This window comes from Alteromonas lipotrueiana (assembly GCF_019249245.1).
GTDB classification, from domain to species: Bacteria; Pseudomonadota; Gammaproteobacteria; order Enterobacterales; family Alteromonadaceae; genus Alteromonas; species Alteromonas lipotrueiana.
The window spans coordinates 1-57,671 of record NZ_JAESDK010000020.1; the positions used below are offsets into that span (position 1 = coordinate 1).

A 57,671-nucleotide genomic window follows, 5' to 3' on the forward strand; every position below is an offset into this window, starting at 1 on the left:
GTTTGTTCATGCTAGCCTCCAAATTGATTTAGTATTGAACAAACTAATTATGGCTCTGGTGAGCAGTTTTGCTGTTAGCTAACCCACGAAAATGCGGAGGCTAGCATTTCTCAGGGAGTCATTGTGTCTATTTTCACGGATAATAAATGAATAAAGTGCTGCTATTTCTATTGTTACCTTGGCTTTCTCTTAGTTTCTGCGCTAGTGCAGCAGCTATTGATGACAAAGCCGAACTAGAAAGAGTTGTGATTGGGTATGAGAAACTGGCGGCGAAAGCTAAAGCTTGTCCAAGTTCAGGTAATATAAGCTCAGAATCATGTAAAAGCTTAATTAAATCCTTCAATTCTGGAGAGGTAAACAAACTACTTAATACCTTTACATCGAATGTCAGTAACTATTTTGCTATAGACCAAAATTTAGCAATGCGAGGTGTTACAGCTATCATTACCATTGCAGACGCTCTGCGCTTTATATGGGAGGAACATAACAAGTGAATTATGTGGTTTGTAAATTTACTGGGAAAGTACTCGCTGGCCTTTGGCCAGAGAACTCACATTTGCCCCATATCGAAGGCGTGATTCACAGTCCGTTAAACCATCATAGCGATCATTCGATTATAAATTCATACCGTCCGGATATGGCCTACCAACCCAGTAATACCCGTATAGCATATTTGGCCCCCCTGCTCTTCCCTATGACATATTGATCCCTAAACTGAGTACATCTCTGCTTCTGCCTAGCGCTCTTTTTGAGACTGTCAGGCAGTCAGGAAAATCCAAATTCCTGAGTCTTTGCGACAAAGTGGCCCGGCTGTCGGGCCGACGCAATCCTTTGGTACTTGCACTCATTCGATTGAGCCTATGTAATAGCTGGGGGGCTGGCATATCGAATTAATCAGGCTGCCATGTTCTGTGTGCAGGCAATGTCGTATTACATATCTTTAAAGCTGCGAATTTTTCGCTGTGGTAAACTCATCGGGTCTTGTTTATCGTACAAGTGCTATCTATATACATGTTTTGCGGGCAATGTAGTGAGGCTTTTATGCAAACAGACTACGACGAAGAATTTGAAACTTTTTTGACTGAAATGGGCGATGTAAAGCCGTTGGTGCCAGATGATAAAATGCATCTTCATTCACCTGCACAGCAACTTGCTCAAAAGCAACAACGGGCTGCTTTACGACCTGCTGAGAGCAAATATACCAATCCGCTTAGCCTTGAAGGCGTTAAGCCGGTTAAACCGGACGACTTTTTAAGTTATCAGCAGCCAGGAGTGCAGGATGGCGTGTTTAAAAGCTTACGGTTAGGCAAGTATGCTATTGAGCGTCGGTTATCGCTTAAGGGGCTGACTGTTGAGCAGTCGCGGGATGCGCTTTACAAAATGGTGTGTCAAAGCCACAAAAAGGGCGAACGTACGTTACTTATCTCACATGGTACGGGTGAGCAAAGTAAGCCTTTTCCAGCGCTAAAGAAGAGTTATGTCAGGCATTGGCTAGCTGAAATGGATGAAATTATTGCCTACCACACAGCCCAGCCTGTTCATGGTGGCCGAGGTGCAACTTACGTCTTATTAAAAAAACATCCGGAACAGAAATTGATAAATCGGGAGAAAAACCGTCGCAGGTAATTTCTGAGCGCGCAGACTACACTAAGTTGTGTTCAGTCATTCTGCGCGCTAAAGAAATTATAGTTGGACAGACTGCTTTGTACTTTGCATTTGTACGCTCGCAGCACTGGCCGAAGAGCTAAACACGGCCGTAATCATCATAAATAATACAGCAAGAGCAACTCCGGTTAGTCCAAACCCTCGTGATGAACGATTCATAGTCGTCTCTTTTGATTCACAGATTTTCGCACGCATCGACGAAAATAAGGTTATGACCCGTATTCCCTATTACTAAGCGCCATCCCAGGCTGCAAATACTCTAAAGCAGTCTGTAAAAGATAACAAGGCGCATTTAGTATAAATAGCGCACAATAGTTATCTTTTATTGGCTGCTAACCCACAAACACTCTGGCATTGCGGAACATGCGCATCCAGGCGCCGTCTTCTTGCCAGTTATCGGGGTACCACGAGTTAGCCACTGTCCTGAATACCCGCTCTGGATGCGGCATCATAATGGTGCTTCGACCATCAGAGGAAGTCAGTCCGGTTATGCCGGCCGGCGAACCATTTGGGTTAGCCGGATACTGCGTAGCGACTTGTCCATAGTTGTCGACATAACGAAGGGCAACCTGGGATTGAGCCTGTGCAACCGATTGGCCGTGGCTAAATTCGGCCCGGCCCTCGCCATGGCTCACCGCAATAGGCATTGTTGAGCCCTGCATACCCTGCAGTAAAACCGACGCTGAGTCGGTAACCTCTACCATTGCTACCCGGGCTTCAAAGCGCTCAGACAAATTACGTACAAAGTGCGGCCAGTGTTCGGTACCGGGTATTAATGATTTCAGATTAGAGAGCATCTGACAGCCATTACACACCCCCAGACTGAAAGTATCGTTGCGTTCAAAGAATGCCGCAAATTGATCGCGAGCCAGTGTATTGAACAACACCGATTTTGCCCAGCCTTCACCAGCGCCAAGAACATCCCCGTAAGAAAAGCCGCCACACGCTGCCAATCCTTTAAAATCAGTTAACGAGACCTTACCCGATAAAATATCGCTCATGTGCACATCAACAGCACTAAAACCAGCACGCGTAAACGCAGCAGCCATTTCATGATGCGAATTCACGCCTTGCTCACGTAAAATTGCAATTTGGGGACGTAATCCGGTAGCAATCATCGGCGCCGCGATATCTTCGGTGACGTCATAACTAAGTTTGGCGCTAAGTCCTGGATCTTCGCTATCCTGCTTGGCGTTGTGTTCTTCACGGGCGCATTCTGGGTTATCGCGAAGTGACTGCATTTTGAAGGTAGTACCAGCCCATGCCATGCGAAGCGGCGCACGCTGTTCGGCAAAAACAGATAAACCGTTACGGCAGAACTCTATTTTATCCTGAGTGTTTAGCGTGCCCACTTCGTGGCACAACCCGGCAATACCGTGTTCACTGAAAATATCCTGCAACGCAGCAATATGTTCTTGGGCCACCTGCACCACCGCACCTAACTCTTCGCTAAACAAAACACTTAAATCATCACTGCCCAGGGTATCAAGATTGACCGTTACGCCCGTTTTACCAGCAAAAGCCATCTCGGCTATGGTGGTAAACAGGCCCCCGTCTGAGCGGTCATGATACGCCAGCAATAAGTTTTGTTCGCTGGCTTGTTGAATAGCGTTGAAAAAACCGAGAAGCTGTTCGGCATTATCAACATCAGCAGGATGACTGCCCAGCTGCTCATAAACCTGCGCCAGGCAACTTCCGCCCAAACGGTTTTGGCCAGCCCCCAAATCGAGTAAAAACAAACGCGTATCAGGTTGGGTAGTCTGCAGTTCGGGAGTCAGTGTTTTACGAATGTCTTTTACCGCGCCAAAGGCGGTAATAACCAACGATAACGGTGAGGTTACCGCTTTGTCGTTGCCATTTTCATCTTGCCATGCCGTTTTCATCGACATCGAATCTTTGCCAACCGGAATTGTTAACCCCAGCTGTGGGCACAACTCTTCGCCTACGGCTTTAACTGCTTCATACAAACCAGCATCTTCGCCCGGGTGTCCAGCTGCGGCCATCCAGTTTGCTGATAATTTAATGCGCTTGATGTCACCAATGTTTGAGGCCGCAATGTTGGTTAAAGCCTCGCCCACCGCCATACGAGCAGATGCCCCATGCGATAACAGTGCTATTGGCGTGCGTTCACCCACTGCCATGGCTTCACCATGGTAGGTGTCAAACGCACTGGCGGTCACTGCCACATCGGCCACCGGAATTTGCCACGGCCCCACCATTTGATCCCGGGCAACCAAGCCGGTCACCGAGCGATCGCCGATGGTGATTAAAAAGGTTTTTTCAGCAATAGCCGGCAATGCCAGCAGTCTTTGGGTCGCGTCTTTAATTGTGATGCCGGTGCGATCCAGCTCTTGTGCAGGCGCTGTCGCCGAGCTAACCTCACGGTGCATTTTGGGCGGCTTGCCTAATAAAACATCAAGCGGCATATCGATAGGTTGGTTGTCGTACTGCGCATCGTTTAAAGTAAGATGCGGCGCTTGAGTCGCCTCGCCGACTACCGCAAAAGGAGCACGCTCGCGCTGGCATATTGCCTCAAAAACGGGCATATCTTCAGCAGCGACCGACATCACGTAACGTTCCTGAGACTCATTACACCATATTTCAAGCGGTGTCATACCTGGCTCGTCGGTAAGCACATTACGTAATTCAAACTTACCTCCACGACCGGCGTCATTAACCAGCTCAGGTAGCGCATTTGATAAGCCCCCGGCACCCACGTCATGAATAAACTGAATGGGATTGGCATCGCCCAGCTGCCAGCACGCATCAATGACTTCCTGACAACGACGCTCCATTTCCGGATTGTCTCGTTGTACTGAGGCAAAATCCAGGTCTTCATTAGACTGGCCCGAAGCCATTGACGAGGCCGCGCCGCCACCCAGCCCGATATTCATAGCCGGGCCACCAAGCACAATCAGTTTTGCGCCTACAGTGATCTCATTTTTTTCAACATGATCGCGGCGTATATTCCCTAAGCCCCCCGCCAGCATCACTGGCTTGTGGTAACCACGTACCTCGGTGCCATTAAAGCTGTTAACGGTTTGTTCGTAAGTACGAAAATAACCCAGCAGGGCTGGCCGTCCAAATTCGTTATTAAACGCGGCGCCGCCTAACGGTCCTTCCAGCATAATATCCAGCGCACTAACTATACGTCCTGGTTTTCCGTAAGGCTGCTCCCACGGTTGTACAGCATCGGGTAAATTAAGGTTAGACACACTAAACCCTACCAGTCCTGCTTTGGGCTTAGAACCTCGGCCGGTAGCGCCTTCATCGCGTATTTCACCGCCCGAGCCTGTTGCTGCCCCGGCAAACGGAGAAATCGCCGTAGGGTGGTTGTGAGTTTCAACCTTCATTAATATTGCGATATCTTCGTGATGGTACTCATACTGGTGCGTGGCAGGGTCTGGAAAGAAACGCCCTGCCGGCCAGCCTTCCATAACGGCGGCGTTATCTTTGTAAGCTGAAAACACATGATCAGGCAATACTTCAAAGGTATTTTTAATCATTTTGAACAACGATTTTGTTTGTTCAACGCCATCGATAGTCCAGCTCGCATTAAAAATCTTATGACGGCAATGTTCAGAATTGGCCTGGGCAAACATGTACAGTTCAATATCGTTGGGGTTGCGCCCTAACCGAGTAAAGCTGGTATAAAGATAATCAATTTCATCCTCGGCCAGTGCCAGGCCCAGCGCATGGTTTGCGTCGGTCAGAGCTTGTTTGCCCTGCGCCAGAATATTTACCGATTTGAAACTTTCTCCCCGGGTGTGGTGAAATAATGCCCCGGCGTCGTCAATATTGCCAAATACGGTTTCGGTCATTCGGTCATGCAGCACCTGCGCCACCTGCTCGTGCTCAGCGGCCGTCAACGGCTCGTCTGTATCCAGGTAATAGGCACAGCCGCGCTCAATGCGCTGCAAATTGGCCAGACCACAATTGTGGGCAATGTCGGTAGCTTTCGTTGACCAGGGAGAAATTGTGCCCGGACGGGGCGTCACTAAAAATAAGGTACCTTGAGGGGATTGCGTGCAGCGGTTGGGGCCATAGGTGAGCAGCTGGTTAAGTACCGCGGTGTCGGATTCACTCAGTACTGTTTGAGTTTCAACCAGATGAATATACTCAGCGTATAGTCGGTTAATTTTGATGCCTGATTGACCAAGCCGTTCAATAAGTTTAGTTTGTCTAAATTCAGACAGTGCAGGAGCGCCTCGAAGGACCAACATATCGCTTTACCTGATTGTTATTTGATAACAACGTCATAGATTGCTGTTATCTTTTGATTGACGGGGTTCGGCGCGGATTATAGAGCAATTCGGGTTAATTGATAACCATGGATTGAACGATTAAGCAGGATTTTTACCTTTAGTAGTATGATAAGTCTTCACTCTTTTATCTCACATCTTAATCGTGTCTTCACGCTACGCCTTTGGCGTGCATACGCTATGGTACTGATGCTGCCACTTATTATCTTACAGATTGGCTGCAACCCGACCCCACCGCCAAATAAACTACAACAGATAAAACAAGACGGTATTTTAAAAGTAGGGACTATTTATGGCCGCACCACATTTTATCACGGCAGTACCGGCCCTCAAGGGTTCGAATACGAACTGGCTGAACGATTCGCTAAACAGCTAGGGGTGCAGCTTCAGCTTTTGCCTTTTTACTCATATCATGCACTGATGCAAGACCTGGATCAGGGCCGTATTGATCTGGTTGCCGCGGGCGATGCGTTATCTGCCTCTAATAAAGATGTGTACAAACTGGGGCCGGTGTATCAGCAGGTTGCGCACAAACTTGTATTTCAGCAAGGCCAGCCCCGCCCCCGCCGGATCGACGATTTAACCGCGCCGCTGTTAGTGGTAAAAGGCAGCAGTACCGAACAGCTTATGCAGCAATTGCAGCAACACAACCCCGACCTGAAATGGCAAAGCACCGATAATAAAGATATCTGGGAGCTGCTAAGTGATGTTGCGCAAGGAACATTGGCGTATACCGTGGTAGACACCAATACATTATCGGTGCAACGTCGGCAATTTCCTCAGCTCAGTATTGGATTTGGGTTGGATGAACCAAAGGGCATTGCCTGGTTACTTAATGCAGAAGAAGATGATTCGTTGCGCAGCGCAATTATTCAGTATTTCGGTCACCTGCATCAGGGCGGTGTGTTTAAGTCACTGGAAGATAAATATTTCGGGCATATCCGTCAATTTAACTATGTTGATACCCGGGCTTTTATTCAGGCCGCCAAAAACCAGTTACCTACCTATATTGATATGTTTCGGCGTCATGCTAAAGACATTGACTGGCGCCTGCTGGCGGCCATGAGTTACCAGGAGAGTCACTGGCAGCCTGATGCTGTGTCTTATACAGGGGTTCAGGGCATGATGATGCTTACCCGCGATACTGCCAGCGACCTGAATATTGCCTCCAGACTTGACCCGCAAAGCAGCATTGACGGCGGTGCCCGATACGTTACCAGTTTAATTCGTCGTATACCGGCCCGGGTAGGTCACCCCGATCGTCTCTGGATGGCTTTAGCGGCGTATAATATAGGCTTAGGCCACTTAAATGACGCACGCGATTTGACTGAACAACAAGGTGGCAATCCGGATTTGTGGGTTGATGTAAAAAGACGGCTACCATTGCTGGAACAAAAACAGTTCTATAAAACCACCACCTATGGCTTTGCCCGGGGTCGGGAGGGCAAAAAATACGTAGAGAATATTCGTCGCTATTACGACACCCTTATTTATTTGGATAATAACACGGAATTACTACAGCCTTTGCCTGAGGCCTGAATTTGAATCACAAGGGGTTAGCCTTTATAATTAGAGATAGAACAGCAGATAGAAATGTGATATCAAAAACATGCTTCTATGCGTGGGCAAACCCGCTAAGGCAAACGTAACGTACTACTTAACGACGTCTTATAACCGCTCATTTCTGCTGTTTTGTAAACTCAAACGGAAAAAGGAATGAATGAAAAGAAACCGAATGATGAAATCCAGAAAATTTTTACGTAATAATAATCATCGGCGTTTAATGTTTAAACGCAGTCATCAACGCATGTTACATCGCCGGCGCCAGTTTGTATGTTACGACCTGCAACCAGAAATTCAGCGTTCTGCTTCGTAAGCGCGCTGAGCCAGCTTCAGGGCTTTTTTTTCGGCCCGACGACGGGCAAAAAAATGGGATATTACTTCAGCACACGCTTCTTTTAAAATTCCGCCACAAAGCCCGGGCTGATGATTCAGCTGGCTATGATTAAGCAGTTGTAATGCAGACCCCGCTGCTCCGGTTTTCAAGTCATAAGCGCCAAACACCACCCGCTTAAGCCGGCTATGCACAATGGCCCCCGCGCACATAGGACACGGTTCCAGGGTCACATACAAAGTGGCGTCAACAATCCGATAATTTTGTACCGCTTTGGCCGCCATTCTGATGGCTTGCAATTCTGCATGCGCACTTGGATCGTGATCAGTAATGGGCGTATTCCAGCCTTCACCAATAATTTTTCCGTTTAGCACCACAATTGCCCCCACCGGCACTTCCCCCAGCGCTTCTGCACGACGCGCGCGTTCAATGGCAAGTTGCATCCAGTGCTCGTCGCTATGGTCAATCACTGCTTCAGTTGGCGAATTTGACGAATTCATTGGCCAATTTCCTAATTTCTATTGAGCTATATTTTTTAAAATAAATATAACCATATAATAATTAATAACTTTTTTTATTTTGAAACGTTGCATACATTTTGCTTTATGAGTTAACTATAAGCTAAAATGCTTAAATAGAATAAAATATAAGCAATTCTTAAGAAATCATTTTACACTAAAATAGTGATATCAGGTGAGGGTAACAAAAATGAACTTAACCGCTATAGCCATTGTGGCAATTGTCTCAGGTGTGATTTATAAAATTATAGAAGCAGGGTGCCAGGTATCAAAAAACAAAAGCGCCAGCCAGAGCACACTCAAAGAGTATCAAAGCGAAATCGCCGAGCTGCGCGAACGTATTGAAGTACTCGAAAAAATTGTCACCGACGAAAGCTATGAGTTAAAAAAGAAATTTAAAGATCTTGATAACGACAAAGTTGCTTAAACCCAATCATACCGGCGTTTAGTTTAGTTTAAGTAAGCGTTGTGTGTCGCTAGCCGCCGTCCAGCAGATACCGCTCTGCCTGCTCTACGCGGCCGGGCTTGCCGATAACAATGAGTATATCGCCGACGGCTAATACCACTGAATGAGCAGGCCGGTTTATTTGCTTACCATTACGCCGAAGACCTTTTACGGTGACCCGCATTGTATTGAGCTTAAGCTCGTGTAAAGCTTTACCTATACAGGCAGCATGGGATCCCAGCGCTACCGCACGAACAAACTCCAGTTTATCCTGAGTATTATAGGTAATTTCAGTTGTTTCGCCGGGGTAAAAACCATGGAGATGATCGTAGCGGCCTTTGCGCTCTTGCCTTACCCGTTTAAGAATGCGTGACATCGGCACTCCGGAATAATGCAGCACCTGGGTAATCAACATCAGATTTCCCTCTTGCAATTCAGGGACTACTTGCGCAGCGCCCGCATTGTATAAACTTTCAAGCTCATAATCGCGTTTGGTTCTTACCATAACATCCAGCTTCGGGTTAACCTGGTGGGTGGCGCTCATCACCCTGATAGCCTCACCAGGGTAATCGAAGGTGATCAGCAATAATCGCGCGCCATTCACATTCGCTGAGTGCAAAATATCTTTGTTTCGACAGTCTCCAAAAATAATCGGTTCACCGGCATTACGGCTTTCATACACCCTCACCGGGTCTGAATCAATAACAACAAACGGGATATTTTCTGTTTTTAATAGTTTTGCAACCGACTGCCCCACCCGCCCAAATCCGGCTATAACTATATGATTAGCAATGCCCGAATACGGTTCATGTTCTTCGCTGGGAAGCTGTGCAGGTGAACGACGCGTCATATAATTTGCTAAATCTGCACTTTTTCCTATCAAATACGGCGTGATGATCATACTTAACACCCCCATGCTAATCAGTATGGAAGACTGGCTGTCAGACAATACGCCATGAGCGGTGGCCAGCGCGGCAATAACGAAACTAAATTCACCGACCTGACATAGTTGTATACTGGCAGACCACGCATGGTTTGGTTTACATCCGGCCAGCCATGCCGAGGCACGCATAAGCAGCACCTTTATAAGCATTATCACCACCACGCCGAAGACAATAAATACAAAGTTGTCGGTTAACACTTTAAGATCAAGCTGCATGCCCACGGTAACAAAGAACAAGCCCATCAATATGTCTCTGAAAGGCCGAATATCTGCTTCTAGCTGATATTTATACTGACTTTCGCCTAACATCATACCGGCTAAAAAGGCCCCCAGGGCCATTGATAAGCCAAATACATAGGTCAATCCCCCGGCCAGTAAGGCAATTAAAATTGTAGTTAAAACGAACAGTTCATCGGTTCGGGTTCGGGCTACTTCGCGAAACACCCAGGGCAGAACCCACTTACCCACTGAGAGCAAAAACGCCACGACAACGATGCCCTTTAACAGAGCCAGACCAAGTACCTGGCCTAACCCTACATCAGTGTTTGTTGAAAGGAGCGGGATAACAATAAGAAATGGCACCACGGCTAAATCCTGGAACAGCAACACGCTGATAGCTACCTGACTGCGCTGATGATTTAAAATGCCAAGTTCATTGATTTGCTTAATGACAATGGCGGTGGAGCTCAGCGCCAGCATTCCTCCTACAATAACAGCTGTAGAAACGGGCAGCCCCAATAACCAGGCTAAGGCGCTGAACAACAAGGTGGCGAAACACATCTGCGCAGCGCCAGCACCAAATACCAAATTACGCATAGCGAGAAGTTTAGGTAGAGAAAATTCCAGACCTAACGAAAACAGCAAAAAGACAATGCCGATTTCGGCCAGTAAATGCATGTCCTGAGCGTTATCATACAGACTAAGAATTTCCGGGCCGGCCACCATACCCGCAACAAGATAAGCCAGAATGGCCGGTAAATTCAGCCGCCGAAACCCTGCCACACAAACTACCGCGACCGCCATTAACAAAACAACCTGCAGAAAATTGTGCTCTGGCACGTGCACTCCAGTTAATTAATAGTTTCTTTATGTAGGCATAAACTTTGCTTTATACCGTTATAGATTAGGTTTACCGGCAAAATATTGACAGCATTTCATTTTTGCCCTGCACACGATATGCGGTGCGCTCACTAAGGTCCTGGTTATGGATTTGCAAAATACACATTACGATAGCTCCTTTACCGACAGCGCTTATACGGTAACTTCTGTTGGGCCCGAACTTACCTGTACCCAGTTTCAAACCTTTGTGAGCAAGCTATTATCTACCCTTGATCTTGATAACCTGGGCCGTCTGTATCATCATCAATTGGCCTGTTACCTACCGCTGTGCATGTTAAATCTGTCATCGGTTCGACCCAATATGATATTGGGCCAACAGCTATCGCATAATCAGGCCGGTGAACAACTGAACCTGTTTATAACCCAGGCCTCCCATAGGCGTACCGAGTACGTAGCACAATACTACTTTACACGATCTCTAACCCGTGGCGAGCGAAAACTGGTCGAGCAACTTCACGCGGTCTTTTCTCAGCAGTTGCTTCAGGTTATTGCTTTTAACCAACTAAAAACACTGGCCACTAAAGACACTCTGACTGGGTTAAGTAACCGTAACGGCTTTAATGAAGCCTGTGCCCGCTTACTCAGTCGCGCTCAGCGATACCACGAGGTATTTGCGTTATTAATTATCGATTTGGATAACTTTAAATCGGTCAACGATACATTAGGTCACAAAGAAGGGGACAATGTTCTGGCCCAGGCAGCTACCAATATCAATCATGCGCTGCGCGGTGAAGATGAAGCATTTCGGTTTGGAGGAGATGAGTTTTGCTGTTTGTTGAACTGTGTTACTGACGCATGCATAGATTCAGTCGCGTTGCGATTGCAGCAAACTATTGCTCAAAATAATTATTTAACCAAGCAAGGGGTGTCCTGTAGTATCGGCGGGACGGTTTACCAGACCGGTGACGATATCAACAGCCTGTTTGAGCGTGCCGATACCGCCCTTTATCAGGTTAAAGGCAGCGGAAAAAATGCGTATCAGGCGGCCTGATTCTGCGGTTTTGCGGCAGCAGTTTGCCGCTTTTCAGTGTTTACCGATTTTTTAGCTTTATCTCAAGCCCGACACTATCCCCGGCAAAATAAACGATTTGTTCAGGAAGCACCGCGGCTACCACATTTTCGTTATTAAAAATCACCGGAATATGGCGACGACGCCAGGCCGGTATCTGCCACTGTTTAAACCAGTCTTTCAATTTTTTAGACACTCCGTCTTTATACATTCGGCATGAAATAGCGGGCATATTTCCATTTACCTGCACATCGCGATTGCACACGAATGACCCGATACTCCATTTTTCGTCAAAATGTTCACCAGCCTTCAGTAAGCGGGGTTCTACTGGTGCTGCAGGCAGTGTATTTACCACATAGATTGTGTTTTGGAAGCAGCGTAGCTCATTGCTACCCAACTTAATAAGGGGCTGAGCATCCATTGCACTGCCAGCTAACTTTAAAATTTCACCAAGCTGTTTGGCGTCGGGCATAGATTTGTGTTGATTTTCTAACCACCGGCGTACCAGTTGTTCTTGCCAGGCAATCGAATAGTCGGCCAGCTTCAACAACGAGATCCCCGGTCCCCTTATGACATATCTCACATTTTCGGTGGCTAGCGGTTCATCGTTATTAACCAGTAATGACTGCAGGCGTTCGTCACACACCTCTTCTAATAAAGCATTTTGACGGGCACATAACTGAGCACTGCGGGCAATGGTTCGGCTGATGGCAGGCCAGCGCTTACGAAGCAAAGGGGTTATTTGCTGGCGAACAAAATTGCGTTCAAACTGCATGTTCTGGTTTGAATCATCTTCAACCCAGCTAAAGCGCAACTCGTGGGCGCATTGCTCAAGCTGATTGCGCTCATACTTTAACAAAGGGCGTAACATCCAGACAGACTGGCGTTGGATCAATGCTGGCATAGCTGCCAGTCCTTTAGGGCCCGCGCCCCGCTGAGCTTGCAGTAAAAAGGTTTCAAGCTGATCGTCCCGATGTTGACCCAACACCAATACGCCATTTTGGGTACGGCAATACTCAAATAGCGCAGCATAACGCTCGGTGCGAGCGCTGGCTTCGGTACTTGTGCGAGACTGCTGGCTAACGGTGACCGCAATGGCGGCGAAGGTACAACCCAGCTTTGAACATTGTTGTTGGCAATGCTGCTGCCAGGCATCAGCGTGCGCACTGAGTCCGTGATGAATATAGACCGCGTGAATATGCGCTGGATTTACGCCGGGTAACTGACAGACCGCCTGCAGTAATACGGTTGAGTCGATACCGCCGCTAAAGCCTATAACGAGGGGCATAACCGCACAGGGCCCCTGCTTGGGGCCCTGTGAAATTAACTGGTTTAGCTGGCGATGAATGTCAGTTATTAAATCATGCACAGTCTTAGTACACCTTAACGTGAAACCAAAGCTGTATTATTTAGCAATAACCAAATGACATAAGTCGCTCATAGCGCTCACTCATTAACGTTTCTTGATCCAGGCTCATCAGTTGACTGAGTTGCTGTTTTAACGTGGCCTTTAAATTAGCTGCCATGCCATCATGGTCGCGATGCGCCCCGCCTAATGGCTCATCAACAATAGAGTTGATTAACCCAAGAGCTTTAATTTGTCCGGCGCTCACACCCATAGCTTCTGCGGCCAACGGGGCTTTTTCGGCGCTTTTCCATAAAATTGACGCACACCCTTCAGGTGAGATAACCGAATAGGTAGAATACTGGAGCATATTCACCCGATCGCCCACCCCGATTGCAAGCGCACCGCCTGAACCACCTTCACCAATAACCGTACAGATAATAGGTACTTTGAGTTCAGACATTTCCATCAGGTTACGGGCAATCGCTTCACTTTGTCCGCGTTCTTCGGCACCTACGCCCGGGTACGCTCCCGGGGTGTCGATAAGCGTAATAATTGGCATTTTGAATCGCTCTGCCATTTGCATCAGACGCAACGCTTTGCGATAACCTTCTGGTTTTGGCATACCAAAGTTACGTCTGATCTTCTCGTTGGTATCGCGCCCTTTTTGATGACCTATCAGCATCACTGGTTGGTCATCTAACATAGCCGGTCCACCGATAATTGCTTTATCATCAGCAAATGCGCGGTCGCCAGCCAGTTCATCAAACTCGGTAAAAACCCGACCCACATAGTCCAGAGTATACGGGCGTAAAGGATGACGCGCTAACTGAGAAATTTGCCAGGCGCCCAGGTCAGAAAAAATCTTTTTTGTAAGCTCAGCACTTTTGGCGCGCAAACGCGTGATTTCTTCTTCAATACTGACGTCAAACTCACCGCCCTGATTTACTAACCTAAGCTCTTCAATTTTTGCTTCTAGTTCAGCAATAGGTTGTTCAAATTCTATAAACTGTATACTCATTGTGTGTCCTATATTTACTGCGCTGTAGTCAGGGCCAACGATAACGCTGTTTTAGCGAATGATAATAACCACTCACGCTAAAACTCAATGATAACTTAGCGATACCGCCTTTTCGCCCAAACAATGCTTTAATTCGTACAATAGCTGATCTTCTGGAGTGATATACCATTGGGCACCACACCTTACCACGGCTTCGGCATCGGGATGCAAAACCTGCAGTTCTACCGGGCAACTGCCCCCGGTATAGGGCTGTAAAATATTCTGCAGCGATGCCAGTGTTTTCGATGGCATATGCTGCGTGTCTATTTGTAATAACAAAGCCCGGGCTCTTTGTTCGCGAGCCTGAACAATATCCATTACATCACGTGCGGTGATTGTATTGCCCCCAGAGAAATCATCAAAGCTGACCTGTCCTTTTACCAGCAATATCCGGTCTGATACCAGAATACTCTCAAACTGCTCATAAGTATCAGGAAAAAAGCGAACATCCATACGGGCGCTTTTATCGTCCAGGGTAACAATAGCCCAACGACGGCCTCTTTTGTTGGTCATTACCCGTACCGATAATACTAAACCTACAGCGGTGGCCATTTGTTCTTTAGGTGTGGGCTTCAGGTCAACCAAACGGCCATCAGCATAATGCTTTATTTCACTGGCGTATTGATTTATAGGGTGTCCGGTTAAATACAACCCTAGTGTCTCTTTTTCACCGTCTAACCAGACTTTTTCGGCCCATTGGGGTACTTCGGCAAAAGCTTGCTGAGTACTTTGTGGCTCAGAATTCAACAGCCCGAACATATCTGACTGGCCAAATGATTCTGCTTTGGCATGCTGGTCAGCCGCCGCAATAGCTTCGGGTAATGTTGCCATAATTGCAGCCCGGTGAGGGCCCAAATTATCAAGTGCCCCTGCCAACACCAGTTTTTCCAGTACCCGCTTATTCACGCGTTTGATATCCACCTTAGCACAAAAATCAAACAAGTCGGTAAACTTGCCATGATTCTCTCGCGCCTCAATAATGGCTTCAATCGGGCCTTCACCTACCCCTTTAATCGCGCCGATACCATAAACAATACGACCCTTTTCATCTACCGTAAATTTATGTCGGCCTGCGTTTAAATCCGGTGGCAGTATTTCCAGCTTCATACGCTGAACTTCATCCACCAGGGTGACGATTTTGTCGGTATTGTCCATGTCGGCTGACATTACCGCTGCCATAAACTCAGCCGGGTAATGCACTTTTAACCAAAGGGTTTGATAAGACACCAGCGCATAGGCAGCCGAATGCGATTTGTTAAAGCCGTACCCGGCAAACTTTTCTACCAGATCGAAGATTTTCATCGCCAAATCGGCGTCGATATTGTTTTTTTCAGCGCCTTCGGCAAAAAAGGTTCTTTGCTTTGCCATTTCTTCTGGCTTTTTCTTACCCATGGCCCGGCGTAATAAGTCGGCACTACCTAGTGAGTAGCCCGCCATTTCCTGGGCAATTTGCATAACCTGTTCCTGATACAAAATAATGCCGTAAGTGGGCTCAAGAATTTCTTGCAAACACTCATGCTGATATTCTGCATCCGGGTAAGAAATAGCTTCCCGTCCATGCTTACGGTCGATAAAGTTATCAACCATGCCAGATTGTAATGGCCCGGGGCGAAACAGCGCCACCAGTGCAATGATATCTTCGAAGCTGTCAGGTCTAAGCCGCTTTATCAGCTCTTTCATACCGCGGGATTCAAGCTGAAAGACAGCCGTAGTTTCGGCCGCCTGTAGCGAGCGAAAGCTTTTGTTGTCTACCAGGGGTATCGACGTAATATCAATTTTTTTACCATGACCTTCTTCAATCATGTCGATAGCCCACTGAATGATGGTCAGGGTGCGCAGACCTAAGAAGTCAAATTTAACCAAACCAGCGGTTTCAACATCATTTTTGTCAAACTGGGTAACCGGAAATTTGCCTTCGTCGTCGCAGTATAATGGCGCAAAATCAGTGATGGTCGTTGGCGCAATAACCACGCCCCCGGCATGTTTACCGGCATTACGAGTGACCCCTTCTAGAATACGCGCCATGTCGATAAGATCTTTTACTTCTTCATCAACATCGTATAACTCGGGTAGCCGTGGCTCGACTTCAAATGCTTTACCCAGGGTCATTCCGGGGTCAGGGGGAATAAGCTTGGAAATACGGTCAACAAACCCGTAAGGGTGCCCCAATACCCTGCCGACATCCCTTACCACTGCTTTGGCTGCCATCGTACCAAAGGTAATAATTTGCGATACCGCCTGACGGCCATATAGCTCGGCGACATGCTCAATAACCTCGTCGCGTCTATCCATACAAAAGTCGACATCGAAGTCGGGCATTGAGACCCGCTCAGGATTCAAAAATCGTTCGAACAGCAGATCGAATTCTAATGGATCCAGATCGGTGATTTTTAAGGCATAGGCCACCAGCGACCCGGCGCCTGACCCCCGGCCCGGCCCCACAGGAATCTCGTTATCTTTACTCCACTGAATAAATTCCATAACGATAAGAAAGTAACCAGGAAAACCCATTTGGTTTATGACACCCAGTTCTATATCTAATCGTTCATCATAGGGGGCTCGTTTGGCGTGACGCTCGGTTTCATCAGCAAACAAAAATTCAAGCCGCTCTTCTAAGCCTTCTTGAGAGCGCTTGACTAAAAAGTCAGCCGTGGTCATACCGCCGGTCGGAAACTGCGGCAAAAAATATTCGTTTAAACGAACGGTGACATTACAACGCTTGGCAATTTCGACTGTATTTTCGATAGCCTCGGGAATATCGCTGAACAGTTCAACCATTTCCGACGCTGAGCGCAGATATTGCTGCTCACTGTATTTTTTGGGGCGTCGCACATCTTCCAGGGTAAAGCCATCATGAATAGCAACACGAATTTCGTGCGCATCGAAGCCTTCTTGATCGACAAAACAAACTTCGTTAGTCGCCACTACAGGCAAATCATGACTTTCGGCCAGTGCCACAGCCCGATGTAAATAGTCTTCTTCGCCAGGGCGCCCCGTACGCAGCAGCTCCAGATAAAAATGATCGGCAAAATGTTGCTGATAAAATTCAAGCGATTCGTTAAGCAGTTTATTGTTGTTCTTTGTCAGCGCAATACCCACATCACCCTGCAGGGCCCCGGACAGCACAATAATGCCTTCAGCATGTTCAGCCAGCCAGGCCTGATCGATAACAGCCCGATGAGCCACATGCCCGCGCAAGTAGGCTTTGGAGATAAGCATGGTAATGTTTTTGTAGCCCGCATTGTTTCGTGCCAACAGTGTCAGGCGAAAGGGTTCATTGCTAAACGCTTCGTTAATTACCCAAAAATCGGTACCGATAATTGGCTTAATACCACGGTTATGACATTCAGAATAAAACTTAACCAGACCACACATATTCATCTGGTCGGTTAATGCGACCGCCGGCATATTGTGTTCGCACACCTTTGCCAATAATGGTTTGACCTTGTTCAGGCCATCCATCATAGAAAAATCACTGTGTACGCGAAGATGAATAAAAGGGGATGTCATAACACCTGCTATTTACAGTTATTGGGCGGATTCGAGTAATGCACGCACGGGCTTGAAGCTTTTGCGATAGCACGTTAGTACACCATGCTCGCTGAGCGCCGTAAAGTGGGCTTTGGTAGGATATCCCTTGTGGCCGGCAAAACCATATTGGGGATAAAGTTTATCCAGCTCAAACATGTCATTGTCACGCTCGACCTTAGCCAATATAGAGGCAGCTGAAATCTCGGCGTGCAGGCTGTCGCCTTTAACAATAGCGTGTGACGTGTAAGGCCAGTTGGGCAGACGGTTACCATCAACATATACCATGTCAGGGGTAACACTTAAGCCGCTTACCGCCCGGTGCATAGCTAACATTGTTGCCTGCAAAATATTTATCTGGTCAATCTCTTGTGGTGTTGCTCTGCCTATTGACCAACATAGCGCCTGATTACGAATTTGCACCGCGAAGGCTTCTCTTTTTTTCGCGCTGAGTTTTTTTGAATCGGTCAGCCCCACAATAGGTTTAGCGGGATCCAGTATCACCGCAGCGGTGACAACATCGCCGACCAACGGCCCACGCCCTACTTCATCAACACCGGCTAAATATTTATGCATGGGGGATAAGATCCAATACTGCCTGAGCAGAGACTTTGTCAGCATCTACCGCTAAAGTTTGATGAATCTCGGTAAATTTCTGCACAAGTGCACTATTGTCACGATTTAATAAATCAAGCAACTGCTGACCAAGATTCTGCGGATTCACTTCATCCTGAAGTAACTCTGGCACTAGTTTTTCGTTGGCCAGTAAATTAGGTAAGGTAAAAAAAGGCGCTTTATACAATCGCTGCATTATTTTGTAAGTCATCGGCGACAGCTTATAGGTAGCCACCATAGGCCGCTTGCACAACATGGCTTCCAGGGTGGCAGTCCCTGACGCCAGTAAGATAACATCTGAAGCTATCATAGCCTGACGTGCCTGTCCTTTAACAAGCACAATGGTACCCTGCTGATACAACGCTTTGGCATGTTCGTTAAGAAAGTTGTCGATAAAGGTATAGCGATGTTGGTTTGCCGCGGCAATCACAAATTTACATTCTGGCTTTTGCTTTAAAACGCATTCAATGGTGGCTAAAAAGATGGGCAACAATTTAGCCACTTCGCCCCGACGGCTGCCGGGTAACACCGCCATTACCGGCACTTCTGTCGCCAAATTCAGGGCTTCACGGGCATGTTTTTGAGACGGTTCAAGCTCAATTGCGTCGGCAAGGGTATGACCCACAAAACGATATGGCACCTGATACTTTTTATAAACCTGCTCTTCAAATGGAAACAAACCTAATACGCAGTGTGTCGCCTGAGCGATTTTGTGAATGCGATTCTCGCGCCAGGCCCATACTGTGGGACTCACATAATGTACCGTTTTGATGCCTTTTTGCTTTAACGCTTTTTCAACACGCAAATTGAAATCCGGCGCATCCACACCCACAAAAATATCGGGCGGATATTTGTCAAAATGAGCAATGAGGTTCTTTTTAATTTTTAAGATGGCCGGAAGATGGGCTAAAACTTCAAACAACCCCATCACAGACAGCGTTTCCATATCAAACAATGAGCGGCACCCTGCGGCTATCATATTGTCGCCGCCAATACCTTCAATAATGGCGTCAGGGTGTTGCTGCTTAATTTGCGCTATCATGCCTGCAGCAAGCACATCGCCCGATGGCTCACCGGCAACAATACCAATACGTAGTGGTCTTGAATTCATGGATTATCGAATAATACCGCGCTTTGCTGCTTTAAGAAAATCTACCAATCGGGTAATTTCCGGGTGCGTAGACTGCGCTTCAGACAGCTTGTCGATAGCTTCATCAACGGTATTGTTCGAACGATAGATTGTTCGGTACGCACGCTTTATCGCCATCACTGAATCGGAGGAGAAACCCCGGCGTTTTAACCCTTCTGAATTAATACCAGCCGGTACATTTTTTTGACCATTGACCATGACATAAGGGGGGACATCACGCAGTACAATAGCACCAGCCCCCACAAACGCATGGTCGCCGACTTTACCAAACTGGTGAATCGCCGCCCCACCACCAAAGATAACGTGGTCTCCCAATGTCACATGTCCTGCCAATGAAACATTATTAGCCAGTATAATGTTGTCACCTAAAATACAGTCATGTGCAACATGGGCGTTAATCATAAACAGATTGTGGGAACCCACCCGGGTTATGCCTTCATCCTGAATGGTGCCGCGATGAACTGTACTGCCTTCACGAAATACATTGTTATCGCCAATAATAAGTTCGGTCGCTTCGCCGGCAAACTTTTTATCCTGACAATCTTCGCCAATAGAGCAAAACTGAAAAAAGCGATTATTCTGACCTACGGTGGTGGGGCCACGTATTACCACATGGCTTTCCAATATACAGCCATCGCCAATACGCACGTTGTCATCAACTACGCAAAATGGGCCAATTTTTACGTTTTCGCCTATAATGGCAGACTCTGATATCACCGCAGTAGAATGTATCACTTTAAACTATCTCTCTGATTGCACACATAAATTCGGCACTACATGCTGTATCGCCATCGACGCTCGCCGTGCCTTTGAACTTCCAGATTCCCCGGCGTTCTTTGACCAAGCTTACATCAAATTCTAATTTATCGCCGGGTACGACCGGGCGCTTGAAGCGGGCGCAATCTATGCCAGCATATAAATAAAGCTTGTCACTTTTGCCCATGGTTTTGAAACCCAATACACCCGCGGCCTGAGCCATAGCTTCAAGAATCAATACGCCTGGAAATATCGGTCGGTCCGGAAAATGGCCCGTAAAACACGGCTCATTCATCGTGATGTTTTTATAGGCTTTGATAGACTCGCCTAAGGTGTAATCGGTAACCCGGTCTACTAACAAAAAGGGGTATCGGTGAGGGAGTAATTCCAGGATTTCCTGAATATCTATAGTATTGAGTGAGTTGGCCAAAAGTCTCTCCTATGCCACAAACCGCTGTAACTGACTATTTTATCGGCTAGCGGTAAAGCCGTTGTCGCTTGCAACCCGTAAAATACAAAACTTCGCGCAAAAATTTTACTGTCTAATACACGCGTGCATTATTGCATAATATCGGCGAGCGTTTTGACGTGCAAAGGTTTGCGTTTTTATTAAAGAAGCAATACAGGTTGGAATTATTAAACGGCGGCAACCATACGCTTTTTAAAGTAAAAAACAAGTCAGACCAACGACTGAAAGACGCTAATCTGACCTGTTGTATTAAGTTACAGGATTGAGCTACAAAGCGAAAAGCTCTTTTAATTAGTTAGTTTTTTTAACTTGTTCAAGTACTTGCTCAGATACGTCAAATTGCTCTTTTGAAAAAGACACTGCACCAGCACTTAAGATAAGGTCGTAGCTGCCTTTTTGAGCAACGCTATCAATAGCCTGTTTAATTAGACCCAACAGTTTATTGCGCTCTTCGTTTTGACGACGCTGAATGTTTTGCTGAAGCGGTTGACCTTTTTTAGCCAGCTCTTCGCGAACACCCTGAATCTTTTGTTGTAACTCTTTTTTATCTTTCTCGCTCATAGTCGCGGCATCACGCTGCAAACGTTCTGCGTAAAACTGACCATCTTTTTGCAGCTGATTGACCTCATCTATCTGGTCTTTAAATTCCATTTGAATGCTGTTAGAAATTTCAGCTGCCTGAGGCATAGCCTGAAACACGGTTTGCACGTCAACTACGCCAATTTTTTGTTCAGCCATTACCGAGCCGCTTAACAAAGCACTACCCAACATAGCGGTTGCAAGAATATGTTTTGCCATCTGTTTCAAAAGGAACTCCTTTTATAATTATTTATAAAATGTAGATATTAAATTTATTTTTAGAAGGTTTGCCCAATATTAAACGTGAAGAATTTTGCGTCATCGCCTTCGCGTTCACGAATAGCTCTGGAAAAACTGAACACCATCGGGCCCATCGGTGAAATCCATTGTACAGATAAACCGGCAGAACTACGATACTGGGTCCAATCTGAATAGTCTATTAACGCATCGTTATTTACCGATATTGGGTCTAAATCTTTGTATTTGTTGTAATCGAATTCAGTATCCCAAACGTTTCCGATATCAACAAACAAGCTTGTGCGTACAGAGTTATCCATCTCAGCGTCTACAAACGGGGTGGGAACAATTAATTCCAATCCACCTAATGCCATAGCATTACCCCCAAGACTACGCTGCGATACAGAGATTCTGCTGTTGGTAGCGGCTCCTGGGTAAGCTTCGCCGTCTGGACCGGTAATCGTTGCGTTGCCAGCGGCTAAAATAACGCCTCGCGGACCCACAGTATTGTTTTCAAATCCTCGTAGCGTATCTGCACCACCGGCGGTGAAATTTTCAGTAAATGGCAAAATCTGATCATTGCCGTTCGCATCACCATAGCCATTTCCGTAACCTAAACGTAGACGCGCTAATACTGACCAACGCTGGTCTCGTGAAAGCGGATAATAAAACTTGGTATCTAAAACAGTTTTAAAGTAGTTCACATCCGAATTGGGAGTGGTAACACTAAAGGTGGCCCGTTGCGACGATCCTGCAGTTGGAAACAGCCCCCGGTTTAGCGTATTACGACTCCAGCTAACACTGGCCAGATAGCTATCATATTTCACAGCTGCCTGGGGATCATCTGCCCGAAACTGATTATAAAACTGTTCTGTTTGTTCGTAATAGCCGGTGTTAAACAGCTCTGTATTAGAGTAAGTAAGACCAAAGTTTATTCGATTGACTTCATCAATTGGATAACCTGCGTTTGCCCCTACAGACCAACGTTTAGAGTTGTACTGGATAACGTTAAAGTCAGAACCATCAAATTCGCTGTAGCCAATTGTGCCACCCAAACTGATGCCGTCGATAGTAAAGTACGGATCGTTATAGGTAATTTGCGCTGACTTTTGATACGAAACGGTACTTAAATTCAGCCCTACCCGCTTACCGGTGCCTAAAAAGTTATCTTGCTGAATGCCCGCCTGAAGACTTAGCTTAGTTCGATCGCCATAGCCGATACCCGCATTAAATGATCCTGAGGGTTGTTCTTCAACATTGAAGTCGACATCCACTTTATCTTCTTCGCCCGGTACCCGGGTTGATTCAAACTCTACATTTTTCATGTAGGTTAACCGCGAAAGTTGATTTTTAGACGACTCAAGCAGGTTGTTTGACAGCCACGCACCTTCCATCTGGTTTACGTTTTGACGCAGTACATCATCCGCGGTAACGGTATTTCCGTTGAAGTTAATACGGCGTACATAGATACGTTTACCCGGGTCCACCGAAATGGTCAGATTAACGGTTTTATCTTCGTCGTTAATCTCAGGGACAGTGGTAACTGTGGGGTAGGCATAACCAAAACGACCTAAATACTTCGAAATAAACTCTTCGGTGTAAGTAACTTCGGCCTGGTTATAAAGCTCGCCATCGGTTAACGGCAATACTTTTTCAATATAATTCTCATTACCCAGTAAATCGCCTACCAGCTCAACGCCTGAAATTCGATACTGTTCGCCTTCCGATACATTTAACGCAATATAGATACCGTCTTTTTCAGGAGTCATAGACACTTGCGTCGAGTCGATATTAAAACGTAAATAACCGCGATCCATATAATGGTTGCGTACCGTTTCCATATCGCCCTGTAACGCTTGTTGCTGATAGCGTGTTTCAGATAAGAAATCCCACCACGGGGCATCAAACTGAAGTTCAAGATCAGCCATAAGCTCATCATCAGAAAATTGATGATTACCTACAATATTGATTTGTTCAATTTTGGCTGCATCGCCTTCTTCAAACAGCAGCTTTAAATCTACCCGGTTTCGCGGCAATGGGGTGATAATGGCCGAAACATCAGCGTTATATTTACCAATGCTATAAAAGAAGTCTTTCAGGCCATTTTCTATAGAGGTTAATACAGTTCGATCCAACGGTTCCCCAAGACGGATATTATTACCGTCAAGGCTCTCCTGCAGTTGCTCATCTTTAATATCATCGTTGCCTTCAAAGATAATATTACTGATGGTGGGACGTTCGGCTACCTTAATAACCAGAGTATTACCACTTCGCAACATCTCAACATTTTCAAAATGTGTAGAAGAATACAGAGACCGGATAGCCTGAGCTACCCTGAATGAATTAAGTTCGTCCCCTACTTCTACAGGAAGATAGGTTAGCGCTGCCCCTAAGGCCACCCGCTGTAAGCCTTCTACCCGAATATCTTCTACGACGAATTGTTCCGGTGATGTAGCCGCGTTGGCTAAGCTAGCACTGGAGAGCATTGCTCCGGCTGCTACTAACTGTCTTAACTTCATCTATTCTTTTTATCCTGCGCCGCGTTACTTCAATAGGTTTGATTGTTAGCTCATCAGCCTGATCAGGCGATGCGGCTAATATCGTTAAAAATCGCAATCCCCATAATCATTAAAAGGACTACGCCGCCGATTTTAAATCCCCATTCCTGAAATGCTTCAGAGACAGGCTTCCCGGTAAGCCACTCAATGGTAAAGTACATAAGGTGGCCGCCATCTAGCATGGGAAGAGGCAGTAAGTTGATAATGCCCAAATTGACACTGATCAATGCTAAAAAACTCAGAAAATATACCAGACCATACCCGGCGCTGACACCAGCACCCTGAGCAATTGAGATGGGTCCGCTTAAATTGTTCAGCGATACATCGCCGGTAATCAGCTTGCCTATCATAGACAGGCTTAATGTCATCAAACGCCAGGTTTTATCGGCTGCCTTTACCAGCGATTCGACCGGTCCATACTGGTGAACGAACACATAGCCTGTTGGCCAGGGCTCAAATTCAGGACTCACACCCAGGTAACCAATTTGTCCCTGAGGGGTATCACGCCGGGCGATGGTGGCATCAATTGTACGCGTTTGTCCATCCCGTTGTACTTCAAATACCGCCTTCTCACCGGGCTGGTCTGCGATTATTTCGACCAATTTAGGCCAGCTTTCGATAGGTTCATCGTTAAGTGTTTGTAAAACGTCCCCTACCTGAAGACCCGCCTCACTGGCCGGACTGTCAGGGGCAACCACCGCCAATGCTAACTTTGCATCGGGTCGATAAGGCTGAATACCCAGACTGACTAAAGCAGACTCTTTCTCGGGGTTAAAGTTCCAATCAGTGGTATTAAGCACCACGGAATTTGTATTTCCCTTGCTGTCTGACACGGTCACCGGTACCGAAGACTGACCAATAAAAGAAACCAGTTCCAGATTTACCGCTTCCCAGTCTGCTGTTGGTCGCGTGCCTATTGCTGTAACTTGCTGACCTTCAATAATACCGGCTTGCTGCGCAATAGAGGCTGGCGCGACTTGGCCTACCACCGGCTTCACCGTTTGCAAACCAAGCAAATACATAACAAACAGGGCAAAGATGGCAAAAATGAAGTTTACCGCCGGACCTGCCGCGATAATTGCCATGCGCTGTTTGACAGTTTTGTTGTTGAACGCCTTATGCTTTAAATGCGCAGGTACTTCATCGACACGCTCATCGAGCATGCGAACATAGCCACCTAATGGTATGGCAGCAACAACAAATTCAGTGCCTTTTTTGTCAGTGCGGCGCCATAGGGGTTTTCCAAAGCCAATAGAAAAACGCTCTACCTGAACACCACATAACCGGGCAATATAAAAATGTCCCCACTCATGGACAGCAACCAACACACCCAGAGCTACCACAAATGCCCCCAGGCTCCACAAAAACGACATCACGATACCAGCCCTCTGATTACCTTGTTAGCCGTGGCTCTGGCCCGGCCATCGTGCTCAAGTATTTGTTGGAGTGAACAAACCGTCGTTTGTTCCATTTTATTCAAGGTTTGTTCGTTCACCCGGGCAATGTCACAAAAGCCAATCTGATGATTTAAAAAGGCTTCAACGGCAATCTCGTTAGCAGCGTTTAGTGCTGTTGTTGCTGCCTGACCGTCTTTACATGCTTGTATTGCAAGGTACAGATTTGGGTAACGCTGTGGGCATGGAGTAGAAAAAGTAAGGTCGCTTAACGTAGCAAAATCCAGTGATTTTACCCCGGCCTCAATGCGCTCTGGATAGGCCAGACCATAAGCTATTGGGGTGCGCATATCCGGGTGGCCCATTTGCGCAATCACCGAGCCATCTATGTACTGCACCATTGAATGGATGGTACTTTGTGGGTGCAGGACCACGGTAATATCGTCGGCCTGGGCTCCAAATAAACGACAAGCCTCAATAAATTCCAATCCTTTGTTCATCATAGTGGCAGAGTCTACGGTAATTTTTCGCCCCATATCCCAATTTGGATGGTGGCATGCCTGCTCTACAGTAATATCATCAAAGGTCGAAAGCTCGCGTTCGCGAAAGGGCCCACCTGAACCAGTAAGCAATAAACTTGAAATGCCGCTGCTGGTTAAATCGCCATACACAAAATCCTGAGGCAGGCATTGAAATATTGCATTGTGCTCACTGTCGATAGGTAAAATCGTGGCACCAGACTGACGCGCAGCATCAATAAACAATACGCCTGACATTACCAACGCTTCTTTATTTGCCAGTAGAATACGCTTGCCCGCTTTTACCGCCGCCATAGTAGGCATAAGTCCAGCAGCACCGACTATAGCGGCCATAACCGCATCAACTTCTGGGGCGCTGGCCACATCATCTAAGGCCTGGGGTCCGCACAAAAGCTCGGCTTTCACGCCAGCTTGTGTCAGCGTACTGCGTGCCTGTTCGTATTGGTTTTCGTTTGCGATAACAACATAGCGGGGGTTACAGGCCTTTGCCTGCTGCGCCAGTAATTCTAACTGAGAGTGGCCGGTTATAGCGAAAACCCGATATTTATCGGGGTGACGGTTAACCACATCCAGAGTATTGCACCCAATAGAGCCCGTGGCTCCTAATACAGTAATGGTTTGCATTACGCCATCCACGTCACATAGCAAAACGCAAACACCGGAAAGGCTGCCGTTAAACTATCAATACGGTCAAGTACGCCGCCATGCCCGGGAAGCAATTTACCGCTATCTTTAATACCTGCACAGCGTTTTAGCATACTTTCATTCAAGTCGCCCAACGCCGATACTGCTACGGTAATTCCGCCAATCAATAAGTGCAGCCAGATACGCGAAAAAGTGACATGATAGTGCAGCGCCGCAAAGGCTATGATGGCAAAAGAAGCCGCAATACCGCCTAGCAATCCTTCTAGCGTTTTGCCAGGCGATACATTCGGACGCAGCTTATGCCGGCCAAATTTAACGCCAACAAAAAAGGCACCGATATCTGCGGCCCAGACAATACCTAAAACATAAAAAATTAAAGACGCCCCGTAAAATGGGTCAACATCGTGCAAATTGGTACGCAGACTAACAACCGCCACCCAGGTAGGAATCAGCGTCAGTGCACCAAAACCTACTCTGATAGGTTTACTTGAGCGCCAGAACGCTGAAAAACGCGGATACGCAACAATCATTGCCAGTGAAACGACCCACCAGGCGGCGGCTATTCCTAATATGAAGTGATAGAGCCCATGCAACTGCCCCTGATACCAAATTTTGTCTACATCGACAATCAGTGATAACAATACACAAATCACAAAAGCACTGACCATCAATGCCACCTTTTTAGGCCGCTCGATGATGCCGGACATGTTAGCCCATTCGTAGGCCCCTAATGCGACTACGCCAGCGATGGCTATCTGAAACCACCCCATGGGCATAAACAAAATTGCAATCAGCGCCAGTGGCGCCAGAATTAGCGCGGTAATTATTCGTTGTTTTAGCATAGCGGCTCTTCGGCTCCTTGTTGTCAGCCAGGCTTAGCAGGACTACCCAACTAGCTTTGTGGCACGCTTACCTGTTCGCCGACTAAGCCGAATCTGCGCTGACGTACATTAAAGTCATCTACGGCTAACTGAAATACCTGTTCGGTAAAATCAGGCCATAGCACATCGGTAAAGTACAGTTCAGCGTAGGCACATTGCCACAATAGAAAATTACTAATTCGACGTTCACCACCAGTACGGATCAGTAAATCCAGCTCTGGAAGGTCGTGAGTAGAAATATATTCACCCAGTTTTTGTTCATCGATGTCTTCTGGCTGCAATGTCCCTTGTTGCACCTGCTGAGCTAATAACTGAGCGGCATTAGCAATATCCCAGCGTCCACCATAGTTCGCTGCAATATTTAAAATCAATGCATCGTTTTGCTCAGTCATTGTTTCAGCTTTTTGAATTTTTGCTTTTAATTTGTCATCAAAAGCGGACACATCGCCAATAACTTTAAGTCTTACCCCATTTTTGTGAAGCCGTTTAACTTCACTGTTTAATACCAGATTAAACAGCTCCATCAATACGCTGACTTCCTCTTCAGGACGTTTCCAGTTTTCACTGCTAAACGCAAAAAGTGTGAGCGACTGAATACCCGTTTGGCGGGCAAAACGAACAACTGAGCGTACCGACTCAACGCCGGCTTTATGCCCAAAGGTACGAATTTTACCCTTTTTTTGCGCCCAACGACCATTACCGTCCATGATAATAGCAACATGGCGTGGCCCGGATTCTTCGGGGTGCCCTGCAGTGGGTAACTGCGCAGATTGCGACCGCTTTGATAACATGACGGTGGTTAAACTTCCATTAGTTCTTTTTCTTTCACTACCAGTGTTTCGTCAACTTTTTTAATAAAGTCGTTGGTCAGTGACTGAATATTTTCTTCTGCCGCGCGACTTTCGTCTTCGCTGATTTCTTTTTCTTTGAGCAATTCTTTTACATCGCTGTTCGCATCACGGCGAACATTCCGAATGCCTACCCGAGCCTGCTCTGCTTCTGCGCGTACTACCTTGATAAGATCTTTACGACGCTCTTCAGTTAAGGCGGGCATTGGAATACGGATAGTGGTACCCGCACTCATTGGGTTTAATCCCAAATCAGACTGCATAATGGCTTTTTCAACCGCCTGGGTGGCGCTTTTATCAAAAACAGTCAGCGCTAAAGTACGGCTGTCTTCAGCAATAACATTAGCAATTTGTTTAAGTGGCGTATCTGCGCCATAGTAAGACACCTGAATGCCGTCAAGCAGGCTAGGATGCGCCCGACCGGTGCGAATCTTACTTAACTGACTTTTCAGAGCACTGATGCTTTTTTCCATACGCTCTTGCGCATCTAGTTCAATTTCATCAATCACGATAGGTTTCCTATTTACTTTAAACTATTTGTCAGCGTGGTCTATCAGGGTGCCTTCATGTTCACCCATAACGACTTTTTTCAGACACCCCGGCTTATTCATATTGAAAACCCGAATGGGTAAACCGTGGTCCCGAGCTAGTGTAAAGGCCGATAGATCCATTACTTTAAGCTCTTTTTCCAGCACTTCATCATACGTTAAATTTGCGTACAATTCTGCGTCAGGATTTGTGGCCGGGTCGTCACTATATACACCGTCTACTTTGGTGGCTTTAAGTACCGCATCAGCTTCAATTTCAATGCCGCGCAAGCAGGCGGCGGAATCAGTGGTAAAAAATGGATTACCTGTACCAGCTGAAAATATAACTACCCGTCCCGATTTCAACAGGCTGATGGCTTCTGCCCAATTGTACGCATCGCATACACCATTTAACGGAATCGCCGACATCATTCGAGCGTTAACAAATGCCCGATGCAACGCGTCACGCATTGCCAGACCGTTCATTACCGTGGCCAGCATACCCATGTGGTCTCCCACTACCCGGTTCATACCGGCTTTCGCAAGGCCTTCACCCCGAAACAGGTTACCTCCGCCGATAACCAACCCCACCTGAACACCTAGTTCTACTAACTCTTTGATTTCTTGTGCCATACGGTCAAGCACTTTAGGATCAATACCAAAACCTTCGGAGCCCATTAAGGCTTCGCCACTTAGTTTTAGCAAAATTCGACGATAGGCTGATTTTGGAGTGATGCTCATGATTTGGTGTCCTTTGTGAACTCGGCTTGTCGTATTTTTCGGTATGCAAAAAATAGGACAAAACGATTTCGTGTTCGGCCGTACGCTGTATTTTTGTACGGTTTCACTTATAAAAAAGCACCCCCTAAGAGGTGCTCGTAGTGTATCTGACTATTGCGTCTGGCAAAAGTAGAAGGCAGGAATTATTTCTTCGCCGCTTCCATTTGCGCTGCAACTTCAGCCGCAAAGTCTTCGCTTTTCTTCTCGATACCTTCGCCAACTTCAAAACGAATGAAGTTAACTACGTCGGCGTTGTTGCTGGCTAGCAATTCGCCCACAGTATTTGAAGGATCTTTAACAAAAGGCTGACCAGTCAGGCTGATTTCGCCCGTGAATTTCTTCATTCGGCCGGCAACCATTTTTTCTGCGATATCAGCAGGCTTACCAGATTGCATTGCAATCTCGATTTGGATTTCTTTCTCTTTTTCAACAACTTCGTCTGGCACATCTTCAGGCTTAACAAACTGTGGGTTTGCTGCTGCAACATGCATAGAAACGTCTTTTGCTAATTCTTCCTGACCACTGGTCAAAATAGAGATAACACCAATACGGCCACCGTGTACATAAGCACCAAGATTTTCACCTTCAACGTTTACTACACGACGAGGAGAAATATTTTCACCAATCTTAGTCACTAATTCTTCACGTACTTCGCTGATTTTTTTACCATTGAGCTCGGCATCGTTCAATTGATCAATTTCATTGATGCTTTGTTCGTGCGCTACGTTCAGAATTTCGTTACCGAATTTCAGGAAGCCTTCGTCACGAGCAACAAAGTCTGTTTCACAGTTTAGTTCAAGCATGGTTGCGCGGTTGCCACTGGCTTTGGTCAGAATTACGCCTTCAGCGGTAATACGACCCGCTTTTTTAGCGGCCTTTGCCTGACCTGATTTACGCATGTTTTCGATGGCTAGTTCGATATCGCCGTCAGCTTCAACCAACGCCTTCTTACAATCCATCATGCCTGCGCCTGTGCGCTCACGTAGTTCTTTAACGAGTGCTGCAGTCACTGCCATTTTTCAATTCCTCAGCATTAATAAATTTAATAGTAAAAGGGGCAAACGCCCCTTCAAAAATATTCATCTGATAGCATAGTAGCGGCCTGCATAGCACAAACCGGTACAATTATGCCTGGGGCCTTACTCAGCAGTTTCTACGAAATCGTCCTGCTCAGCTTGTGCTTCCAGGTTGCTGTTACGACCAGAGTTAACCGCATCAGCAGCCGCTTCAAGATACAACTGAACAGCACGGATCGCATCGTCGTTACCAGGTACGATGTAATCTACGCCGTCTGGATTAGAGTTAGTATCTACTACACCTACAACCGGAATACCCAGGTTGCGTGCTTCAGTTACTGCAATGTGTTCATGATCCGCATCTACAACAAAGATAGCATCAGGCAAACCGCCCATGTCTTTGATACCACCAAGGCTGTTTTCAAGCTTGTTCATTTCACGCTCTAGCATCAGCGCTTCTTTTTTGGTCAACTTTTCAAACGTACCGTCCTGGCTTTTTTGCTCAAGGTCTTTAAGACGCTTAATTGACTGACGAACGGTTTTCCAGTTTGTCAGCATTCCGCCCAACCAACGCTTGTTCACATAGAACTGGTCGCATTTTATAGCGGCGTCTTTAACAGCATCGCCTGCGGCACGTTTAGTACCTACAAAAAGGATTTTTCCTTTTTTCGCAGCTACACCAGAAAGGTAGTTCATCGCTTCATTAAAAAGCGGAACCGTTTTTTCCAGGTTGATGATATGAACCTTGTTACGCGCACCAAAGATGTACGGCTTCATCTTTGGATTCCAGTAACGAGTTTGGTGACCGAAGTGGACACCTGCTTTAAGCATGTCACGCATTGAAACATTAGCCATGATATTTTCCTCAAATTTGGGGTTAGGCCTCCATACACCCCTTGCATCGATCCGGTTTCCCGGACACCCCGATATCAAGTGTCGGTATATGTGTGTTATTTAATAAATTCGTACCTGATTTATCATCCGAACCTGATAGCAAACTACCGGTCAGACAAACAGGCGGGCGCTTTATACCATGCCCCCTCGGTTAACTCAAGTTAAACGGCCTTTTTATGCCTGGTCAATCGGGCTGTAAACTATACACAGCCCCCGCAAACCGTTAATATAATAACGATATCGCTTGATATGGTGTCATCTAACCATATCTAGACATTTACTTTGAACAAAGATTATAGAGGGTTCCGGTGGCAGCAATTATTAAAACCGCTGAAGAAATTGAAAAAATGCGGGTAGCCGGCAAGCTGGCTTCTGATGTTCTAACCATGATTACACCGTATGTTAAAAAAGGGGTAACCACCGACGAACTCAACAGTATTTGCCATGACTATATTGTGAACGAACAAGGTGCGACGCCTGCCCCATTAAACTACGGTCATCCGCCCTTTCCTAAGTCTGTTTGCACCTCTGTAAATCACTGTATTTGCCACGGCATCCCGTCTGATAAAAAACTTAAAGACGGTGATATTTTAAATATTGATGTAACGGTAATTAAAGATGGTTACCATGGTGATACCTCGAAAATGTTCATGGTAGGTAAACCTTCTATTTTAGCTGAAAGGCTAGTACGAGTAACTCAGGAAAGCTTGTATAAGGCTATTGAACAAGTGAAACCCGGTATGCGTCTGGGTGATATCGGACATTTATGCCAAACCCACGCCGAGTCGCACAATTACTCTATTGTTCGCGAGTATTGCGGCCACGGTATTGGCGCTGGCTTTCACGAAGAGCCTCAAATTGTTCATTACGGTAAGCCGGGAACGGGTGAAGAGCTGGTTCCGGGAATGTGCTTTACTATTGAGCCGATGGTAAATGCGGGCAAGCGTCACTCAAAAATCTTACCTGATCAGTGGACCGTGGTAACTAAAGACCGCAGTCTTAGCGCTCAGTGGGAACATACACTTCTGGTGACCGAAACCGGTGTTGAGGTTCTTACCCTGCGCGAAGAAGAAAGCTTGCCACGGGTAATAAATCATAATTAATCTATACCAACAGGTAGCCACACCATGGTGTGCTGCCTGTTCTTTTTATACCTTTATCGTGTTGTTAAGGTGGGTCTTCAGCACCTGAACCGAGCTACTGCCATACGCAACATTTCATGCTAAGGTGCAAATGAATCCATAGCTTAAACGGTGAGAAAACGCTTTTGAGTCTACAGAAGTTAATTGCTCAGGTAGAACAAATATCTTCGGTAGAAGATTTGCCTGCCATTAAACAGTGCGTAAAAAACAGCTATCAATGGCTGGATACAGCATTTGATACATCTCCGGTAAACCAGCTTGTTACCGGACGGGCTCAGTTTGTTGATGCGCTGTTGTTACATTTGTGGCATTTGCTGCGTTTGGATGAGGTTAAAGATTTAGCCCTGTGCGCGGTGGGTGGCTATGGACGCGGCCATTTGCAGCCCTACTCTGACATTGACTTGTTGATCATTAGTCAGCGTGAACTACAAACACCAACTCAGGATAAAATAAGCCAGTTTATTACGCTACTGTGGGACATTAGACTAGACGTAGGTCAGGCGGTACGTACTCTCAAAGAAACGGTGTCGCTGGCAAAAGATGATATTTCGATAGCCACCAATTTAATTGAAAGCCGTTTATTGACGGGTAACGAACCATTGTTTGAGCTGATGCTTAAAGAAACCCACGGTCGTCAAACCTGGACCAGTCAGGCGTTTTTTGTAGCCAAGTACGATGAACAAAAAGCCCGCCACGCAAAGTTTAATGGCACCGCCTACAATCTGGAACCCAACATCAAAGAAAACCCTGGCTGTTTGCGCGATATACAGTCTATTGGTTGGGTGGCCAAAAAACATTTCAAAGAATATGACGGATGGAATCTGGTTGGTCATGGTTATTTTACCGAAGATGAACACAGCGAGCTAATTCGCTCAAGAATGCACTTATGGCGTTTGCGTTTTGCTTTGCATCTTATCGCCGGCCGAAGTGAAAATCGTCTTCTGTTTGACTATCAGCCTGAGGTGGCGGCAAGGCTTGGCTATGGCAACGAAGCCAAAACTTCTGTTGAACGCATGATGCGTGACTTTTTCAGAACGGTGCGCCGGGTAAGCGAACTCAATAAAATGCTGTTGCATCGTTTTCGCTATGACATGCTCAATCAGTCGGTTAAAAGCCAGACCATAATCAATGACGATTTTTGGTTATTAGATGGCATGATTGCCCCACGCCACGAAAATGCCATCAACACACCTGAGGCCGTATTACACTTTTTACAGGTAGTGGCCGACACGCCCGAGGTCGAAGGGTTAGACACCGATACTATCCGCCAGCTGCGAAATACCCGTCGTGCCTTTGAAAGCGAATATTTTATCGAGCGCGAAGCCTGTCGTAAGCAAATTATGGTGTTGTTCCGGCATCCGCAGTTTTTTGACTATGCCTGGGATATTATGCACCAATACGGCGTGCTGCAATCGTATTTGCCAGAGTGGGATAAAATCGTCGGAATGATGCAATTTGATTTGTTTCATGCCTACACGGTGGATGAACATACGCACCGACTGGTTAAACACATTAACCATTATTTTAGTCTGAAAAATCGTGAATTTCCGCGCTGTGGCCGTATTGCCCGAAATCTGGATAAACCCGAACTGTTGTATATTGCGGCTATTTTTCACGATATTGCTAAGGGGCGAAATGGCGACCACTCGGTTCTTGGTGCTGAAGACGTACACGCGTTTTGCGCGCGTCACGAAATCAGCGACAATGAAGCTCAGCTTATCTCCTGGTTGGTACAAAACCACTTATTAATGTCGATGGTTGCGCAGCGCCGTGACATTTACGATCCCGATGTTATTAATGAATTTGCCACCACCGTGCGCAGTCAAAATCATCTTAACCTGTTGTATTCGCTGACCCTGGCTGACATTCGTGCCACCAATGATAATTTATGGAATGACTGGAAGGCATCGTTGCTGCGAGAGCTGTACCTGATGACGCAAAAAGCCTTAGATAATGGTTTACAGTGTCAGGCGACGCTTAACGAACGGGTTGAGCAACATAAAAAATCTGCGGTACAATTATTAAAAGAAAGTGGTGAAGATCAGGGCCGGGTTGATGTGTTCTGGAGCCGGATGGATGACGATTATTTTGTTCGTTTCAAGCCAGCTCAGATTGCCTGGCATTCGCGTGAAATAATACAAGCCGAACAAAGCCTGTTTTTAGAAGACCCCGATAACCTGCTGATTCGGGCCAACGATGAAATTGCCAAAGGCGGCACCGAAATTCTGATTTACGGTAAAGACCGACAGGCGTTGTTCGCCCAGGTGGCATCGGTTCTGGATAGCCGTAACTGCTCAATACACGATGCGCATATTACCGTAACCCGCGACGGCTATGTATTTGATAGCATGCTGGTACTAGAAAACGACGGTTCTCGCTTATCTTCGAAAAGCCGCACCAATACGCTGGAAGAGGCGATATTGAGTCAGCTCAATAAACCTGGTTTTGCCCACGATAATAAAAGAAAGCTGCCCCGTCAGATGCGGCAGTTAGATGTCCCTACGAAAGTCCGTTTTTTCAATATTGCTGACGAATACACCCTGATTGAGTTAGAAGCACTCGATGCGCCGGGTATTTTAGCCAAAGTAGGACACGCCTTTGTTGATAGAAATGTCACTTTAAAATTAGCGAAAATTGCTACTATCGGCGAACGCGCTGAGGATGTGTTTATTGTGACTAATCACGAAGGTAGTGCACTTACGCCTGAGCAACAGGTAGGCTTGAAAAAACAAATTTTGTATAAACTCGATCAACTTGAAGATATCAATATACCATGACTGAACTACAAATTATTATTGAACAGGCTTTTGAAGAACGCGATAGCCTGTCCCCTTCAGATGCCCCTCAAAAAGTCCGCGATGCGGTTAACGAAGCACTGGACATGCTAAATAATGGCAGTGCCCGGGTTGCTGAAAAAATTGACGGAGAATGGAAAGTCCATCAATGGCTTAAAAAAGCCGTGTTGTTGTATTTTCGCTTAAACAACAACGAAATGATTGAAGGCGCCGAAAGTCGTTTTTTTGATAAAGTACCGCTTAAATATCGTGATTATACGGCTGACCAGTTTGCCAAAGAAGGCGTACGTATTGTTCCTCCAGCGGCCGTGCGCACAGGCTCTTTTGTAGGCAAAAACGTGGTTGTGATGCCGTCGTATGTCAATATTGGTGCTTTTGTTGATGAAGGCACCATGGTAGATACCTGGGCTACGGTAGGCTCTTGTGCACAAATTGGTAAAAATGTGCACTTGTCTGGCGGTGTTGGCATTGGCGGCGTACTAGAGCCGTTGCAGGCGAACCCGACCATTATTGAAGACAATTGTTTTATTGGAGCACGCTCTGAAATTGTCGAAGGCGTCATTGTAGAAGAAGGCGCGGTTATTTCGATGGGCGTATATATTGGGCAAAGCACCCGAATTTACGACCGTGAAACCGGGGAAGTACATTATGGCCGGGTGCCGGCGGGGTCGGTAGTTGTGCCTGGTAACCTACCCGGTAAAGACGGCAACTACAGCTTGTATGCGGCTATCATCGTTAAAAAAGTAGACGCAAAAACCCGTTCTAAAATTGGTATCAATGAATTATTACGTAGCGCTGATTAGCGTTATTTAAATTGGCACCAACACGATTAAAAAGGCCTGTAGAACCAGGCCTTTTTTGTACGCGACAACGTGGTTTTACTGACCAAACAACTTATCTTTGATGCCGTTTACCCAATCAACGACATCCTGCTCGGGATCTAATGTTTCAATCGCATCAACTTCGAGCATATCGGCAACCGGATTGCCCTGTAACTCGGTAAGCAGCTCATGAAACTGCCGAGCGCCGCCGCAAAAGTTTTCATAGCTACTGTCACCCAGACCCGCTACCGCAAAGGGTTTTTGATTTAACAGCGGAAACTCATCTTTTAAATCTGAATAAGCAAACTCAAGGTTGGGGGGAACATCGCCCTGCCCGGTCGTTGAGGAAATAACAAGTATTGCGTCGCTTTCGGTAAAGTCGCTGACCGCCGCGTCGTTAAACAACTCACAGTCAAAGCCCTGCTCGGCCAGGTTTTCTTCTACCTGTTCGGCAACATGCTGAGCATTTCCATAAACACTGCCGCAAAAAATACCTAATTTCGCCATTGTATAACACCACCTTTTTACTAAATTTTAATCTGATAGGGCTGCCAGTCTGCAAGCAGACGATTTATTGATGCGCCGGGTTCGCAGGTGAGCGTAAGCCAACGACCATGTTCAGGATGTTCAAGTCCCATGCTGGTACAACTTAAGGCCAGATTCTCAAAATCAAACCGTTGTCGTAAAAATTTATTTTGTTTTCCGTCGCCATGACTGGTGTCGCCCAGTATAGGATGGCGCAAATGCACCATGTGCCGACGCAACTGATGCTTTCGACCAGAATGAGGCTGCAACTGCACGAGCGTGTACCTTGAGCTGGTGTAGCGGCCTGAGGCTTCAGGAATTTCAAAATATTGTAATGGCTGATAAACCGTACAGGCCGGTTGCGCAGCGATATCACCCCGGTCTTTGTCGGCAATTTTATCCGCTTTAAATTTCAGGGCGTAGTCAATCATACCCGGCGCTTTTACCCAGCCCCGCACCACCGCGACATAGCGCTTCTTTACCTGACGCGCCATCATTTGTTTACCTATCGCACTGGCAGTGGCGCTGTCAAACGCGAATAGCAACAAACCACTGGTGGGCCGGTCTAACCGATGCACCGGGTACACCCGCCGGCCAACCTGATCACGCAACAGTTGCACCGCAAACCGGGTTTCGCGTTTATCAATAGGACTTCGATGTACCAGCAAACCTGCTGGCTTATTAATCGCTATCAGACACTCATCCTGATAGACCACCGACAGCGGGATTTCACTGGTCATTAGTGGTCACCCATGAGTTGTAATTGTCCAGTCCCATTAACTGATGAACAAGCTCGTTGTGTTGATGCTGGTATACTTCGTGCGCCATCGGGCCCACACGCATTCCCGGGGGCAAATGACCATGCGTTATGACATGTGCCCGTGCCTTCGGTAAAAATAAAAATTGTAGCCATTGTTCAAACGATAAGGTATCAAGTGCAAAGGGCACAGTTGATGCCAACGCATCGGGCTGTGGCTTATTAAGCTGCCAAAGCTGATGCGTTCTTAAATAGTGTTCAATCTTATCAAGCTGGTCTTCAGCAGTATGAGAATCAGTCATCGCCATGGAAAGTAAATTAGTTAAAGACGGCAGTATACCATGTCTGGTCATCGTCTATGCAGACAGGTAAACTATCGGGCTTATCTTTTTACAGGCAGTACAGGCGGTATCATGAGCGCACAGACAATTGAATCTATCAGTGAATTTTTGCTTCACGCTGGCACTAATTTTCAGGTTGTCGATATGGGCCGCGGGCTGGTTCCCATTAGTGCACAAACCTTTCTTGATATCGAAAATGGTGTCGCTGTGGTGCCTCGCCCGCGCCAGGAGCATGCCTGGTTCGCGGTCGTATTCTGGAATACTCAGGATCGTCCCGCTAAAGAATACATCTGGTTTTTAAAGTTACCGGTAGATGAACAAGGTTTGTTGGTTTGTGCAGCCCGTAATCACTTTTTACAAATTATTGTGGATGCACTGGGCAACTCTTTAGCGCAAGACACCGAACAAGCCGATAAACTTCCCGATAATCCGTATAACTTTGTACCGGCTCAATCGCAGATGGCACATTTTACGGCGTTAACTAAGCATTTGCTGAACAAACCGGTGACCAGTGGTACGGATGAGGTGATCTCCTATATACGCCATCCTGCTGTTGTCGACTGGCAGTTGTTGTCTGTTCAGGCCATTGCTGATACGGCATACCGGCTCGACACCGACCAGCTTGACGCTACCCTGGTACAGCATTTCGATATGTACGCAGAAGACTTTCAACAGACTTTATTAAGCGCGCTGGATAACATTTCCCTGCCCGCCCGGTTACAGCAGTTTTTGCTCACACGGCTTGAACAAAACTGGGAACAACAAAATAACAAAACCGTATTGTTAGCAACACTCAGAGCGGTAAGCAGCGCTAAGCCTGACAGCCAGCTACAGGCTGTATTAGCCCCCGTGCTTACCAGCGAGCATACCGACATAGACACTTTATCGGTAGTGGCAGCGCGACATTACAATCAACTAAACGATGCATTGATGCTGGCATTTTTTGAAAGAGCCGCCTTACTGGATAATAACCAGCATTACCAGGGCGCCCTGTTTCAGGGTTTCTTTGCCGACTTAGTACGCTTACCTGAACTGCGGGACCGGGCCTTAACACTATTACGCACCCCAGAACGCAGTGAAATATTAGCCACTGCCATTGGTGCGTTATTTTCGGCTACCAGGAGTTAATCGGTGACATTAGGTGAACTGACGCTATTTTTACTTTTGCTGGCAATAGCCTTTCAATTTTGGCGTATACGCAGTATCAGTGAACGTGCCTACGGGCATGTTGAACATTACTGCAAAACACATCAATTACAGCTACTGTCGGTGGCCCGCAAAAAAACCAGACTGTCATTTAAATACGCAAAAATTGACTGGTGGTCGGTGTTTGTATTTGAGTTTTCGGGAAATGGTGAAGACCGCTACGTCGGAGAGATGGAAATGATAGGTCAGAAGGTGATTCGTACTCAGCTACCGCCGTACCGTACAAATTAGAAAAATTATCCGCGCCCAGGGGCCGTTTACTGTTTAAATTAAACTCATACGAAAAAGCGATAACCATAAAGATTATCGCTTTTATCGAATGTCGAGCATCCTTTTCCGGCTTTCCTTAGCTACTGAAACTATCCTGGTTTCGCTCCTTAAGTGCCCTGTCCCTTTCGCCCTGCTAAATCCTGCGCAGGCTACCAAATACTGGTAGATCCCTTTCCTTTTGTCCATTTGTTAGTAACACAGTCCGGTGTGCTACCGCTTTCATCCAATGAAAGTGCTCCCCTGCCCCACTTCCTTTGGGTTTCATTCCATGATTTAGCGCCCTGCATTGCTTATCTTCCCTGATAAGCGCTGTCGTCCCTGATACAATCCATCGAAATCCGGTCCTTCGGCTAATCCTTTTCCTTGCTACCACGCCCTGTGGTTTCTTCGCATATGAAGATGTCCAGCTGTTCGCTCCATCGAACATTCCAAGCAAGCTGTGCAACAAGTCCTTGTGCACGGGTATCCTGTTCAGTTCCTTCGGATATGTTCGTGTGCCATCCTGACTCGTCGTGTGTCCGTGTGACAAAACCTATGTTACTGCGATAAAGATTAATTGCGATAGCCAATTAACAAATTTTTAATGACAATATTTTGACACTTATTGAACTTTTTCAAAATTGCCTGTTAAAACATAAGCTTTATACTTAAGTCTAATGATAAGTACCGTGAAATGTAGCCTATATTTAGTATAAATGTACGATATTTCTTACAGAGAATGTCGGTTTATAAGACTTATTGAATTCATACTAAGCTGTTTAAATGCGCTTTAAGAAATACAGTTTCTCACTAAGCTCATCTTTGTCCAGTTCAGTTACCGTTCCAGCCCGCATAAACATTTTTAACGTACAAAAATGTCTGTTTGGAAAAAATACGGTAGTAGAACGTTAAAGTATCAACCAGTATAAAAAATCAATATGACCAATATGAACTTTTTGGTTACAATAGCACCCAACCAATGTCTTATAATTTTTGCCTGATGTATAGGCTTCGCGGTACACTGACTACTGTTGATATTTTTTTCGTAAACGAATGGTGCAAATATGAAGCGACGCAGGCGTTTTTGGCGAGTGGTCGAAAAATTAGAAATACTGATCGACAATGGGGTCTATCCTGTTGGAACTCGGCTACCAGCAGAAAGAGAGCTTGCCGAAACGTACGAGGTTAGCCGTCCCACTATTCGTGAAGCAATTATTGCTTTAGAGGTGCTTGAGCGGGTTGAAGTAAAAACGGGCTCTGGGGTTTTTGTGGTTAATGCGGGTGTCGCCGAGCAACCCGGACAAGCGATTAGTGCTTTTGAGCTTACTCAGGCCCGGGCGTTAGTTGAAGCTGAAGCGGCAGCGCTAGCCGCAGCCACCATTAAATCTGAAGAGTTAGGTGAGCTAAAACAAACCTTAGAAGATATGACACAGGCAGAACTGGCCGATGCTGCTGATCAGCGTTTTCATGAGATCATCGCTCAGGCCACCCGCAATAGTGCTATGGTGATGACCATTCAGAATCTCTGGAAGTTACGACGTTCAGAGCCAATGATTGTCTCGGCATATCAGGATGTATGTTCGCAAAGTATAGAGCAAAGATTAATCGAGCATACTTCTATTTATGAGGCTATTGCTAAGCGCGACTCTCCGGGCGCTCGTAAAGCCATGCATAATCATTTTGATCGGCTAATAAACGCGTTATTTGCCGCCAGTGAAGCAAAAGCACTTGAAGAAATTAAGCGAAAAACAGACGAAACACGCGGGCTTTATTCGATATCGCACCTGACCGACTAAACGTGTTTACCTATAGCCTGCGGTAACAATTAACAATGGCACGTTTCAGGCTTATCTGAAACGTGCCATTAGCTAAATCTACTCTCCTGCCTCGCTCAATATCTTTGGTAATGTTAAATCAGCCGTTAGTGTCTGCCTTGAAACACACCTACGGTATGTATAGTAAAAAACTAACCCAAGCGCTTTTTTTAAAATTAAGGGCATAAACCCGTGACCAGGGCAATTCATGGTGCGTGAGATACTAAGCGAGAGCCTGAAAACACAAAACGCCTGATGAGCTCCATCAGGCGTTTTGAATTACATAGGCGTTAGCTTGTTTAACCTTTGACGCCATTTGCTTTTGGGAAAAACCACGTTTGTATCAGAAAGTATAGCTTGCCCCAAACGTGACTCTTCGGTCGGTTAATCCCTGGAAGCACAACAATGCTCCTTCAGTAACACAAGACTGTTCTACATCGGACCGTGTCAGGTTTACGGCTTCAATTCCAACGTTTAGCTGATCGGTAACATCGTAGCTAATACTGGCATTTAACTGGCCACGGTCGTTTTGTACCACGGGAAAACCCCACGGAAAGCTGGAAGTGCTACCAAAATCGGTAGAACGATACGCTTCACGCCAGGTATAGCGAGCACGTACTGACAAGTCATATTTTTCGTAAAACACGGTGACGTTATAGGAGTTTTCTGAAAGATCCAGCAGTGACTGCACAGCTTGCACATCAATATCTTCGTTTCCGGTGGTACGGGCAAAGACACTGTTTGCACGGCTTGTGGCGGTGTCTAATGCTTCACCACCGCTGAAGTCCTGATAGGTGTAGTTTGCAAGAAGACCAAATCCTGATGCCCAACCCAGCGACTCTTCAAAATTAGATAAGTCATATTGAAACGCAATTTCGACACCCTGCTGGGTGGTTTCGTCGTTATCATTGATGGTGGTTTGAGTAGGTACACACACCCCTACGCCTGGCTCTGGTCCAAACACATTGATATCGGCTATGGGGTTGAATATTCCGCCATCTTCACACACCGGCCCGGTGGTATCGCGAAAGCCTGAATTGGGATCTTCGAATGGGTCGCTTTGCTGAGTTACGTGCAGGTCAGAGCGCTCTTTATGAAAATAACCCACGCTTAACAGTGCCGCTGGAGCAAAATACCATTCAGCGGTAATGTCGAAAGACGTGACTTTTTCAGGTAGCAGACCCGGGTTACCAATTGATGTAGCGTTGTTGGGACTGGTGCTAAATGTTACCGACGTAGAAAGATCGTTAAAATCCGGACGACGAATATCCTGTGACCACCCTACCCGAACAATCACGTCTTCCATTAAATCGGCAACCACATTAAACCGTGGCAAAACAAAGTCGTAATCGCCACTTGATGCCACCTGCTCAACAATCTGACTACCATCGGCGCCGATGGTTACTGAGTTACCTACAGAGTCGACATCTGTTTGTAAATAGCGCACCCCAAAATTACCACGGAACATTTCGTATTCAAAATTACCCTGGGCATAAAGCGCATGGGTTGTCTCTTCAATATCGAAAAAAGCACTGACCTGAGACGTAGGTGAACTGATAGGAGCCCGGTCAGAACCGGTAATGGCATTATTCGCCACAATAGCATTGTTTAAAGTATCTAATACCCGGGCTGAATCAGAGGAAGCTAACTCAGGATCAATCAGCAAGAAGTCGCGTATATACAGTTCACGGCCGTCAGCGTCGTTAAAGTTGTCAGGACCAGCGGTAAGAATGTCGGCAAACAAGCTGCCGCGTGGGCTGTCGGCAAAATCCCGCAAGCCTACATTAGAGCGAATTTGATCAGATACACTGCTGGTTTTGCTATAGCGATACCCAAAGTCTACAGATGTAACATAGGTATCAAGATAATATCTGAAGTCTGTTCTGAACGCGTCTTCCTGGTTTTCGGTGGTATCCTGACCAATATTGACATCGCGCAGTACCACATTATCGGGGTCTAACAATTGTTGTGAAGTAGGCGCATTTGCTTCACTGGTAGCAATACCGTAACTAAGAGCACCGCCTGATAGGTCATAGGCCAGAGGCGTACCATTTTCGTTAGAATCATTAACCTCAACATTTGGGTTGATAAAGTTGAGTGTGGTATTGAAGCTGGGCGTGGTTGAATCTGACGAAGAAGAAGAAACTTCTGCACTGACAAATAGCTTATCGCCCTGCCATTCACCACCAAAACGAAAAACCCTGCTGTCGGTAATACGTGAATTGGTGTCACTCGAAAAACGTAGGTTAGGATCGCCGCCCCCTTCCTCTACCGGCAATACGCCTCGAACTGCAGCTTGTATACTGCCTAAATCCTGACCATCTAACGAACCAAAATCTACGGTTTCAAACGCTTCTGGTACAGAAACGTCACGCAAATCGCTTACGCCTGAAGCCTGAACCCGTGAGCTTTCCTGACGTCGCTCCTGGTCATTTATTACCGCATCAAAATAAAGTTTCGTGTTTTCGCTAGGTGCCCATTCTAAAGTTCCGGCAAGGTTTACCGTTTCATATTCGTAATTATCGTAATCCTGATTTAAAAACTGGATGGGCAAAAAGTCAAACGACTGTGCGCTAGGCACACCACTGTCTGAGGTTACGATATTGTCGCGATCGGCACGAGGACGAAAGGCGGTGACATCTTGCTCGCTGTAACTACCGCTTAGTACTACCCCAAATTCGCCGGCATCGGTTTCCCAGTTGTCGCCCCAGGCGCCCGAAATTCTGGGCGTAATGCCATCTGTAGATAAGCTGCTGTCTTCACCCTGAACCCTGATTGAACCCAGCATCTCTTTTAATTGCAACGGTCTGATGGTTCTTAAATTAATGGTGGCGCCCACTGAGCCTTCAATGGTTTTTGCCTGAGGAGATTTGATAACTTCTACAGCAGAAATAATAGCTGATGAAACATCTTCAAAATCAATACCGCTACGGCCCGCTCCCGAACCAACCGTAGACACGCCATTTATTTCAGTTCTGTTAGCATTGGTTCCACGTATTTGTACGCCAGTTCCCACCCCTGCTTCACGGGTAATCTGAATACCGGTGACATTTTCTAAAACTTCAGCCAGATTTTGGTCAGGAAGCTTACCAATATCAACTGCCTGAATAACTTCAACAAGGCTGTCTGATGATCGTTTTTCTGCCAGCGCATTGGTCAAAGACTGACGAATTCCAGACACCTCAATGACTTCAACCGCTACATCCTCTTCTTCTGTAGGCTGAGCTTCCTGGGCCTGTACATAGTTTGCTGCTGCAGTCGCAGAGAGCATCATTAGAGTTAATTTAGAAAGTTTGTAGCGCATCATCATTCTTCACCCGTTAACCATTATGTTGATAGATGTAAATACTGAGCCGAGATCCGGCTTTTAGATTCACACTTTATTTACCTAATAGTTACAAGCAAAAGACCAAAGGTCAACCTATTGTTAATCAATTTAATACATAATTTGAACTTTGTTTATTACCAATTGTTCAATCCAGATAATTTCACCAATAGATAAAAGTACTTTTATTATAGATATCAAAGGCAAACAGGGATTCGCATAGCTCTATGCATTGTCCTATAAATAACTAAAAACAATCTCGTAACTTTCTTTTATTACTAATTACTATAAACAATGTAGTTAAGAAGCCAATAAAATAACACCTAGGAAAAATTGGATAACCAATTAAAGTAAGAGAGTATGTTGGAGCGTAGAAAGGAGTTTCAGCATAGAAAACTTTTAATAAAAAGGCCGTTTAACTAACGACCTTTCAATACTAGCGTGAAGCTTTTGTGCGGTTATAAATGGTATAGGCCGGGTTTAACGTGCCTGAATACAGGCTTCGGTTATCGCTTGCCAGTTACCCTGAGCAACTTCTTTCGCGGGCACTATCCAAGTCCCCCCTACTGCTATTACATTAGGCAGTGACAAATATTCGTCTTTATTTTGTTGGTTCACGCCCCCGGTAGGACAAAAGGTGACTGATTGAAATACTGAGGAGATGGCCGAAAGAAACTTAGGGCCTCCCGACAGCGCTGCGGGAAACAACTTTTGCTCGTTAAAGCCAGCCTCTAATGTTAAAAGAATGTCACCGGTGTTGGAGACCCCTGGCAATACGGGCACGTCAACTGACTTGAGCTCCTGTAAAAGTGATGCAGAAACTGCCGGTGTCACGATAAAATCAGCTTGCGCAGCTAATGCCTGCTCTAAAACCTTTGCATTAAGTACCGTACCAGCGCCAACACTTAAATTAGGAAGTGCTTTTTTAATTTCACTTAAAGCCTGCAACGAAGAAGGCGTACGTAGTACCACCTCAACCACGTTTAACCCTGCTTTTTCCATGGCCCTTGCAATACTCACCCCTTCTTCAGGAGAGTCGGTTTGAATAATAGGTAACAGGCGTTGTTCGCCCATCAAACTGGAGAATTTTTTCATTGATTATGCTCTAACGTTGATTAGCTACTTGGATAAATTCGAAACATTGCCGCTAACGAGTTAACCTTTTTAACTCATTACAATTCGGCGTGTATCGCATCAGTAAACGCGGTTAATGGAATAATGGCGCCGGGGTGCTGAATGACTGTGGCAGCCGCGGTGGCTGCTAGCTGTACGGCCTTATTAATACTTTGTTTTGATAACCGGGCACCCAGGTAGACGCCATTGAAAGCATCCCCGGCCGAGGTGGTGTCGACAACCTTAACCACCGGGGTTATGTGGTGTTCGGTCGTATTGCCTTGTGCTACAGTCACTACCGACTCTGGTCCATTTTTTATTACCAGTTCCTGCAATTCATAGCACTGGCAAAATTCGGCAACCTGCGCGCCAGTATGAAGGTCGAGTAATGTAGCCAGGTCGTCTACCCCCGGCAAGGCTATGCATGCATGGGCAAAAGCCTTTTTAATCTGTGTCGAGGCGTCCTCGGTTGAGGACCACAGGTTTGCACGGTAATTGGGATCGAACACTATGGTAACGCCTGAATCGCTAAGCTTTTTCAACCTGCTCCAAAACGCCTCACGCTTTTCTTCAGGCAATATGGCAAGTGAAATTCCTGAAAAAAAGAATATGTCTTGTTTTGTAAACTGCTGAAGATGTTCGTCTTTAAAAAAATCCATCGTTTGTTTAGCCGCAGAATCGTTGCGCCAGTAATTAAACGTTCTTTCTCCACTGGCATCGGTTTGTATGTGGTAAAGGCCGGGGATTTTTTGTTTGGAACGGAACACCCATTCGGTTGATAGGTGCTCATGGCTAAAACGCTCTACCATTTCGTTACTAAAAGCGTCTGTGCCCACGGTAGTGATTACATTTACCGATAGTGCGGGAAAAGCACGCTTCATATACACCGCAGAATTGTAGATGTCTCCTGCGTAAGATTGCTCGAACAGGTTTGGCTTCAACGTCTTCAGCTCAATCAGACATTCGCCAAAAAAATAAATAGAGCTCATCGTTATCTCACTATGTAAAACTTCATGGCCAACCATCGACGCAGTTGTTCACTGCGCCCGACAGTTACTTGGGTGCCTTCAAAGGCTCAATTTTAGGAATTAACAGCCAGACTGCAGCCATTGCCAGCAGCGCAAGCGATGCGCCAATAACGAAGGCGGGTGTATAATTGCCCCCTGCGGTTAAATAAGGCACCAGCGAGGTGAGCCCCACAGCGCCCAGCTTTGCGGCCATTCCGGAGAAGCCTGCCAGCGTACCCACTGCTTTTTTACTCAGTAAGTCACTAGGCAGTGTTTGCACGTTACCAATCGCAGTTTGAAAACCAAATAAAATAACTGCCATAATTAAAACTGCTGTCACAGGACCGCCGGGGTTGGCCATTGCGATTAACGCCGGAAGCATAATCAAACACCCCAGGGTGATGGTTAACTTTCGGGTTTTATCCGCATTCCAACCCGACTTTAATCGGTTTTGAGCAAGCAGGCCGCCAAACCAGGCGCCGAACATAGCTCCTACATAAGGCACCCATCCATAGATGCCAATTGCCTTAACATCCATGCCGTACACTTCGTTTAGATAAATTGGAATCCAAAAAACAAACAGCCACCAAATTGGATCGATTGCCGCTGAAGCTAAAATGACACCCCAACTTTCTTTTCGCGAAAGCAGTTCGACAGTAGAAGGCGAGTATTCGGGTTTGTCATCTTCAGCATCATCAATGCTGGCTTTCTGGCCGGTTAAAATATAGTTGCGCTCGGCTTCGGTGATCCACGGGTGTTGGCCTGGAGGGGCTTTCACTAAAATGATCCAGGGTACCAGCCATAAAAGGCCCACAAGCCCCACCACCACAAATACCATCTGCCAGCTAAAATAGACTGTCAAAAAGGCAATAAGAGGAATGGAAATAATACCGCCTATGGCTGCGCCAGAATTAAAAATACCCTGGGCAAGTGCCCTCTCTTTAATTGGAAACCATTCGGCGTTCCCTTTTGTTGCACCTGGCCAATTGCCAGCTTCGGCTACACCGAGTACGGCTCTGACGATAGCAAAGCTTAATACGCCTTGTGCCAGTGCGTGGGCAATTGTGGCTAACGACCAAACCCCGATAGAAAGTACAAAGCCTAAACGCGTGCCGACCCAGTCAAAGATTTTTCCAAAAATAGCCTGACCAAATGCATAAGCAAAAACAAAAACAACCGAAATGTTGGCGTAAATTTGCTTTCTTTCTAGTGAGCTTTTATCTGGAAACAAATCATCAACAATGGCTGGCCAAAGAACACTGAGCGTTTGTCTGTCGATGTAGTTTATAATGGTGGCCAAGGCTATCAGCGCAATCACCCACCAGCGAACCCCTTTAAGTTTCATGGCTATTCCTTCAAAAAGTCTTCTCTGGGTGGGCTGAAAATATCGAGCAAAATACCGCCTGTGGGACAAATAGCGCCGTGTTCGGCATGGGGAGGAATAAGACAGCTATCGCCCTCTTTAAGCACTTTTGTTTCACCGTCGATAGTGAAGTGAAACTCGCCCTTTTCAACATAGGTTACCTGCGAGTGGCGGTGTTGATGGCTGTACCCTTGTGCGCCTTCGGCAAACCATACTTTAACCGCCATCAGTTCTTCGTTATAACCCAGCATCTGGCGCTTCAGACCATTGCCCAAATCTTCTATTTCGGTCGTACTGCCAGATAAAAATATTTCACTTTGTTCGTTCATTGTTTCAATACTCCTGTTTGTTATTCATCTGGTAAACAGCCATGCGGCCATCCAGCGAGTAGTCTTTTTGTTTAAAAGTAAACGTTGTCTGTTTTGCAGCGCTTTCGGCTGGTCCCTGATGAATTGCGATTAAGTAATTACCCTCTGCTAATTGCAGCGTAATTAGCAGTAAGTTGTCGCGAATTTCATAATCCATATGTTGCAACTGACTGGTAGCCTGCAGGGTGTATTCTTTCGCGGGGTTATATTCACCATGTGGCTCAAGTACCGACATAAACCGATGGTTTTGTGTTTGTGTTACCCGACGAATAAAACCCTGCTCGTTGCGCAGATTAAAGTTGGGATCGTTAGCACCAAGTTGCGTAAATAAAAATTGTTCCTGACCTTTGACCAGGCTGGTCTGGGTATAAAACCGGCCATTTTCATTTAGCCAGGTGACCTTGGCCAAACCATTTTTAGGCGTGCCCTCACCTTTAAGCCATAGATGCTGATAACCATTATCGTCCCCCAAAGCCCGCAGGTTTGAGGTAAAGGCGTTTATCTTAAAATTAGTATCAATAAGCTGGCCGTGATAGTGCAAAGGCAGATCAAATTGGTGACGCGTGTCCCCGGCCACCTCAAACAGATCAATGCCAATCGCACGCTGGCTTCGCGGTAGCTCAACCAGCGCCAGGGTTCGGGTAAGAAGCACATCTTTGTACGCGGTATCAATGTGTGCCTGGGTGACACTTCCGGCAGAGCCAGTGTTAAAGAAATTCAAAGTAGGTGCGTGTTGATTACCTTTTGAGACTTTGGCATCAAAATGACTTTTTTCATCCACAACCACGGTGTTGTGCGCCACTGTTTGTTTGGCATAGCTGTTGTTCTCAGGCAGGTAACGTCCGCCAAACTTAGCTTCAACATTTAAGAAGCGGGCCGCGCCATAGTCGCTCACAATTTCGTTACCATTGTCGTAAAACTGCCAGGTCAGTTTGTCAAAGTGACCGTGGCCCAGACCTTGTGAAGCAGGCTTGAATAATAGTGTCTGGTCACCTTCAGGCTTACTGCGCATAATTACCAGGGCGCCTTTATCGCCTTGCGGCCCATCACTAAATGCCACAGAGTCAAATTGATAGGGTTTTGATTTATTCGCATCCAGTTCCGCAGCCACCTTAAGCCCGTCCCCAGAAAGAATAATGCTCTGTTGCTTGTCGGCAATATCCAGATATTCAGGGTTGTTCGTCAGCCCGTATGCAACCGTAACACCGTGTACAAGCTCAATAGTGTCGATGCCTTTGCTTTTAACTGCATCGTTGATAGGAAAAAACAGGCCGTTGTAACTTAACTGAATGGTTGTATCGATGGCCTTTAAAATAATACCGTTGCGATACTCAAAAATTTTGCGCTGGGGTTCGTTATTGGCAATCGCTTTAGCAAAGGTGATAAAAGGAAACAACGCATAACGTTGATAATAAGGCCCTTCATTGTAATAACCCTGCGGTGAAAAAAGATTATCCAGCTGAGCCAGAAAACCGCCTTTCCCAGATTTATTCAGATCATAAAGCGCTTTTTCTACCCACTCAGGTTCACCCATTACATAACCTGCCATGCCGACACCGGCCGTCGCCCAGGTTCCGTGATTATGTACTTTATTGAAGGTTGAAGGTTGTCCTTCAGACAAAAAACGAGCGACGGGTTTTAGTAAGTCTGTTTCGATTTGCGTTTTATGTTCAGCGCTAAGCGCGTCATAGACCAGATCATATGCCTGAATGGTATAAACCAGCCATACCGCTTCATTCAGACTTTGCCAAAACAACTTACCCGGGTTTTGAGAGTTAACTTTGCGTTCTGGGTGAACATCTAACGTAGGATATAATTTAGCGTAGGCCAGTAGCATTTCACCCACATTTTTTGCGTAGCGGTCGTCCTGGGTTAACTGATAAATAACCCCGGCATCAAACATCTGTTGATAATTTCTTTTATGCTGCTCGTGAGTGTAGCCACCTCCCCCATCTTTAGGTACCGGTACCTTCATCGGTGACGCAAGCTGTTTATCTACCTTCTGTTTCAGAGACTCAAAAGCACGGCTAAATCGGCCGGGTTCTTGTATAGCTTTGCGCATTTTTGTGACATCTTTATTGGTAAGAACCAGGTTTGGATGCGTACTTTCGGCCGCTGAAGAAATCGAAACTAAAAGGCTGAAGCAAATAAACACCAGTCCTGAATACTTCTTTGAAAAAAGCTTCATAAACGCTGCTCCTTACCTTGCTTTATCTGATTGTTTTGTAACGTAGCGGTATGGGGCCCTTCAGCCTGTAGCTCTTTGATTTCAGGGGCTGGGGTGGCATTAAACGTGTTGTCTTTTATTGTGGTTTGCGGCTCTCCCACAGTATGTTCAACGACAAGTGGTGCCGAGCGACTAAATTGGTTGTTGCTTACCGTGGTAACCTGTACACCATGCAAATAAAGGCTGGCGCTGGTTTTGTTGCGTTTACCTTTGCCGGTGTTACTTACCGTATTGTCTGAAAACACCAGATGCGGCCCAAACGTACTTTCATCTGTGCCACCGCGGTAAATCTTAGCGATAGCCCCTTCCACGTCATTAAATTGGTTATTTTTTATGATGACGTATTCGGCGTTGTAAATTCCTAAATCTTCAATTTCCCGGTCTAGTCGTAAAATATCGCCAGTGATGTTGTTAAACCGATTGTTTTGTAAGACCAGTTCATCCGCCAGCGCCCCCTTACCACTTACAAAAAAATCAAAAGAGTGGTTAATGTTCAGGTTCGATACTAAAGAGTCCTGCATAATAAAACGGCAATTTTCCAACATCCCCCATTTTTTGGTGCGTACTACACTGTTTGCGGCCGCATCGGGGCTGTTCGCCCCGGTTATCGCCAGTCCTTCCAGTTTTAGACTTCCGCCATCATGAATTTCAAACAATGCGGAGCGCGAAAAAGTAAGCGCGCTTTTGCCCCGGGTTTTAGCTGCAATAGTCAGCACCTTATCTATTTTTAACAGCCTGGAAACATTATACTGGCCGGGCGAAAGCTCAATAATATCGCCGGAATTCGCGGCTTCTATGGCGTCATCCAGTGCCTGTGGGCCAGGCTCTACGCTTTGTTTTGTTCCCGAGTCAAACTCGGTCGTGGCTGGGTTTTTTGGATACCACTTAACCCCGGTGTCGTCTTTTGACAGAACAATGAGGTCTCGTTGCACGCCCACGTTTTCACTGTGGGATGTAGGGTACAGTAAGCCGTTTTTGTGACGTGACAACGAGATATTCTGGTTCTCTACGCCTGAGCGTAGTTCCGATATTACGGGTTGGTTAGTAATATTATTGGTAAAGGTAATACCGCTGATATCATCAAAAATAGTGAAGGGTTGTTTAGTCTCATTTACAATAAGATTGTTTTTTATCCGGGTGTTTTTTGGTACCGCCGTACGTTCTGCATCACTTCCTGCGGCTAATTGTATATGCTGAACATTAACAAAAGTGTTGTTTTCAATAAGTGCGTTTTCTACCTGGTGATAACGATTTATCGGGGAGTTTTTCACCCCATTCATTATTGTCAGCCCACTTCCAAAACGATAACCGGTTAGGTTTTCGAGATAATTGTTACGAACAATTTGATCTTTGTTTATTACCCGAATACCGCCGGTATGATCTTGTCCATTACCAAAAAACACATTACCTTCAACCAGGTTGCCATTGCCGTGGCGAAGCGTGAGGGTTCCCCGAGCTTCATTAAAAACGTTATTTTTAATCTCATTTTTTCCAGATTTAACTGAGATTATTTCAACCTCACCGTTGGTTTTGTCAAAGTAGTTGTGCTCAACTTTTGTAAACGAATCGGTTAGTGAATAATGGCTGGTACCAATACGAAGGGTTTCGCCTCCGTTAGAACCGAAGACAGGTCGGTAGCCAAAGTAATTGTGATCAATCTGATGATGATTTTGTTGGCTTTTTTCATCGGTTAAGCGAACTGCTACCGTCACACCTTTATTTCTTTTGCCCACAAAGTGACTGTGATCTAATCGATTATGTTTGCCATAAAGGGCAACCCAGTAGTCTGATTCTTGTTTGTCTGGATTATTAAAATTATCAATTACGACTTCGGTCACACGCGACCGGTTGGCTTCCTTGTCGCCGTGCTTAAACGTAATGACCGAACTGTCAGGGGTATAGCCGTCTTTAAAGATGAGTCCGGAAACATTCAGGTACTGGCCTGATAATTTAAGGTAAGACTGTCCGGTGATAAAAACCTTACCTGGCGTTTCTGCTTTCAGAGTGATGGGGTTTTGCTTATTTCCCTTACCAGAAAAAACGATTTCGAAGTCTTTCCAATTTCCATTTTTTAAAATGACCGTATCGCCAGCCGTCAGACTTTCAGCAATTTTTTTATACTCTTTTTTATTCTCTATCAGGTAGTCTTCAGCAACGCTGACCTGCGAAAAACCCGCTAACAATAAAAAAAAACCTATCGAATGCTGCTTCTTTATTAGACTCATTATCCACGTCCCGTAACCAATTCATCTTTAAGCACACATGACTGCGTTGTTCTTAAACGCTGGCCGGTAATCGCTGAACCAGACTGGCTTTATCATGTGTATGTAAAAACAAAGTAGGTTGCTTAGCAAAACAGTCGTTTTCCCACACAACCTATGCACTATGCTTCTATTTTTCTAACTTTTTGAAGTAATCAAATATTTCGGGAACATTGCCCTCGCCCATACCAGCTTCAAACGCGGCACTAAGGTTGGCTGAAGAGCCTTCGGCAATTTGTGAACGCGTATTTAAGTCTGCTACCATCTGTAAAAAATAGCCCAGATCTTTGTTAGCATTGGCGATAGAAAAACCTAAGTCGCTGACATTATCTACGGCGTAGTTTTTGCAAAACTGCATAAACGGCGAACTTGACGGTCCGGTGGACATAATATCGAACAGTTGTTGCCGATCTACACCCGCTTTATCAGCCACGGCAAAGGCTTGAGACATTGCACAAACCGTGGTCATACCCATAAAATTGTTAATTAGCTTGGTAGTATGACCAGCGCCTAATTCGCCCAGGTAAAATACATTTTCACCTTGTTTTTCAAGTACCGGCTTCACTTTTTCAAAAGTTTCTGAGTCACCGGCAGCCATAATATTCAACTTTCCTTCTTTAGCATGAGCGGGCGTGCGGCCAAGCGGTGCGTCAATCATGCCTACCCCTTTCTTAGCTAAATCGGCGCCGATTTTTTTGGTTGAAGCAGGGATAGAAGTACCGAAATCAATCAATACAGAGCCTTCTTTAACCCCTTCTAAAATACCGTTGTCACCATAAATTACTTTTTCGACAATCTCAGAGGTAGTCAGACACAGCATAATAATGTCGGCAGCCTGCGCGAGTTCTTTGCCGCTGCTGGCTTCCTTTGCGCCTCTATCTACACAGGCCGAGACTGCCTCTTTGTTTAAATCCATAACCACAAGCTGAAAACCTTTTTCCTGAAGATTTTCGGCCATGTTGCCGCCCATTAAGCCCAGACCGATAAACCCAATAACTGGATCCGACATGTTTATCTCCTTCAATAGAATGTATTTATTTTAGATATGTACGCAATAGTAAGAGGCTCTCAGAACCATTGCCGTTACCTATAAACGGCCCAGGTAAAACCAATAACTGTTTATCTGGTTACGTTCATTTTCAAAGTAAAAGTGTGTTGAGCATTATCTAAACTGTATAGAAACATTATACCTGCACTCACCAAGTGTCAACCAATTATGATAAAAAGGTAAATAACTTTGGTAATAAAATAGGCTTACAGCGGTCAATTATTACTCTTGGCGAGCAAAAACTTCAATAAATTCTTATTTGTCATATAGTTGAAATGGATTTTCGTGCTTTAACACCCTTAGCTTCGGAATCGTTAAAATCACAATTTGGTTAACAATTTATATTTATTTACATTACCAATTTAAAATCCGAACCTACACGATGAAGCTTTTTGGTCACAGCTGAGGATTCGATACTTCGCTACATGACGCTTGAATATGCGTTGCAGCAAAACCTCTGCGTTTTATTTGAGGGCTGTATAAACAGGACGCAGGAGAAGGCCCGGTAAGTCAAAGGTTGGGCCATACGGTTAGGCGGTCGCGGTAAAATCTGCACTGCCTTTAAAAGCGTTCAGACCTGAATGTGAAATAACGAGATCACAGGTGAATGCGACGGTAGAGTACAAGAAGTGAAAACGCGCATTCCACTTCAATACTTCACAGCAAAGACCCGTTGATGGATTTCAAAGACATTCACTTTTTGCCTTCATCAAGGGCGAATAGAAGCCGTGAACAGAAGGCAGTGAATAGGACACACACTCCACCGTGCCGATGACATAGTTTTCAAACTATCGAGACCCCCTCACCGTACTGACAACAATTAACCCATAACGTATTTGTGAGAAAAACAATTTACGGTACAAGAAGCCGTTTGCGCACAGATAGATTAAATGAGGTACGCCCGTGAAGAATATTTTAGCGATAACAGGATTCGCCAGCCTGAGTTTGTTCAGTGTAGCTGCCCCAGGCCAAGAAAGTAATTTACCCGCTGCGCTTGCAGATATAGCAGGCTCAAAAATATGCTCCCGCCTGGAAAATCGATTTCGGGGTTTGCAAAGTGAAAATTCACACGGCGAGAAGGTATACAGCGGAACGCTATGGATTCACTCTTGTAAGGTCAATTATGACGAAGACAGCCAGGATATTATGACACTTAACCTGGGCGTAAAGGGGTGGCGCTGGCTAGACCGGGAAAAAGAAAAACTGGGCGCTGATTTCAATGTCAGTGAATTTGCGCGTTTTCAGGTAGATGTTGGGTTAACCGGCCGCGTAAAATATCATTACGACCCCACCTCTAAGAATTTTGCCTTATGGTTTAAACCCATTGAAGAACCCGCCGTAAACTTTAATGCCTCGGGTGATGTGGATGTGGACAAAGAAGGTATGTGGGGCACGGTATTGGCCGGCGCAGCGTCGATGGTGGGTCAGTCTCCCGACTCAATGGCAGATGAAAAGTTGGTCGAAACAGGGGCAAAGCGATTTAGCGACAAAATGGAAAATGGCTTCAGCGCTGCAATAGACTTTTGTTCGGGCTATGTAGTTTCTAAGCTTGGCCAGATAGATCAGGCTTCGTTGTTTTCGCAATTAGATAACAAAAAGAATGCTGAATATAACCAGGTAGATTTAGTCCCTTCCTCTTTTCTGCTGTTTGGCCCTTATGGCGAACAATCTACACTTCTTGATCTTCGATTGAAGGTTAACAACAACGCAGACTTTAATAATAAATTAATATGTATGGAGGACGCACTTAATCTTGCCCAAGCGTATATGCAAGGCAATGATCGTACGCCGGAAGTTCCTGGAATTAAACTTGTAAAAAACAGTGACGAAGGCGATGTATCGCTTAAAAATTCCGACCAAACCTGCCCGGTTGTAGCCATGTTCAGTACCGATAAAAGTGTTAAAAAGAAAGCATCGTTTGAATTTAAAGTACGTGATTTTAGCGACCCGAAACCATTGATGAAATGCGATTGAGTCGTCAGTTTATGAGAGTGCGGACTAAATAAGTAATTACTCACTTACCGCTGCTTGCGCTGTCTCAAGCAGCGATTTCTGTTACTTACTGCACCAGGACATACGTAAAGACACCAACTAACCAGCGATGGCAGACAAACAAATTACTGGCGCCCAGTATAGGCTGTATTCAGGACTTCAGAAATAGCTCTTATTTAAACAGGCTACCGTGATGCCTGAGTCGTTACGAAGAACGATATAAATTGAAAAGTGGTGTACTTCGCAGTTAAATTCGCAGTTTAAAGAACTACAACATTTGCAGCAGAAGTAACAACTGATCGATAGCCAACTCATATTGCCTTTTTTACGTGCCACTACCGTGCATTTATAAGGCTATAAAACAAATACCAGTTGTAAAAGGAAAGATAACAGGGTCATTACCTTTTGCACTATCTGCCATCGGGCACACGCCGTTTATACAACACGTCTCCCTGCACTGAATCAAACTGCACTGAGGTTACACATTCATAGCCACCATCTTCAAAAAAGTGACGGTAAGCGGGTACTGTCGCGAATACCCCTACGCCTTCGCTCTCTTTATCGTCATTAACAATGGTATCGATAGCGCTCATTAAAATATGCCCCAAACCCTGATGCTGGTAATCGGGCCGTACACCAATTAACGAAATCATATGAAACGCCTCAGCGGGTATCAGGCTACGTATTTTTTCTTCTTTGTCGATAAACTGGCGGGTAGAGACAAAGCCTGCGGTGACCATCATTTTTAAACGCCAGTGCCATATTTTACCCGGTGCGAAACCGGCATGAGGTTTAGTGATACAGGCAACGGCCAGCAGGCGTGACTCTTCAAACAAACCGAGCAAAATTTGCTCGGTGTCCCAGCATGCAGATAGCTCTTGTTTTATGGCCTGCCGTAACCGGCTTTCATAACCCTCGCGCTCGGCCTGGAAGATATGCTCAAAAAGTGCATCATCGTGGTAGGCTTTATACAAAATTGAAGCCGCGACATTTAAATCATCAACTTGCAAATAAATGGCCTGAACAGATGCGCCAGACGCCTGATTGTTGGCAAAAGATGACATAGCGAGCTCCTGAAATGAAAAAGCATGGTGTGTACAAATAGTAACCACACCATGCCTGATAATTTCATCGTTGCAAAGTCATCGTTGCAATGTCATTGAGAATAAAAAGGGGTTTTGAGGCTACAGCGAAGTATAGGCGCGCTCGCCCCACCCTATAAGTTCACCATTTTTAAATACCAACGGTGTACACTCATCTTTGGTGGTAATGCCGTCTTCTGTTGAGCGCTGAGTGCGGTAATACAGAATACGGTAAACGCCATCGCTTTTTTGTTCTAACTCACTAAAATCGGCCACGCCCATGCGACCGACAATCTTTTCAAATCCCATCCCTTCCTGCAGGTTCGCAATATGCTTACGATTGTTGTACTCACGATCTTGCCAGTCGTTAGAATAGCCATCTTTGTGATCGTCTACCGAGATAATACAACCTGAGAGAAAAACCGGCGCACTAAGAGCAAGCAGCAGGGGCATAAATTTCATGTTTCTATTCCTTTATTATTGTTTAGCGAAGAATGTGTGTTGACTACAACCTCTACCTATCAAGAAAAAAGCCAATATTAAGATACTGATTTTAAAA

46 protein-coding genes are annotated in these 57,671 nt (G+C 45.9%); 13 read left to right on the plus strand and 33 right to left on the minus strand.

Translation table 11 applies throughout. The features are described 5' to 3' along the window. Positions 1 to 146: 146 nt before the first annotated feature. Together JK130_RS13130 and smrA are read left to right on the plus strand one after the other, a co-directional pair. Positions 147 to 494: a hypothetical protein gene (locus tag JK130_RS13130; RefSeq protein ID WP_218354781.1), complete on the plus strand. Its 348-nt coding sequence runs from the start codon at positions 147 to 149 to the stop codon at positions 492 to 494. A 547-nt stretch (positions 495 to 1,041) separates the two neighbouring features. After that, positions 1,042 to 1,626, plus strand: coding sequence for a DNA endonuclease SmrA (gene smrA, locus JK130_RS13135; RefSeq protein WP_218354782.1), 585 nt, complete (start codon positions 1,042 to 1,044; stop codon positions 1,624 to 1,626). A 371-nt stretch (positions 1,627 to 1,997) separates the two neighbouring features. Here smrA and purL read toward each other — a convergent pair whose 3' ends face one another. Continuing rightward, the gene (gene purL, locus JK130_RS13140; RefSeq protein ID WP_218354783.1) at positions 1,998 to 5,888 is read right to left on the minus strand and encodes a phosphoribosylformylglycinamidine synthase; all 3,891 of its coding nucleotides are present in this window, start codon (positions 5,886 to 5,888) and stop codon (positions 1,998 to 2,000) included. A 228-nt stretch (positions 5,889 to 6,116) separates the two neighbouring features. Between purL and mltF the strand changes: the two genes are divergently transcribed. Both mltF and JK130_RS13150 read left to right on the plus strand, forming a co-directional pair. Then, a complete protein-coding gene (gene mltF / locus JK130_RS13145) occupies positions 6,117 to 7,466 on the plus strand; it encodes a membrane-bound lytic murein transglycosylase MltF (RefSeq protein ID WP_246587805.1) in 1,350 nt (449 codons plus the stop codon). A 181-nt stretch (positions 7,467 to 7,647) separates the two neighbouring features. After that, positions 7,648 to 7,803: a hypothetical protein gene (locus JK130_RS13150; RefSeq protein WP_218354785.1), complete on the plus strand. Its 156-nt coding sequence runs from the start codon at positions 7,648 to 7,650 to the stop codon at positions 7,801 to 7,803. Here the strand turns inward: JK130_RS13150 and tadA are convergent. Then, positions 7,785 to 8,321 carry a tRNA adenosine(34) deaminase TadA gene (gene tadA, locus JK130_RS13155; RefSeq protein ID WP_218354786.1) on the minus strand — a complete coding sequence of 179 codons (537 nt, stop codon included), beginning with the start codon at positions 8,319 to 8,321 and terminating at the stop codon, positions 7,785 to 7,787. The two genes, JK130_RS13150 and tadA, sit on opposite strands and share 19 nt — an antisense overlap. 208 nt (positions 8,322 to 8,529) lie before the next feature. Here tadA and JK130_RS13160 point away from each other — a divergent pair, with 208 nt between their 5' ends. Continuing rightward, on the plus strand, positions 8,530 to 8,766 hold the full coding sequence (locus tag JK130_RS13160; protein ID WP_218354787.1) for a hypothetical protein: 237 nt from the start codon (positions 8,530 to 8,532) through the stop codon (positions 8,764 to 8,766). Between the two features lie 49 nt (positions 8,767 to 8,815). On the opposite strand, the gene JK130_RS13165 is transcribed toward JK130_RS13160, so the two are convergent. Then, on the minus strand, positions 8,816 to 10,750 hold the full coding sequence (locus tag JK130_RS13165; protein ID WP_218354857.1) for a monovalent cation:proton antiporter family protein: 1,935 nt from the start codon (positions 10,748 to 10,750) through the stop codon (positions 8,816 to 8,818). Positions 10,751 to 10,931: 181 nt separating this feature from the next. Here JK130_RS13165 and JK130_RS13170 point away from each other — a divergent pair, with 181 nt between their 5' ends. Next, on the plus strand, positions 10,932 to 11,837 hold the full coding sequence (locus JK130_RS13170; RefSeq protein ID WP_218354788.1) for a GGDEF domain-containing protein: 906 nt from the start codon (positions 10,932 to 10,934) through the stop codon (positions 11,835 to 11,837). Positions 11,838 to 11,877: 40 nt separating this feature from the next. On the opposite strand, the gene tilS is transcribed toward JK130_RS13170, so the two are convergent. From tilS to rpsB, 17 genes are all read right to left on the minus strand, one after another. Next, on the minus strand, positions 11,878 to 13,224 hold the full coding sequence (gene tilS / locus JK130_RS13175) for a tRNA lysidine(34) synthetase TilS (protein WP_218354789.1): 1,347 nt from the start codon (positions 13,222 to 13,224) through the stop codon (positions 11,878 to 11,880). A gap of 40 nt (positions 13,225 to 13,264) precedes the next feature. Next, the gene (gene accA, locus JK130_RS13180; protein WP_218354790.1) at positions 13,265 to 14,221 is read right to left on the minus strand and encodes an acetyl-CoA carboxylase carboxyl transferase subunit alpha; all 957 of its coding nucleotides are present in this window, start codon (positions 14,219 to 14,221) and stop codon (positions 13,265 to 13,267) included. An 84-nt stretch (positions 14,222 to 14,305) separates the two neighbouring features. Continuing rightward, complete coding sequence (dnaE, locus tag JK130_RS13185; RefSeq protein ID WP_218354791.1) at positions 14,306 to 17,770, minus strand: DNA polymerase III subunit alpha; 3,465 nt, start codon at positions 17,768 to 17,770, stop codon at positions 14,306 to 14,308. Between the two features lie 18 nt (positions 17,771 to 17,788). After that, on the minus strand, positions 17,789 to 18,364 hold the full coding sequence (gene rnhB, locus JK130_RS13190; protein WP_218354792.1) for a ribonuclease HII: 576 nt from the start codon (positions 18,362 to 18,364) through the stop codon (positions 17,789 to 17,791). Further along, the gene (lpxB, locus tag JK130_RS13195) at positions 18,357 to 19,514 is read right to left on the minus strand and encodes a lipid-A-disaccharide synthase (protein ID WP_218354793.1); all 1,158 of its coding nucleotides are present in this window, start codon (positions 19,512 to 19,514) and stop codon (positions 18,357 to 18,359) included. The genes rnhB and lpxB overlap by 8 nt, the downstream gene beginning before the upstream one ends. A 3-nt stretch (positions 19,515 to 19,517) precedes the next feature. Continuing rightward, entirely contained in the window at positions 19,518 to 20,288 is a 771-nt protein-coding gene (lpxA, locus tag JK130_RS13200; protein ID WP_218354794.1) for an acyl-ACP--UDP-N-acetylglucosamine O-acyltransferase, read from the minus strand. Between the two features lies 1 nt (position 20,289). Beyond that, positions 20,290 to 20,739, minus strand: a complete 450-nt coding sequence (fabZ, locus tag JK130_RS13205) for a 3-hydroxyacyl-ACP dehydratase FabZ (RefSeq protein WP_218354795.1) — start codon at positions 20,737 to 20,739, stop codon at positions 20,290 to 20,292. A 330-nt stretch (positions 20,740 to 21,069) separates the two neighbouring features. Next, positions 21,070 to 21,585, minus strand: a complete 516-nt coding sequence (locus JK130_RS13210) for an OmpH/Skp family outer membrane protein (RefSeq protein ID WP_218354796.1) — start codon at positions 21,583 to 21,585, stop codon at positions 21,070 to 21,072. A gap of 50 nt (positions 21,586 to 21,635) precedes the next feature. Continuing rightward, positions 21,636 to 24,113, minus strand: coding sequence for an outer membrane protein assembly factor BamA (gene bamA / locus JK130_RS13215; RefSeq protein ID WP_218354797.1), 2,478 nt, complete (start codon positions 24,111 to 24,113; stop codon positions 21,636 to 21,638). A 62-nt stretch (positions 24,114 to 24,175) separates the two neighbouring features. Next, complete coding sequence (gene rseP / locus JK130_RS13220) at positions 24,176 to 25,528, minus strand: sigma E protease regulator RseP (protein ID WP_218354798.1); 1,353 nt, start codon at positions 25,526 to 25,528, stop codon at positions 24,176 to 24,178. After that, complete coding sequence (ispC, locus tag JK130_RS13225) at positions 25,525 to 26,709, minus strand: 1-deoxy-D-xylulose-5-phosphate reductoisomerase (protein ID WP_218354799.1); 1,185 nt, start codon at positions 26,707 to 26,709, stop codon at positions 25,525 to 25,527. The genes rseP and ispC overlap by 4 nt, the downstream gene beginning before the upstream one ends. Then, on the minus strand, positions 26,709 to 27,572 hold the full coding sequence (locus JK130_RS13230) for a phosphatidate cytidylyltransferase (RefSeq protein ID WP_218354800.1): 864 nt from the start codon (positions 27,570 to 27,572) through the stop codon (positions 26,709 to 26,711). The genes ispC and JK130_RS13230 overlap by 1 nt, the downstream gene beginning before the upstream one ends. A gap of 50 nt (positions 27,573 to 27,622) precedes the next feature. After that, positions 27,623 to 28,402 (minus strand): polyprenyl diphosphate synthase, encoded by a 780-nt coding sequence (uppS, locus tag JK130_RS13235; RefSeq protein WP_218354801.1) that lies wholly within the window; start codon positions 28,400 to 28,402, stop codon positions 27,623 to 27,625. 8 nt (positions 28,403 to 28,410) lie between these two features. Beyond that, on the minus strand, positions 28,411 to 28,968 hold the full coding sequence (gene frr, locus JK130_RS13240) for a ribosome recycling factor (RefSeq protein WP_218354802.1): 558 nt from the start codon (positions 28,966 to 28,968) through the stop codon (positions 28,411 to 28,413). Positions 28,969 to 28,992: 24 nt separating this feature from the next. Next, positions 28,993 to 29,727, minus strand: a complete 735-nt coding sequence (gene pyrH / locus JK130_RS13245; RefSeq protein ID WP_218354803.1) for a UMP kinase — start codon at positions 29,725 to 29,727, stop codon at positions 28,993 to 28,995. 182 nt (positions 29,728 to 29,909) lie between these two features. Then, entirely contained in the window at positions 29,910 to 30,782 is an 873-nt protein-coding gene (gene tsf / locus JK130_RS13250; RefSeq protein WP_218354804.1) for a translation elongation factor Ts, read from the minus strand. Between the two features lie 123 nt (positions 30,783 to 30,905). Next, the gene (rpsB, locus tag JK130_RS13255) at positions 30,906 to 31,637 is read right to left on the minus strand and encodes a 30S ribosomal protein S2 (protein ID WP_218354805.1); all 732 of its coding nucleotides are present in this window, start codon (positions 31,635 to 31,637) and stop codon (positions 30,906 to 30,908) included. 347 nt (positions 31,638 to 31,984) lie between these two features. Here rpsB and map point away from each other — a divergent pair, with 347 nt between their 5' ends. The 3 genes from map to dapD all read left to right on the plus strand — a co-directional run bounded on the left by map (position 31,985) and on the right by dapD (position 36,416). Further along, positions 31,985 to 32,779, plus strand: a complete 795-nt coding sequence (gene map / locus JK130_RS13260) for a type I methionyl aminopeptidase (RefSeq protein WP_218354806.1) — start codon at positions 31,985 to 31,987, stop codon at positions 32,777 to 32,779. A 164-nt stretch (positions 32,780 to 32,943) separates the two neighbouring features. After that, positions 32,944 to 35,595, plus strand: a complete 2,652-nt coding sequence (gene glnD, locus JK130_RS13265) for a [protein-PII] uridylyltransferase (RefSeq protein ID WP_218354807.1) — start codon at positions 32,944 to 32,946, stop codon at positions 35,593 to 35,595. After that, the gene (gene dapD / locus JK130_RS13270; protein ID WP_218354808.1) at positions 35,592 to 36,416 is read left to right on the plus strand and encodes a 2,3,4,5-tetrahydropyridine-2,6-dicarboxylate N-succinyltransferase; all 825 of its coding nucleotides are present in this window, start codon (positions 35,592 to 35,594) and stop codon (positions 36,414 to 36,416) included. Before glnD ends, dapD begins: the two co-directional genes overlap by 4 nt. A 75-nt stretch (positions 36,417 to 36,491) precedes the next feature. On the opposite strand, the gene JK130_RS13275 is transcribed toward dapD, so the two are convergent. Genes JK130_RS13275 through JK130_RS13285 form a run of 3 tightly spaced genes read right to left on the minus strand, consistent with a single transcriptional unit; the run spans position 36,492 to position 38,069 of the window. Continuing rightward, positions 36,492 to 36,941, minus strand: coding sequence for a flavodoxin (locus JK130_RS13275; protein WP_218354809.1), 450 nt, complete (start codon positions 36,939 to 36,941; stop codon positions 36,492 to 36,494). 20 nt (positions 36,942 to 36,961) lie between these two features. Beyond that, a complete protein-coding gene (locus JK130_RS13280) occupies positions 36,962 to 37,699 on the minus strand; it encodes a pseudouridine synthase (protein WP_218354810.1) in 738 nt (245 codons plus the stop codon). After that, entirely contained in the window at positions 37,689 to 38,069 is a 381-nt protein-coding gene (locus JK130_RS13285; protein WP_218354811.1) for a YqcC family protein, read from the minus strand. The genes JK130_RS13280 and JK130_RS13285 overlap by 11 nt, the downstream gene beginning before the upstream one ends. Before the next feature lie 60 nt (positions 38,070 to 38,129). Here JK130_RS13285 and JK130_RS13290 point away from each other — a divergent pair, with 60 nt between their 5' ends. The 3 genes from JK130_RS13290 to JK130_RS13300 all read left to right on the plus strand — a co-directional run bounded on the left by JK130_RS13290 (position 38,130) and on the right by JK130_RS13300 (position 41,308). Continuing rightward, the gene (locus JK130_RS13290; protein WP_218354812.1) at positions 38,130 to 39,185 is read left to right on the plus strand and encodes a DUF3549 family protein; all 1,056 of its coding nucleotides are present in this window, start codon (positions 38,130 to 38,132) and stop codon (positions 39,183 to 39,185) included. A 3-nt stretch (positions 39,186 to 39,188) separates the two neighbouring features. Continuing rightward, positions 39,189 to 39,494, plus strand: a complete 306-nt coding sequence (locus JK130_RS13295) for a DUF3301 domain-containing protein (RefSeq protein WP_218354813.1) — start codon at positions 39,189 to 39,191, stop codon at positions 39,492 to 39,494. A 1,082-nt stretch (positions 39,495 to 40,576) separates the two neighbouring features. Beyond that, positions 40,577 to 41,308 carry a FadR/GntR family transcriptional regulator gene (locus JK130_RS13300; protein ID WP_218354814.1) on the plus strand — a complete coding sequence of 244 codons (732 nt, stop codon included), beginning with the start codon at positions 40,577 to 40,579 and terminating at the stop codon, positions 41,306 to 41,308. A gap of 361 nt (positions 41,309 to 41,669) precedes the next feature. Here the strand turns inward: JK130_RS13300 and JK130_RS13305 are convergent, their stop codons facing one another. From JK130_RS13305 to JK130_RS13340, 8 genes are all read right to left on the minus strand, one after another. Continuing rightward, positions 41,670 to 44,630 (minus strand): TonB-dependent receptor, encoded by a 2,961-nt coding sequence (locus tag JK130_RS13305; RefSeq protein WP_218354858.1) that lies wholly within the window; start codon positions 44,628 to 44,630, stop codon positions 41,670 to 41,672. 501 nt (positions 44,631 to 45,131) lie between these two features. Further along, positions 45,132 to 45,746: a bifunctional 4-hydroxy-2-oxoglutarate aldolase/2-dehydro-3-deoxy-phosphogluconate aldolase gene (eda, locus tag JK130_RS13310; RefSeq protein ID WP_218354815.1), complete on the minus strand. Its 615-nt coding sequence runs from the start codon at positions 45,744 to 45,746 to the stop codon at positions 45,132 to 45,134. Between the two features lie 77 nt (positions 45,747 to 45,823). Then, complete coding sequence (locus JK130_RS13315; RefSeq protein ID WP_218354816.1) at positions 45,824 to 46,753, minus strand: sugar kinase; 930 nt, start codon at positions 46,751 to 46,753, stop codon at positions 45,824 to 45,826. Between the two features lie 64 nt (positions 46,754 to 46,817). Continuing rightward, positions 46,818 to 48,116 (minus strand): MFS transporter, encoded by a 1,299-nt coding sequence (locus JK130_RS13320; protein ID WP_218354817.1) that lies wholly within the window; start codon positions 48,114 to 48,116, stop codon positions 46,818 to 46,820. Positions 48,117 to 48,118: 2 nt separating this feature from the next. Next, entirely contained in the window at positions 48,119 to 48,463 is a 345-nt protein-coding gene (locus tag JK130_RS13325; protein ID WP_218354818.1) for a cupin domain-containing protein, read from the minus strand. 4 nt (positions 48,464 to 48,467) lie between these two features. Next, positions 48,468 to 50,690, minus strand: a complete 2,223-nt coding sequence (locus JK130_RS13330) for an alginate lyase family protein (RefSeq protein ID WP_218354819.1) — start codon at positions 50,688 to 50,690, stop codon at positions 48,468 to 48,470. Next, positions 50,687 to 52,954, minus strand: a complete 2,268-nt coding sequence (locus tag JK130_RS13335; RefSeq protein ID WP_218354820.1) for a polysaccharide lyase 6 family protein — start codon at positions 52,952 to 52,954, stop codon at positions 50,687 to 50,689. The genes JK130_RS13330 and JK130_RS13335 overlap by 4 nt, the downstream gene beginning before the upstream one ends. Before the next feature lie 166 nt (positions 52,955 to 53,120). Further along, positions 53,121 to 53,999, minus strand: coding sequence for an NAD(P)-dependent oxidoreductase (locus JK130_RS13340; protein WP_218354821.1), 879 nt, complete (start codon positions 53,997 to 53,999; stop codon positions 53,121 to 53,123). A 942-nt stretch (positions 54,000 to 54,941) separates the two neighbouring features. Here JK130_RS13340 and JK130_RS13345 point away from each other — a divergent pair. Further along, positions 54,942 to 56,012 carry a hypothetical protein gene (locus JK130_RS13345; RefSeq protein ID WP_218354822.1) on the plus strand — a complete coding sequence of 357 codons (1,071 nt, stop codon included), beginning with the start codon at positions 54,942 to 54,944 and terminating at the stop codon, positions 56,010 to 56,012. Between the two features lie 428 nt (positions 56,013 to 56,440). Here the strand turns inward: JK130_RS13345 and JK130_RS13350 are convergent, their stop codons facing one another. Further along, positions 56,441 to 57,094 (minus strand): GNAT family protein, encoded by a 654-nt coding sequence (locus JK130_RS13350; RefSeq protein ID WP_218354823.1) that lies wholly within the window; start codon positions 57,092 to 57,094, stop codon positions 56,441 to 56,443. Between the two features lie 120 nt (positions 57,095 to 57,214). Next, the gene (locus JK130_RS13355; RefSeq protein WP_218354824.1) at positions 57,215 to 57,574 is read right to left on the minus strand and encodes a DUF3192 domain-containing protein; all 360 of its coding nucleotides are present in this window, start codon (positions 57,572 to 57,574) and stop codon (positions 57,215 to 57,217) included. Positions 57,575 to 57,671 lie beyond the last annotated feature (97 nt).

Coding starts and splice junctions, on each gene's coding strand:
- JK130_RS13335 (WP_218354820.1), bottom strand. CDS start 52,954: ATGAGTCTAATAAAGAAGCAGCATTCGATAGGTTTTTTTTTATTGTTA.
- eda (WP_218354815.1), bottom strand. CDS start 45,746: ATGAAAAAATTCTCCAGTTTGATGGGCGAACAACGCCTGTTACCTATT.
- JK130_RS13275 (WP_218354809.1), bottom strand. CDS start 36,941: ATGGCGAAATTAGGTATTTTTTGCGGCAGTGTTTATGGAAATGCTCAG.
- purL (WP_218354783.1), bottom strand. CDS start 5,888: ATGTTGGTCCTTCGAGGCGCTCCTGCACTGTCTGAATTTAGACAAACT.
- JK130_RS13330 (WP_218354819.1), bottom strand. CDS start 50,690: ATGAAGCTTTTTTCAAAGAAGTATTCAGGACTGGTGTTTATTTGCTTC.
- JK130_RS13350 (WP_218354823.1), bottom strand. CDS start 57,094: ATGTCATCTTTTGCCAACAATCAGGCGTCTGGCGCATCTGTTCAGGCC.
- JK130_RS13230 (WP_218354800.1), bottom strand. CDS start 27,572: ATGCTAAAACAACGAATAATTACCGCGCTAATTCTGGCGCCACTGGCG.
- JK130_RS13165 (WP_218354857.1), bottom strand. CDS start 10,750: ATGGCGGTCGCGGTAGTTTGTGTGGCAGGGTTTCGGCGGCTGAATTTA.
- pyrH (WP_218354803.1), bottom strand. CDS start 29,727: ATGAGCATCACTCCAAAATCAGCCTATCGTCGAATTTTGCTAAAACTA.
- mltF (WP_246587805.1), top strand. CDS start 6,117: ATGCTGCCACTTATTATCTTACAGATTGGCTGCAACCCGACCCCACCG.
- JK130_RS13160 (WP_218354787.1), top strand. CDS start 8,530: ATGAACTTAACCGCTATAGCCATTGTGGCAATTGTCTCAGGTGTGATT.
- rpsB (WP_218354805.1), bottom strand. CDS start 31,637: ATGGCTAATGTTTCAATGCGTGACATGCTTAAAGCAGGTGTCCACTTC.
- tadA (WP_218354786.1), bottom strand. CDS start 8,321: ATGAATTCGTCAAATTCGCCAACTGAAGCAGTGATTGACCATAGCGAC.
- lpxB (WP_218354793.1), bottom strand. CDS start 19,514: ATGAATTCAAGACCACTACGTATTGGTATTGTTGCCGGTGAGCCATCG.
- bamA (WP_218354797.1), bottom strand. CDS start 24,113: ATGAAGTTAAGACAGTTAGTAGCAGCCGGAGCAATGCTCTCCAGTGCT.
- JK130_RS13280 (WP_218354810.1), bottom strand. CDS start 37,699: ATGACCAGTGAAATCCCGCTGTCGGTGGTCTATCAGGATGAGTGTCTG.
- uppS (WP_218354801.1), bottom strand. CDS start 28,402: ATGTTATCAAAGCGGTCGCAATCTGCGCAGTTACCCACTGCAGGGCAC.
- JK130_RS13290 (WP_218354812.1), top strand. CDS start 38,130: ATGAGCGCACAGACAATTGAATCTATCAGTGAATTTTTGCTTCACGCT.
- tsf (WP_218354804.1), bottom strand. CDS start 30,782: ATGGCAGTGACTGCAGCACTCGTTAAAGAACTACGTGAGCGCACAGGC.
- smrA (WP_218354782.1), top strand. CDS start 1,042: ATGCAAACAGACTACGACGAAGAATTTGAAACTTTTTTGACTGAAATG.
- JK130_RS13315 (WP_218354816.1), bottom strand. CDS start 46,753: ATGAGCTCTATTTATTTTTTTGGCGAATGTCTGATTGAGCTGAAGACG.
- JK130_RS13305 (WP_218354858.1), bottom strand. CDS start 44,630: ATGCGCTACAAACTTTCTAAATTAACTCTAATGATGCTCTCTGCGACT.
- dapD (WP_218354808.1), top strand. CDS start 35,592: ATGACTGAACTACAAATTATTATTGAACAGGCTTTTGAAGAACGCGAT.
- JK130_RS13355 (WP_218354824.1), bottom strand. CDS start 57,574: ATGAAATTTATGCCCCTGCTGCTTGCTCTTAGTGCGCCGGTTTTTCTC.
- JK130_RS13320 (WP_218354817.1), bottom strand. CDS start 48,116: ATGAAACTTAAAGGGGTTCGCTGGTGGGTGATTGCGCTGATAGCCTTG.
- JK130_RS13130 (WP_218354781.1), top strand. CDS start 147: ATGAATAAAGTGCTGCTATTTCTATTGTTACCTTGGCTTTCTCTTAGT.
- JK130_RS13150 (WP_218354785.1), top strand. CDS start 7,648: ATGAAAAGAAACCGAATGATGAAATCCAGAAAATTTTTACGTAATAAT.
- dnaE (WP_218354791.1), bottom strand. CDS start 17,770: ATGACATCCCCTTTTATTCATCTTCGCGTACACAGTGATTTTTCTATG.
- accA (WP_218354790.1), bottom strand. CDS start 14,221: ATGAGTATACAGTTTATAGAATTTGAACAACCTATTGCTGAACTAGAA.
- rnhB (WP_218354792.1), bottom strand. CDS start 18,364: ATGCATAAATATTTAGCCGGTGTTGATGAAGTAGGGCGTGGGCCGTTG.
- JK130_RS13170 (WP_218354788.1), top strand. CDS start 10,932: ATGGATTTGCAAAATACACATTACGATAGCTCCTTTACCGACAGCGCT.
- JK130_RS13300 (WP_218354814.1), top strand. CDS start 40,577: ATGAAGCGACGCAGGCGTTTTTGGCGAGTGGTCGAAAAATTAGAAATA.
- JK130_RS13285 (WP_218354811.1), bottom strand. CDS start 38,069: ATGACCAGACATGGTATACTGCCGTCTTTAACTAATTTACTTTCCATG.
- JK130_RS13340 (WP_218354821.1), bottom strand. CDS start 53,999: ATGTCGGATCCAGTTATTGGGTTTATCGGTCTGGGCTTAATGGGCGGC.
- ispC (WP_218354799.1), bottom strand. CDS start 26,709: ATGCAAACCATTACTGTATTAGGAGCCACGGGCTCTATTGGGTGCAAT.
- JK130_RS13325 (WP_218354818.1), bottom strand. CDS start 48,463: ATGAACGAACAAAGTGAAATATTTTTATCTGGCAGTACGACCGAAATA.